The 57,671-nt window shown below is 52.1% G+C and carries 57 protein-coding genes and 1 other annotated feature (2 of these 58 running past the window's edge); of the genes, 34 read left to right on the top strand and 23 right to left on the bottom strand.

Annotated elements, in window-relative coordinates:
• On the bottom strand, positions 1-172 hold the beginning of the coding sequence (locus tag RB297_RS23695; RefSeq protein WP_375121602.1) for an MFS transporter. It extends 1,034 nt beyond the left edge of the window; the window shows 172 of its 1,206 coding nt (coding positions 1-172); the start codon lies at positions 170-172; its stop codon lies beyond the left edge, outside the window.
• Between the two features lie 657 nt (positions 173-829).
• Positions 830-1,141 carry a hypothetical protein gene (locus RB297_RS23690; RefSeq protein ID WP_096775663.1) on the bottom strand — a complete coding sequence of 104 codons (312 nt, stop codon included), beginning with the start codon at positions 1,139-1,141 and terminating at the stop codon, positions 830-832.
• A 162-nt stretch (positions 1,142-1,303) separates the two neighbouring features.
• Here RB297_RS23690 and RB297_RS23685 point away from each other — a divergent pair, with 162 nt between their 5' ends.
• From RB297_RS23685 to RB297_RS23660, 6 genes are all read left to right on the top strand, one after another.
• Positions 1,304-1,660 carry a nucleotide excision repair endonuclease gene (locus RB297_RS23685; protein ID WP_277747352.1) on the top strand — a complete coding sequence of 119 codons (357 nt, stop codon included), beginning with the start codon at positions 1,304-1,306 and terminating at the stop codon, positions 1,658-1,660.
• A gap of 61 nt (positions 1,661-1,721) precedes the next feature.
• Entirely contained in the window at positions 1,722-1,880 is a 159-nt protein-coding gene (locus RB297_RS23680) for a hypothetical protein (RefSeq protein ID WP_176502497.1), read from the top strand.
• 51 nt (positions 1,881-1,931) lie between these two features.
• Positions 1,932-2,261 carry an ArsR/SmtB family transcription factor gene (locus RB297_RS23675; protein WP_015737993.1) on the top strand — a complete coding sequence of 110 codons (330 nt, stop codon included), beginning with the start codon at positions 1,932-1,934 and terminating at the stop codon, positions 2,259-2,261.
• Between the two features lie 29 nt (positions 2,262-2,290).
• Positions 2,291-2,800: an SRPBCC domain-containing protein gene (locus RB297_RS23670; RefSeq protein WP_096775664.1), complete on the top strand. Its 510-nt coding sequence runs from the start codon at positions 2,291-2,293 to the stop codon at positions 2,798-2,800.
• Between the two features lie 259 nt (positions 2,801-3,059).
• Positions 3,060-4,121, top strand: coding sequence for an LLM class flavin-dependent oxidoreductase (locus RB297_RS23665; RefSeq protein ID WP_015737991.1), 1,062 nt, complete (start codon positions 3,060-3,062; stop codon positions 4,119-4,121).
• A 101-nt stretch (positions 4,122-4,222) separates the two neighbouring features.
• Positions 4,223-4,654, top strand: a complete 432-nt coding sequence (locus RB297_RS23660; protein ID WP_249732906.1) for a hypothetical protein — start codon at positions 4,223-4,225, stop codon at positions 4,652-4,654.
• Positions 4,655-4,717: 63 nt separating this feature from the next.
• Here the strand turns inward: RB297_RS23660 and RB297_RS23655 are convergent, their stop codons facing one another.
• Together RB297_RS23655 and RB297_RS23650 are read right to left on the bottom strand one after the other, a co-directional pair.
• Complete coding sequence (locus tag RB297_RS23655; protein ID WP_375121601.1) at positions 4,718-5,422, bottom strand: zf-HC2 domain-containing protein; 705 nt, start codon at positions 5,420-5,422, stop codon at positions 4,718-4,720.
• Positions 5,419-5,907, bottom strand: a complete 489-nt coding sequence (locus RB297_RS23650; RefSeq protein ID WP_096775667.1) for an RNA polymerase sigma factor — start codon at positions 5,905-5,907, stop codon at positions 5,419-5,421. The genes RB297_RS23655 and RB297_RS23650 overlap by 4 nt, the downstream gene beginning before the upstream one ends.
• Before the next feature lie 187 nt (positions 5,908-6,094).
• Here RB297_RS23650 and RB297_RS23645 point away from each other — a divergent pair, with 187 nt between their 5' ends.
• From RB297_RS23645 to RB297_RS23625, 5 genes are all read left to right on the top strand, one after another.
• Positions 6,095-7,282 carry an amino acid deaminase/aldolase gene (locus RB297_RS23645; protein WP_375121600.1) on the top strand — a complete coding sequence of 396 codons (1,188 nt, stop codon included), beginning with the start codon at positions 6,095-6,097 and terminating at the stop codon, positions 7,280-7,282.
• Positions 7,279-8,613, top strand: coding sequence for a D-arabinono-1,4-lactone oxidase (locus tag RB297_RS23640; RefSeq protein ID WP_192570245.1), 1,335 nt, complete (start codon positions 7,279-7,281; stop codon positions 8,611-8,613). The genes RB297_RS23645 and RB297_RS23640 overlap by 4 nt, the downstream gene beginning before the upstream one ends.
• 304 nt (positions 8,614-8,917) lie before the next feature.
• A complete protein-coding gene (locus tag RB297_RS23635) occupies positions 8,918-9,346 on the top strand; it encodes a MarR family winged helix-turn-helix transcriptional regulator (RefSeq protein ID WP_192570246.1) in 429 nt (142 codons plus the stop codon).
• Positions 9,339-10,571 (top strand): MFS transporter, encoded by a 1,233-nt coding sequence (locus tag RB297_RS23630; RefSeq protein WP_375121599.1) that lies wholly within the window; start codon positions 9,339-9,341, stop codon positions 10,569-10,571. The genes RB297_RS23635 and RB297_RS23630 overlap by 8 nt, the downstream gene beginning before the upstream one ends.
• Before the next feature lie 163 nt (positions 10,572-10,734).
• Positions 10,735-11,220, top strand: a complete 486-nt coding sequence (locus RB297_RS23625) for a DinB family protein (protein WP_375121598.1) — start codon at positions 10,735-10,737, stop codon at positions 11,218-11,220.
• An 80-nt stretch (positions 11,221-11,300) separates the two neighbouring features.
• Here the strand turns inward: RB297_RS23625 and RB297_RS23620 are convergent, their stop codons facing one another.
• The 4 genes from RB297_RS23620 to RB297_RS23605 form a co-directional block, all read right to left on the bottom strand.
• On the bottom strand, positions 11,301-13,247 hold the full coding sequence (locus RB297_RS23620; RefSeq protein ID WP_375121597.1) for an FtsX-like permease family protein: 1,947 nt from the start codon (positions 13,245-13,247) through the stop codon (positions 11,301-11,303).
• A complete protein-coding gene (locus RB297_RS23615; RefSeq protein WP_009591195.1) occupies positions 13,237-13,998 on the bottom strand; it encodes an ABC transporter ATP-binding protein in 762 nt (253 codons plus the stop codon). Before RB297_RS23615 ends, RB297_RS23620 begins: the two co-directional genes overlap by 11 nt.
• Positions 13,999-14,097: 99 nt before the next feature.
• A complete protein-coding gene (locus tag RB297_RS23610; protein ID WP_375121596.1) occupies positions 14,098-15,102 on the bottom strand; it encodes a sensor histidine kinase in 1,005 nt (334 codons plus the stop codon).
• The gene (locus tag RB297_RS23605) at positions 15,099-15,788 is read right to left on the bottom strand and encodes a response regulator transcription factor (protein ID WP_375121595.1); all 690 of its coding nucleotides are present in this window, start codon (positions 15,786-15,788) and stop codon (positions 15,099-15,101) included. The genes RB297_RS23610 and RB297_RS23605 overlap by 4 nt, the downstream gene beginning before the upstream one ends.
• A gap of 223 nt (positions 15,789-16,011) precedes the next feature.
• On the opposite strand from RB297_RS23605, the gene RB297_RS23600 reads away from it, so the two are divergent.
• The 5 genes from RB297_RS23600 to RB297_RS23580 all read left to right on the top strand — a co-directional run bounded on the left by RB297_RS23600 (position 16,012) and on the right by RB297_RS23580 (position 20,849).
• Positions 16,012-17,523, top strand: a complete 1,512-nt coding sequence (locus RB297_RS23600) for a copper amine oxidase N-terminal domain-containing protein (protein WP_228468826.1) — start codon at positions 16,012-16,014, stop codon at positions 17,521-17,523.
• A gap of 276 nt (positions 17,524-17,799) precedes the next feature.
• On the top strand, positions 17,800-18,744 hold the full coding sequence (locus RB297_RS23595) for a DMT family transporter (RefSeq protein ID WP_176502503.1): 945 nt from the start codon (positions 17,800-17,802) through the stop codon (positions 18,742-18,744).
• A 153-nt stretch (positions 18,745-18,897) separates the two neighbouring features.
• A complete protein-coding gene (locus RB297_RS23590) occupies positions 18,898-19,140 on the top strand; it encodes a helix-turn-helix domain-containing protein (RefSeq protein ID WP_036659432.1) in 243 nt (80 codons plus the stop codon).
• 4 nt (positions 19,141-19,144) lie between these two features.
• Positions 19,145-19,663 (top strand): peptide deformylase, encoded by a 519-nt coding sequence (def, locus tag RB297_RS23585; protein ID WP_096775678.1) that lies wholly within the window; start codon positions 19,145-19,147, stop codon positions 19,661-19,663.
• A 208-nt stretch (positions 19,664-19,871) separates the two neighbouring features.
• Positions 19,872-20,849 carry a ring-cleaving dioxygenase gene (locus tag RB297_RS23580; RefSeq protein WP_090909696.1) on the top strand — a complete coding sequence of 326 codons (978 nt, stop codon included), beginning with the start codon at positions 19,872-19,874 and terminating at the stop codon, positions 20,847-20,849.
• A gap of 85 nt (positions 20,850-20,934) precedes the next feature.
• Here RB297_RS23580 and RB297_RS23575 read toward each other — a convergent pair whose 3' ends face one another.
• Positions 20,935-21,294 carry a YybH family protein gene (locus RB297_RS23575; RefSeq protein ID WP_267132920.1) on the bottom strand — a complete coding sequence of 120 codons (360 nt, stop codon included), beginning with the start codon at positions 21,292-21,294 and terminating at the stop codon, positions 20,935-20,937.
• A gap of 168 nt (positions 21,295-21,462) precedes the next feature.
• Between RB297_RS23575 and RB297_RS23570 the strand changes: the two genes are divergently transcribed.
• Together RB297_RS23570 and RB297_RS23565 are read left to right on the top strand one after the other, a co-directional pair.
• Positions 21,463-21,804, top strand: coding sequence for a winged helix-turn-helix transcriptional regulator (locus RB297_RS23570; RefSeq protein WP_096775680.1), 342 nt, complete (start codon positions 21,463-21,465; stop codon positions 21,802-21,804).
• A gap of 125 nt (positions 21,805-21,929) precedes the next feature.
• Entirely contained in the window at positions 21,930-23,480 is a 1,551-nt protein-coding gene (locus RB297_RS23565; RefSeq protein WP_096775681.1) for a BCCT family transporter, read from the top strand.
• A 336-nt stretch (positions 23,481-23,816) separates the two neighbouring features.
• Here the strand turns inward: RB297_RS23565 and RB297_RS23560 are convergent, their stop codons facing one another.
• Positions 23,817-24,692 (bottom strand): ABC transporter ATP-binding protein, encoded by an 876-nt coding sequence (locus RB297_RS23560; RefSeq protein WP_096775682.1) that lies wholly within the window; start codon positions 24,690-24,692, stop codon positions 23,817-23,819.
• 324 nt (positions 24,693-25,016) lie between these two features.
• Here RB297_RS23560 and RB297_RS23555 point away from each other — a divergent pair, with 324 nt between their 5' ends.
• A complete protein-coding gene (locus RB297_RS23555; RefSeq protein WP_096775683.1) occupies positions 25,017-26,066 on the top strand; it encodes an NAD(P)/FAD-dependent oxidoreductase in 1,050 nt (349 codons plus the stop codon).
• A 76-nt stretch (positions 26,067-26,142) separates the two neighbouring features.
• Here the strand turns inward: RB297_RS23555 and RB297_RS23550 are convergent, their stop codons facing one another.
• Positions 26,143-26,754 carry a TetR/AcrR family transcriptional regulator gene (locus RB297_RS23550; RefSeq protein ID WP_096775684.1) on the bottom strand — a complete coding sequence of 204 codons (612 nt, stop codon included), beginning with the start codon at positions 26,752-26,754 and terminating at the stop codon, positions 26,143-26,145.
• A gap of 168 nt (positions 26,755-26,922) precedes the next feature.
• Here RB297_RS23550 and RB297_RS23545 point away from each other — a divergent pair, with 168 nt between their 5' ends.
• The 9 genes from RB297_RS23545 (at position 26,923) to RB297_RS23505 (ending at position 37,482) form a co-directional block, all read left to right on the top strand.
• A complete protein-coding gene (locus RB297_RS23545; protein ID WP_375121593.1) occupies positions 26,923-28,101 on the top strand; it encodes a YhgE/Pip domain-containing protein in 1,179 nt (392 codons plus the stop codon).
• A 204-nt stretch (positions 28,102-28,305) separates the two neighbouring features.
• Entirely contained in the window at positions 28,306-28,959 is a 654-nt protein-coding gene (locus tag RB297_RS23540) for a response regulator (RefSeq protein ID WP_213580776.1), read from the top strand.
• A complete protein-coding gene (locus RB297_RS23535) occupies positions 28,956-30,080 on the top strand; it encodes a sensor histidine kinase (RefSeq protein WP_375121592.1) in 1,125 nt (374 codons plus the stop codon). The genes RB297_RS23540 and RB297_RS23535 overlap by 4 nt, the downstream gene beginning before the upstream one ends.
• A 208-nt stretch (positions 30,081-30,288) precedes the next feature.
• Entirely contained in the window at positions 30,289-31,224 is a 936-nt protein-coding gene (locus RB297_RS23530; RefSeq protein ID WP_096775688.1) for an ABC transporter ATP-binding protein, read from the top strand.
• A 29-nt stretch (positions 31,225-31,253) separates the two neighbouring features.
• Positions 31,254-32,372, top strand: a complete 1,119-nt coding sequence (locus RB297_RS23525; protein ID WP_375121591.1) for an ABC transporter permease — start codon at positions 31,254-31,256, stop codon at positions 32,370-32,372.
• Positions 32,372-33,523, top strand: coding sequence for an ABC transporter permease (locus tag RB297_RS23520; protein ID WP_096775690.1), 1,152 nt, complete (start codon positions 32,372-32,374; stop codon positions 33,521-33,523). The genes RB297_RS23525 and RB297_RS23520 overlap by 1 nt, the downstream gene beginning before the upstream one ends.
• Positions 33,524-33,754: 231 nt before the next feature.
• Positions 33,755-35,167, top strand: coding sequence for an MFS transporter (locus RB297_RS23515; protein ID WP_375121590.1), 1,413 nt, complete (start codon positions 33,755-33,757; stop codon positions 35,165-35,167).
• Positions 35,164-35,988 (top strand): MerR family DNA-binding transcriptional regulator, encoded by an 825-nt coding sequence (locus tag RB297_RS23510; protein WP_375121589.1) that lies wholly within the window; start codon positions 35,164-35,166, stop codon positions 35,986-35,988. The genes RB297_RS23515 and RB297_RS23510 overlap by 4 nt, the downstream gene beginning before the upstream one ends.
• Positions 35,989-36,000: 12 nt before the next feature.
• Positions 36,001-37,482 (top strand): cellulase family glycosylhydrolase, encoded by a 1,482-nt coding sequence (locus RB297_RS23505; protein ID WP_375121588.1) that lies wholly within the window; start codon positions 36,001-36,003, stop codon positions 37,480-37,482.
• A gap of 208 nt (positions 37,483-37,690) precedes the next feature.
• Here the strand turns inward: RB297_RS23505 and trpS are convergent, their stop codons facing one another.
• Positions 37,691-38,674, bottom strand: a complete 984-nt coding sequence (trpS, locus tag RB297_RS23500) for a tryptophan--tRNA ligase (protein ID WP_375121587.1) — start codon at positions 38,672-38,674, stop codon at positions 37,691-37,693.
• Between the two features lie 50 nt (positions 38,675-38,724).
• Positions 38,725-39,001: a binding site (T-box leader), on the bottom strand.
• A gap of 120 nt (positions 39,002-39,121) precedes the next feature.
• Here trpS and RB297_RS23495 point away from each other — a divergent pair.
• Both RB297_RS23495 and RB297_RS23490 read left to right on the top strand, forming a co-directional pair.
• Positions 39,122-40,093: a hypothetical protein gene (locus tag RB297_RS23495; protein WP_375121586.1), complete on the top strand. Its 972-nt coding sequence runs from the start codon at positions 39,122-39,124 to the stop codon at positions 40,091-40,093.
• A gap of 64 nt (positions 40,094-40,157) precedes the next feature.
• Complete coding sequence (locus RB297_RS23490) at positions 40,158-41,738, top strand: sigma-70 family RNA polymerase sigma factor (protein WP_375121585.1); 1,581 nt, start codon at positions 40,158-40,160, stop codon at positions 41,736-41,738.
• 119 nt (positions 41,739-41,857) lie between these two features.
• Here the strand turns inward: RB297_RS23490 and RB297_RS23485 are convergent, their stop codons facing one another.
• Positions 41,858-42,622 (bottom strand): SDR family oxidoreductase, encoded by a 765-nt coding sequence (locus tag RB297_RS23485; RefSeq protein WP_375121584.1) that lies wholly within the window; start codon positions 42,620-42,622, stop codon positions 41,858-41,860.
• A 199-nt stretch (positions 42,623-42,821) separates the two neighbouring features.
• A complete protein-coding gene (locus tag RB297_RS23480) occupies positions 42,822-43,652 on the bottom strand; it encodes a MerR family transcriptional regulator (protein ID WP_375121583.1) in 831 nt (276 codons plus the stop codon).
• Between the two features lie 229 nt (positions 43,653-43,881).
• On the opposite strand from RB297_RS23480, the gene RB297_RS23475 reads away from it, so the two are divergent.
• Entirely contained in the window at positions 43,882-44,337 is a 456-nt protein-coding gene (locus RB297_RS23475) for an SgcJ/EcaC family oxidoreductase (RefSeq protein ID WP_213580768.1), read from the top strand.
• A 24-nt stretch (positions 44,338-44,361) separates the two neighbouring features.
• Complete coding sequence (locus tag RB297_RS23470; RefSeq protein WP_096775698.1) at positions 44,362-45,168, top strand: phosphotransferase family protein; 807 nt, start codon at positions 44,362-44,364, stop codon at positions 45,166-45,168.
• Between the two features lie 68 nt (positions 45,169-45,236).
• Here the strand turns inward: RB297_RS23470 and RB297_RS23465 are convergent, their stop codons facing one another.
• Entirely contained in the window at positions 45,237-45,842 is a 606-nt protein-coding gene (locus tag RB297_RS23465; RefSeq protein WP_375121582.1) for a DJ-1/PfpI family protein, read from the bottom strand.
• Between the two features lie 13 nt (positions 45,843-45,855).
• Positions 45,856-47,112 (bottom strand): MFS transporter, encoded by a 1,257-nt coding sequence (locus RB297_RS23460; RefSeq protein WP_375121580.1) that lies wholly within the window; start codon positions 47,110-47,112, stop codon positions 45,856-45,858.
• Positions 47,113-47,242: 130 nt separating this feature from the next.
• On the opposite strand from RB297_RS23460, the gene RB297_RS23455 reads away from it, so the two are divergent.
• Positions 47,243-48,598, top strand: coding sequence for an aminotransferase-like domain-containing protein (locus RB297_RS23455; protein ID WP_375121579.1), 1,356 nt, complete (start codon positions 47,243-47,245; stop codon positions 48,596-48,598).
• Positions 48,599-48,729: 131 nt separating this feature from the next.
• Here RB297_RS23455 and RB297_RS23450 read toward each other — a convergent pair whose 3' ends face one another.
• The 5 genes from RB297_RS23450 to RB297_RS23430 form a co-directional block, all read right to left on the bottom strand.
• Positions 48,730-49,818, bottom strand: coding sequence for a DUF418 domain-containing protein (locus tag RB297_RS23450; RefSeq protein WP_096775701.1), 1,089 nt, complete (start codon positions 49,816-49,818; stop codon positions 48,730-48,732).
• A 2-nt stretch (positions 49,819-49,820) separates the two neighbouring features.
• Positions 49,821-51,752 carry an FtsX-like permease family protein gene (locus RB297_RS23445; protein ID WP_096775702.1) on the bottom strand — a complete coding sequence of 644 codons (1,932 nt, stop codon included), beginning with the start codon at positions 51,750-51,752 and terminating at the stop codon, positions 49,821-49,823.
• On the bottom strand, positions 51,727-52,497 hold the full coding sequence (locus tag RB297_RS23440; RefSeq protein WP_375121578.1) for an ABC transporter ATP-binding protein: 771 nt from the start codon (positions 52,495-52,497) through the stop codon (positions 51,727-51,729). Before RB297_RS23440 ends, RB297_RS23445 begins: the two co-directional genes overlap by 26 nt.
• A 186-nt stretch (positions 52,498-52,683) precedes the next feature.
• Positions 52,684-53,691, bottom strand: coding sequence for a sensor histidine kinase (locus RB297_RS23435; protein ID WP_015737944.1), 1,008 nt, complete (start codon positions 53,689-53,691; stop codon positions 52,684-52,686).
• Complete coding sequence (locus RB297_RS23430) at positions 53,688-54,389, bottom strand: response regulator transcription factor (RefSeq protein ID WP_015737943.1); 702 nt, start codon at positions 54,387-54,389, stop codon at positions 53,688-53,690. The genes RB297_RS23435 and RB297_RS23430 overlap by 4 nt, the downstream gene beginning before the upstream one ends.
• Positions 54,390-54,554: 165 nt before the next feature.
• Here RB297_RS23430 and RB297_RS23425 point away from each other — a divergent pair, with 165 nt between their 5' ends.
• On the top strand, positions 54,555-55,970 hold the full coding sequence (locus RB297_RS23425) for a hypothetical protein (protein WP_015737942.1): 1,416 nt from the start codon (positions 54,555-54,557) through the stop codon (positions 55,968-55,970).
• Positions 55,971-56,011: 41 nt separating this feature from the next.
• On the opposite strand, the gene RB297_RS23420 is transcribed toward RB297_RS23425, so the two are convergent.
• Positions 56,012-57,217: a Ger(x)C family spore germination protein gene (locus tag RB297_RS23420; protein ID WP_192570274.1), complete on the bottom strand. Its 1,206-nt coding sequence runs from the start codon at positions 57,215-57,217 to the stop codon at positions 56,012-56,014.
• On the bottom strand, positions 57,214-57,671 hold the final stretch of the coding sequence (locus RB297_RS23415) for a spore germination protein (RefSeq protein WP_375121577.1). 652 nt of this gene lie beyond the right edge of the window; the window shows 458 of its 1,110 coding nt (coding positions 653-1,110); its start codon lies off the right edge, out of view; it ends in the stop codon at positions 57,214-57,216. Before RB297_RS23415 ends, RB297_RS23420 begins: the two co-directional genes overlap by 4 nt.

Below are 57,671 nucleotides of genomic sequence, written 5' to 3'. Positions count from 1 at the left end.
GCCCGGCAGACGCGATGCTGACATTCAGATCATCGGCTACATTGGGGAGGATCCCCATAATGACAAACTCCGTCATGCCAATGGCAAATGCACCCACGGTGAGAGAGAGTATAGAGATGGGAAAGGGTTCTTTGCCGCTTTTTTCCCCAGTGGCATGTTGCGAAATATCCATGGTGTTCAAGTCAACCTTTCTGCTCTGTATGTTAAAGATATAATCCCAATCTCCATTATCGGTTTTATAGAGGGACTGTTACATATTATTTAACGTAGCGGGAGGATAATCAAGAACTTTATTTTTCGTAAAACAGGGGCATCCTGTTAAGGTAGACTCTTCCCTGAACAGGAGCTTGTCCGTCATGTAAGAGCTTAAGAGCGCCATTGCAGGCGCTCTTCCCATAAGCAGGCGCTATAGAGGTGCCTGTGGGAGCGGATTGACCCATTCCTTTTGATATAAGAACATCAGAAACAGGTGAACGACTCGATACTTCTTAAGTCGAGCCCTGAATATACCCACATCCATCCCGTCCAGCGGAAGCCAGCCACCGAGGTGCGGCCCACAAAAGTCGGGTAAAACCAGAAGCCGGGTCCACGTGTGGGCCAAATATAGGTATTTCTGAACAAACAGCCCCTGATCGCTCCAGGATCAACTGCGAAGGTACTGGCCATAGGCTGTTGGGGGACAGATGTTGGAGGCGGGGATGAGGGCCCTTGCATCGGTCCCTGGGGTCCTTGCGGCGGCATAAATGCCATGAGGATTCACTCCTTAATCGGGTTTTTAGGTTTGGAAGTGCGCGGGAGACTTGCCGAACTACAATGTAAAGCTCTTCTTCTAGATGTAAAGCAAGGTGATGACAAGCAATTCGAAGAGGACAAGTGGCAGGATTACATTGTTATAGTAACTGGGACCGAAGCCGCGCTGGTTTCCGTATCCGGGCATGCTCAAATACAGAATCCCTTTCTCGCAATGCATAATAGTGCCTTCAAAGACATCGCCGTCAAGCGTTTCGACGCGAACCAGCTGATTCGCATGCTGCTTGCATAGATGGTGGATATGATCGCGAACCGATTTGATGTTGTGCTTCATGCTGGGTTCAGCTTGATATAAGGTTTGCTCCTGGTGTCCGGGATATTGAATGCTCATATGGAAAAGACCCCCATCGTGAATTAGTCATACATAATCCCATCCTATGCAAATGCCCAGAGAAGGGTGTTAAGGGTCTGTTGAATTTCCCGCATGGGCAAATGAGCCGATCAGTGATACGATTTAGGTCAATACATTGAATAGAGGAAGTGAACGTTAGCCATGATCGATATAACCATCCCCAAGCCGGACGTCACCATAACCAAGCAGGATGCTCCGGAACTGAGCCATATTTACGGATTTACGGATTTCCACCTGATTCCGAGAGACCGGGGCGGGATTTTCATGTTCTACAACAGCGAGGGAGAGCTTCTGTTCGTTGGCAAAGCTAGAAAGCTGAGACCGCGGATCAAGAAGCATTTTGAAGATAGCGTCTCCCCGATCAAGGAGCATCGGAATGAAGTGACGAGCATCGAGGTTTGCGTCATTGAAGACGCGGTGCATAGAGAGATATATGAAACCTATATCATTAATGAATTCAAGGCCAAATACAATGTGGACAAGGTGTTCTTTCGATAAGGAATACGAACGGTAAAGCGAAGAGGGGCAATAAGCGAGGTCAGGTAAGGAGCCGCGTTTGTTGCTTTTTTTGCGCTGTAATAAAAATAAATTGAAAAAACATCTAAATATTCCTTTACAGGAATATTCCCTTTGTGGTATATTGAAAACAAGAAAAACGGCAGCAAAAAAAGAAGCCGAAAAAAGAGGTGATGATGGTGACGGGAACAGAGAGAGTTGACAATCGCCGTAAACGCCATAACAGCGGGTCTGTACCGGTCATCACGACAAGATGGAACTGACAACATTTAACGCACTAGCCGAACCAAGCCGTTTTCGTATCGTGAATCTCCTGCAGAAGGGGCCGCTTACGGTAGGGGAAATCGCCGAACGTCTCGACATTCGGCAGCCTCAAGCCTCGAAGCATTTGAAGGTACTGCTGGATGCCGGACTGGTCGAGGTAAGGGCGGATGCGAACCGACGGAATTACATGCTGCGGTCGGAGCCGTTTCAGGAATTGGACCGTTGGCTCGATAATTACCGCCGCATATGGAACGAACGGTATGACAACTTGGATGATTACTTGGAGAAGCTGCAATCGGATATGAAGAAACAGGAGTAAACACCATCTAATTCGAGGAGGAATATATAATGACAAGCAAAATGATTACACGGGTAGAAGGTCAAGTGATCGTACTGGAGCGCGTATTTAATGCACCAAGAGAGCTGGTATTCAAGGTGCTCACCGATGGAGAGCATCTGAAGCAGTGGTGGGGGCCTCGCGGATGGGACATTACGGTATCCGACATGGATTTCCGTCCTGGCGGCCAATGGCATTACTGCATGAAGTGCATGGATCAGAATCAAGGGGATTTCTACGGCATGGAATCCTGGGGCAAATCGGTCTACCAGGAAATTGAGGAGCCGGAGAAAATCGTCTACATCGACTATTTCTCGGATGCGGAAGGCAATATTGCGGAGGGCATGCCCGCAACCACGGTGACGATGACGTTTGAGGAAGTGGATGGAAAGACCAAGCTGGTCAATCGAGGTGTATATGAATCCGCTGAAGCGCTCCAATCGGTATTGGATATGGGAATGGAAGAAGGCATTACCCAAACCTGGGATCGCTTGGAGGAATACCTGGCATCGAAACAATAAGCCCATTTCAAATGCATCGTTAAAAGGTAAAATGCATGGCCGGAATCCGTATGGATCCCGGCCATTTTTGGATTTCATATGCATCGGATCCACCGATTTCACGTTATCAGTTAACTTGTAACTTGAAAAATCCGAACCAAAAGTTCAATATAAAGATAATTGCAAGATGATTAACGATATGGACTGCCCTAGGCGGGAAGCATCGATAACCTTTGCCTGCGGTTCTGACCGCGGCAAAGGATAATAGGAGGAAAACATAATGGAAATTGGGGTTAGCTCGTTCGTGGAGACGTGGCCGGATGTGAAGACCGGCGAAGTGATGAGCCATGCGCAGCGGCTGCGCGAGGTGGTTGAGGAAATAGTCCTGGCCGATCAGGTGGGATTGGATGTGTATGGCGTAGGGGAGCATCACCGCAAGGATTATGCGGCGTCTTCGCCTGCGGTCGTTCTTGCCGCGGCTGCGTCGCAGACGAAGTGGATCCGGCTGACCAGCGCGGTGACGGTGCTGTCTTCCGCTGACCCGGTACGGGTCTTTCAGGATTTTGCTACCTTGGACGCGATTTCGAACGGACGCGCGGAGATTATGGCCGGCAGGGGTTCGTTCATCGAATCGTTCCCGTTATTCGGCTATGATCTGAGTCATTATGACGAGCTGTTCGAGGAGAAGCTGGAGCTGCTGCTCAAAATCCGCGAGTCGGAAAAAGTCACCTGGCAGGGCGAGCATCGTCCGGCGATCCATAACTTGGGCGTCTATCCTCGTCCGGTTCAGAACCCGCTGCCGGTGTGGATCGGAAGCGGAGGCAATTCGGAATCGGTCGTGCGGGCAGGCCTGCTCGGCCTCCCGCTGGTGCTGGCGATTATCGGCGGCAGTCCCCTGCAGTTTGCGCCGCTGGTCAAGCTGTATAAAGAAGCGGCAGCTCATGCCGGGCATGATGTGTCGAAGCTGCCGATCGGCTCGCATTCCCACGGATTCATTGCGGAAGAAACCGAGCTGGCCGCGGACAAGTTCTTCCCTTCGACCCAAGCCAGCATGAACGTGCTGGGACGGGAGCGGGGCTGGGGGTACTATGACCGGGCAAGATTCGATGCGGCCCGCAGCTTCGAAGGTGCGCTGTATGTAGGGGACCCTGAGACGGTCGCCGAGAAGATCATTCACCTGCGCAAGCATGTGGGCATCACCCGCTTTATGCTGCATGTGCCTGTGGGAACGATGCCTCACGACGAAGTCATGAGAGCCATCGAACTGCTGGGAACCGAAGTCGCCCCTCGGGTCCGGAAGGAAATCGACCGCTGGGAAGCGGCTGGCGAGCCTGCGGAGTAAGCAGAATTACTTTTTGACGATATGAAATGAAGACGCATGTAACTTTTTCCGGCACGAGTTCGTCTATGACATAAACAGGCGGGGCGGTGTACATCTTGCGGGTGGCCAGATATTTTGTGTTGTGGTTCGTCTTTATGTTTCTGTTTACCGGTGCTGTCGTAGGCTTGGAGTATATCGAAGGATACAAGATCACGACGACGGAATATTTCGGCCTTCGTAATGCGGGTTTTGTTCTGATGATCATACCGATTCTCATATCCTCGCTTCTATACCCGGTAATCGTGCTCCCTTTATCGTGGCTCATGGGCATGATTCGATGGGGCAGAACTTCACTCATCCTGTACGCCCTGCTGTATGCCGTGATGTGGGCTGCCGCCGGGACAGTGCTGTTCTACGAAAGCTATGATGATCGATTCATACAGGAATATGAACTACATGTCAGCACCGCGGTCATTCTGTTTGGGGTAATCGGCTTGATTTATGGCGGGATCGAGCGGAAGGTTCTGCGTAATCATCCGGCCGGCTCGGTTTAAGGTTCAAGAAAAGACCATGGGAAGCCATTAGGGCATCCCATGGTCTTTTGACTAAAAATATACTTACTCGTCGCTCCTGAACTGCATCTCGACGGACTCGCTTGCCGGCGGCAGCTCCATGCCTTGTTCCCAGATCAGAACCCGGTCATCCGGCGTCCCCAAATAAAGGGCCTTGATCTGAACGCCGTCGCCAAAGCTCTTCTCGTAGGCATTTCGTTCTTCAATATCGTTCGAATAGTACATATTGGACAGTCCCATATCAGCGAATTTTTTAGATTTGATGATGGGACGCTTGGGTGTCACATAGAAGTTTCCTTCCTCATCCGTATCGTAGCTGGCTTGGTTAACATTATAGCCGTCGGTCATCTTCACGTGATAAGCAATGCGCCCATCCTTCAGCTGGCTGATATCGGATACCTGCATCACGCGGGTCGGCACGCTTGTAATGTTCCATTCGAACAGGCCCGCATATGCCAGGAACAAGAGACCGACTGCTAAGCAGCTGATCAATAGACCTTTGGTAAACGAGATCCATTTGGTGCGCGACCACTGGGCCGCAACTTGCCTCAATCCGGCTCCTTCATCCTTGTTTTGCTCCATCGTTTGGGTGGGCAGCGATATTGGGGAGCTCATATGGCTCAGCACCTCCCGGCAAGCCGGGCAATCCGCCAGATGCTCTTCTACCAAGGCTTTGGTGTCTGCGCTGCACACATCATCATGGTACAAAGGCAGCAAATCCTGAATAATCTCGCACGATATTCGGCTCACGATTGATTCCCCTCCTTGTACAGGCTTTGGATTTTTTGCTTGGCTCGAAAGAAGGTGACTCTTGCCCAGCTCTCGGTTTTTCCAAACAGCCGGCTGATTTCGCCAAAAGACAATTCCCCGAACACTCGCAGCGTAAACACCTCTTTATACGGCTCGTCCATCCGGTGCAGGATTTGATGGATGCGAAAAGCCTCAGCCCTTTCCACGGTTTGCCATGCGATATCCTGACCGCTGCCGTGGTCGATCTGCGGGGCCGGCTCATACCGCTTTTGTTTATCAAGATAGGAGAAGTATGTATGTTTAGCGATTTGGCATAGCCACACGCTCAGCTTGCATGTGCCTTGAAACGAATCGATATGCTTCAGCGCTTTGAAAAACGTCTCCTGCGTGAGTTCTTCCGCAACATGCTCGTCTCTGCTGAGCGACAGCAGAAACCGATACACGTCTTGAAAGTGTTGATGGTAGATCTGGTGCAAATCCGTCACCTGCTCACCTCCTTGCCTATATGACCGGGCCATGGCCGATTCGTTACAAGAATCCGCGAAAAAAGTTAACTGTAGGCTGGGCTCTTTTTTATTTGTACGGATGGTGGTATGCAGAAGGATAATCCGTTACCTTCGAGAATATCATGTGGCATAGGCGTGAGGGAAACGGGAAGGTGTTGATGTAGGGGTGTCGACATACGAGTATTATAAAGAGATTTTCTCGGAGATTCCGAAGCCGTTCGCCTTGGTGGATCTGGACATGCTGGACGACAATGCCGAGGCGATTGCACAAGCGGCTGGGGGTAAGAAAGTGCGGCTGGCCAGCAAGTCCATCCGCTCCGTGGACGTGTTGAACCGTCTCCTTCGTTCGAACCCGATCTTTCAAGGAATCATGTGTTATACGGCAGCGGAGGCCGTATTTCTGGCGGAACAGGGCTTTGACGATCTGCTGCTGGGATATCCGCAGTGGCAGCCGGAAGCCATTCGCTCCATCGTGAATCTGGTCGGCGAAGGTCGCAGCATTACCTTAATGGTGGACAGCGTGGAGCATGTCGAGCACATCGAACAGTTCGCCAAACAACAGCGGACCGTGATTCCATTATGCATCGATGTGGATATGTCGGTCCAATATCCAGGTCTGCACTTCGGTGTATGGCGATCGCCCGTCCATTCGTGGGAGGGCATGTACCCGATAGTGGAGCAGATTATCCGCTCTCCATGGCTCCACCTGGACGGCATCATGGGGTACGAGGCGCAGGTAGCAGGCGTTGGGGATAACGCAAACGGTAAGCATATGAAGAATACCATGGTCCGGTGGCTGAAAAGCCGCTCCATCGTTGAAGCGGCCAATCGGAGGAAAGAAGCCGTGGAGCGGCTTGCCGCCATGGACCTTCGGCTCCGCTTCGTGAATGCAGGGGGAACCGGAAGTTTGGACAGCTCCCGGGAGGAAGCTTGGGTAACCGAAATTACGGCCGGCTCAGGCTTCTATGCGCCGGGTCTGTTCGATCATTATGCCTCGTTCCGTTATAAGCCGGCAGCAGCCTATGCCGTAGAGGTGGTTCGCATCCCGAAGGCAGGGATCGTGACCTGCATGGGAGGAGGCTACACGGCATCGGGTACGGCAGACAAGGATAAGCTGGCGAAGCCTTACTTGCCTTCGGGATTGAAGCTGTTCCCGCTTGAAGGGGCCGGGGAAGTGCAGACGCCGCTGCGTCTGCCTGCCCATGTGGAGCTTGGCCTGGGAGACCCGGTGTTCTTCCGCCATGCGAAGGCCGGCGAGCTGTGCGAACGGTTCAAGGTGCTGTATGCGGTCTCGCAAGGCCGTATCGTAGGCGAATATGCAACCTATCGCGGAATGGGGGAGTGTTTTCTATGAAGCAGGTCCAGTGGTCGAATTGGTCGGGATCGGTACGAGCCAATCCAAGAACGGTGTTGTATCCTGCCTCCATAGCGGAAGTCGAAAAAGCGGTCCGGATGTGCCGGCAGGAGGGCAGGCGGCTGCGAGTGGTCGGTTCAGGGCACTCTTTTACCCCCATTGCGGCATCCGAGGACTGCCTGATCTCCTTGGACAGGATGCAGGGCCTGGTCCATGTCGACGCCGAAGCCCGAACCGCCACCGTGTGGGCAGGGACGAAGCTGAAGCTGTTGGGCGAGCTGTTGTTTCGGCAGGGGCTGGCACAGGAGAACCTGGGGGATATTGATGTTCAGTCCATTGCCGGCGCCATTAGTACAGGGACGCATGGTACGGGCCGGGCCTTCGGGAATATATCCACGCAGGTTGTCGGAATGACGGTGGTCACCGGTACGGGCGAGGTGCTGGAGTGCAGCGGGGAGTCGCACCCCGATTGGTTCAAGGCGCTGCAGGTATCCTTAGGTACGCTCGGCATTATCGTGCAAGTGACGTTGAGGCTTGAGCCGGCTTACAAAATCGAATATGAAAGCCGGAGAATACCGCTCGGCGAATGCTTGAAACAGCAGGCGCGATTGGCGGAGGAGAACCGTCACTTCGAGTTTTATTGGTTTCCTTACGCAGAGCCGTGCCAGATCAAGCTGATGAACAAGACGGACCAAGAGGTGAGGGAGCATCGGATCAAGGATTATATCAGCGACGTGTTGGTGGAGAACACCTTCTTTGGGCTGATCTCGGAGCTGTGCCGCAAGCTGCCCAAAGCAAGCCCGCATGTGAGCCGTCTCTCGGCGTCGCAGGTTCCGCTGGGTCGCAAAGTGAATTACAGTCACCGGTTATTCGCGACCCGGCGGCTCGTTCGTTTCAACGAAATGGAGTATAACATTCCCGCGGAGTCGATGAACGCGGTCATTGAAGAGATGCGTGAAGAAATGTCGCGAAACAAGTACCATGTGCATTTCCCCGTAGAATGCCGTTATGCCAAGGGCGATGATATTTGGTTAAGCCCCGCCTACGACCGGGATTCCGCCTATATTGCGATCCATATGTACAAAGGCATGCCGTATGAAGATTACTTCAGTGCGATGGAGCACATCTTCCTGCGGTACGGCGGCAGGCCGCATTGGGGAAAAATGCATCATCTCGAAGCTGCTCAATTGAAGGAGCTGTATCCCATGTGGGAAGCATTCCGCGCGGTTCGGCAAGAGCTGGACCCGGACGGTATCCTGCTGAGCGATTATACGGGCAGACTGCTTGATGTATCCGGGCCGATTTCCGATTCGTTCAGTGATATTGGATAGAATTCACAACAGATTTGATACCCAATTGAAATTGCCGCATAGATCGCATACCTGGTTCGAATCGCCCTTGAGATGGCAGCGCCACCTTCCATCGCCCTAGGGCGATTTTTTTGTCCACCGCTACTTGTAATAAGCGGCAGAATGTGAATAGAGCCATTCCTAAACAGGGAGAATAAGCGTCGGTATGCCGTCCGCATCAGTTCGAACTTGGATTTGGAAATCATTCCGGATGGACAAGCAGAAGGATCTTCTTTATAATCAATAAATAGTTACCCAAGGTAACTAATTTGAACGGAGGTCTCGAATGGACGCCCACAGACACTTTTTTCATAAATACTTTACGTTGTATCGCCCTTTCGTCAATGAGCTTAATCGTAAGCTCGAAGACTACAACCTGTATTATGCCCAGTGGTCCATCATGTACTATCTGGATTTTTATCAGTCGATGACTTTGGTGGAGCTGTCCAGAATGCTGTACGTGGAGAAGCCCACCGTCACCCGAACCGTCAACGCGCTGATCAAGCTGGACTATGTGGAGCAAATCCCGGTGCGGGATAAACGGGAGAAGCGCATTCAGCTATCCAAGGCCGGAGCTGACGTCTTCCTGCAAATTCGCAAGATATTTGACCAATATGAACAGGAGATTATGGAAGGCGTTTCTGAAGAGGATCAAAGGGCGGTCATCCGCGTGATGGAGACGGTCAGGGACAACATTATTAGAAAAGGTGATTAACTTGGAGCAAGCAGACTCGCGAGAACGATTGTGGAGCAAGGACTTTTTGATTGTGTTCGGCGTCAATTTCCTGCTCTTTTTATGTTTTTACTTATTAGTGGTGATCATGTCCTCATATGCAAAGAATGAGTTTCACGCATCGACGGGAATGGCTGGCCTGGCTTCCAGCATTTTTGTCGTCGGCGCATTGATTGGACGGTTGGTCGGAGGAAGCATCATCGAGCGGGTCGGCCGCAAAAAACTACTGTTTACCGGTCTGATCGCCTTCAGCGTTCTCATCGGTTTGTACTTCGTCGTAAACAGCTTGAGCGTGCTGCTCGTTGTCCGTTTCTTTCACGGTATCGCCTTCGCCCTTGCCTCAACGGCAACAGGCACGATTGCGGCCAGCCTGATTCCGAATTCGAGAAGAGGCGAGGGTACAGGGTACTATGGCGTGAGCATTATTATCGCTTCGGCAATTGGCCCTTTTATCGGTCTGATGATTAACGAGCATGCTTCGATGATGGCTAACTTTACGCTGTGCGCCGCGCTAGGGGCGCTTTCGCTGCTGTCGGCTTTCTTTATGAACATACCGAAACTGAAACTGACCACGGAGCAGAAGAAGGATCTGCAAGGGTTGAAGCTATCCAACTTTATTGAGCCGAAGGCGGTGCCGATTTCGCTGGTCAGCTTTGTCATGGGGTTCGGGTATTCCAGCATTTTAACGTACCTGATGATTTTTGCCGGGCAGATCAGTCTGGCCCAAGTGGCAAGTTATTTCTTTATTGTCTATGCGATTGTGGTCATTCTGTCGAGACCGTTCACGGGTCGCTGGTTTGACCAGAGAGGGGCCAATGTGGTGATGTACCCGGCCATTCTATCGTTTGCGATCGGGATGGTTCTGCTCAGCCAAGCCCATCAGGGCCTGACCTTGCTGCTCTCGGCCGTATTCGTCGGTCTGGGCTACGGCACGACGCAGTCCAGTGCTCAGGCCCTGGCCATTAAGCGTTCGCCGGCGCACCGGATCGGGCTTGCGACATCGACCTTTTATATTTTCGTGGACGTGGGCATCGGGTTTGGCCCCTTTATACTCGGCTTCCTGACGCCGCTTGTCGGTTTCCGGGGCATGTATATCGCGATGGCGGTCCTGCTAGCTGCGGGAATCGTCCTCTATCATATCCTGGTTGGGAAAAAAGAAAACGACGGGAACGACGGACATGCGGTCGTGCATTCATCAACGATTTAAACCCATGAAAGACTGCCTTTGGGCAGTCTTTTTTACTTGGGGACGAGCCGAGAAAGAATGATTTTAATCATTTTTTGCGAATCACAGGGGTTCATCCTATAGTAAAATTAGTCATGATTTGTGATGCTGCCCATTACCGTGCGCATGAAGGAGTGAATGACCCATGGCGCATGCAAATGATGTTCTATTGAATCAGCTGTTAGCGAACGCGAACGATCCCAGCTGGCACGTCCCGTTCCAGCAATCCGTGGAGGAACTGACGGAGGACGAAGCGTTCTGGACGCCGGCCAATGGCAGCCACAGCATTGCGGAGATCATACAGCATCTGTTGTATTGGAACGAAACGTGGCAGACGCGGTACCGCGAATCGCAAGTCGATGCCGTACCTTCTATTGGAGACAACCATAATAGCTTCATGATTCCGGATAACGCGACTTTTGCCGAGTTAAGGGACCGGCTGCTTGAGGTTTTGCTTCAATGGCAGGAGCTGTTGTCGGCGGCCAAGCTTGAGCAGGAAGTGAACGGATTCCCAATACCGGCCAAGTGGTGGGAATTGGTGAGTAATGCGGCCACGCACAATGCTTATCATATCGGTCAAATCGTGTATATCCGGAAGCTGCAGAAGAGCTGCAGTCCGTTGGAATGGTAATCCGCGGTTTTTCAAGCCTGCGCACGGAAAAATGCATGGATGGTACCCGAATCGTCCCTGGGCCCAACCATGCACCTCGTTTATAACGCTTCTTTAATTACCCGTTTATAGAACATGACCGACAACAAACCGAATATGGAATACAGCGCCGTATACAGGAGCATTACCATAACCATCGGCAGCCACAGCTCGGTTCCGAAGAAGAACCAGCCGGATTTCACGGCGAAGTAACTGTGGGATAAGCCGACGACCAGGGGTATGCCGAAGTTGAACAGCTGTTTGAATTGAATCCCCGCAAGCAGGTTCCCTTGAGTGAATCCCAGTTTCCGAAGGATCGTGTAATTCGGCTTCTCCTCTTCGCCTTCGTCCATTTGCTTAAAATACAGGATGCAACCTGAAGTAATCAGGAAGGTAAGTCCCAGGAATCCCACAATAAACATCATCAAGCCCATATTGCTCTTCTGGTGGAAGATCATTTCCGGCTGAGAGAGGTTCCCTGTTCGCTCGCTAATGCCGAGATCTTTAAAAATTTGATTCGCCTGATCCATGGCGATCGGATCCACGATATCGATGCCGTGATAGACATTGGTTTTCTTCTGGATCTTCGGATCCAGATCCTGAGCCAGCTGATCAAAGACGGTCTGGTCCACAATCGCCGTCGGCAGCCCGCCGCTGGCAAAGTAATAAGAAACATAGGCTTCCTTGTTCAAGCCGATCAGCTCTTGCTTAATGCTGTGCTTAGGGCTTTGCAATACAATTTGCCCTGTGGTTTGAATGGCCATAAACTGCTGGATGGCATCGCTGGACCCGGTGAACAGCGTCTCCTCGGGAGAAACATCCATTCCTTCCACGCTTTCGTCACTGATCACAGGGAGAATCATGGAGTTCGGATTTCCCTGAGCAACCTCCAGGTTGGCCCCAATAATCTGGGATATGTCAGCACCCACCTGGATTACGTCCCGTTCGGTCTTCTTAAATTCGATATCTTCATCTGTAAGTGCCTGGATAAATGCGGAAAGATCGTTCTGATCCGCTACCGCAAAATGATTGGGCACGCTCTGCTCGGCCGATTTCTCAGCGGAATAGTACGAAATATAACTAAGAGACAGCAGTCCGATCGCGAGTGCGGACACGGTCGTAATGATCGTTAACAGCAGCGCGTTCGATTTCATGCGGAACATGATGGAGGACAGGGACAGCACATTATTCAGGGACAAGTAACCGCCCTTGCTCTTCCGGATCGCGTTGAATATAAAGCTGACCGACCCTTTATAGAACAGATAAGTCCCGATGATCACCGCCCCCAGGATCAGGATCATGGCCATGAACAGCTCGTTCATGGTGGTGAAATCTCCGCTGAACAGCTTGGTCGACACATAGTAGCCAAGAAGTATGAGTCCGATGCCGAGCAGGCCGAACAGCATTTCGGCGAAGGACATTTTCTTAATTTGGTTCTCGGTCGTCGATACCGCGCGGAAGAGGGATAGAATGCTCTGCCTTTTGATGAACGTATAATTCATGATCATGATCAGCACATAGATGACGGCAAACACAATCACGGTCTGGATGAGCGCCTCGGTCGAGAAGGAGAGGGCTGCTTCGGTGTCTACGCCGGTCACCTTGAACAGGATCATCAGAATTAAGCGCGAAGCCGCGAAGCCGGCAAAGATGCCGATGACCATGGAGCCGAAGTACAGAATCAGGTTCTCCGCACTGAGGATCCGGAAGATCTTGCCCTTGGTCAGTCCGATGAGCTGAAACAGTCCGATTTCCTTGCTGCGCCGTTTGATGAAAATCGTGTTGGCATACAGCAGGAAGATCGCCACGATGGCCACGAGCAGCACGGAGGCGGCTCCAAGCGCAGCCGCTCCCTTAATGGAGCCTTTCGCTTCATCCATTGCGGGATCATATTGCAGCGTGACAAACGCGAAGTACAGACCCACGCTGAAGATCAGCGCAAATACATACAGATAATAGTTCTTGATATTCTTCTTCAAATTCCGGTAGATCAGATAATTAATGTTCATTCTGAACACCGCCTAGCACGCCTTGAGTCTTGATGATGTCGTTGAAGAAGGCCTGCCGGGATTGCTCACCCTTGTTCAGCTGGGTGTAGATCTGTCCGTCCTTAATGAAGACTACCCGGGTGCAATAGCTGGCCGCTACGGGGTCATGGGTAACCATGATGATCGTGGAGTCGATCTTCTGATTTAATTCGCTCAGCTTGTTCAACAGATCGGATGCGGACTTCGAGTCCAGCGCTCCCGTCGGCTCATCGGCAAAAATAATGCTCGGATCGTGGATGAACGCGCGGGCCGCGGAGGTCCGCTGCTTCTGTCCCCCGGAGATTTGGTTCGGATATTTATCCTTGAGTTCGTAGATGCCAAGCTCGGTCGCGATTCTTTGGAATTTCTGATCGGCTTCTTTTTTGGATACCTTCTTAATGGAGAGCGGCAGCAGGACGTTTTCTTTGACGGTCAGCGTATCCAGCAGGTTATACTCTTGGAAAATAAACCCGAGATGATGCTTGCGGAACTCGGCCAGCTCCTTCTCCTTGAGGCCCGTAAACTCTTTGCCCTCGATTTTGATGCTGCCGAGGCTCACTTTGTCGATCGAGGAGAGCACGTTCAGCAGCGTGGTTTTCCCGGAGCCCGAAGCGCCCATGATGCTGACGAACTCGCCTTTGTCCACGCGGATGTCGATGCCCTTCAGCACTTCCTGTTTATTGAATTTGTTGCCGTAGCTTTTATGAATTTGGTTTGCTTCAAGAATTGCCAATTTCACTCACTCCTTTGTTATCTGTCCTTATCATAAAGGAGTCGAGGGCCCTTTTCCTTCGATTCGCCGAACAAAGAGCAAAAGCATGTGACATTGTTGTCACATGCCGGTAATGCTTACGAAATCATTCCGTTTCGGAAAGATCAAGGTAAAGGTTGTGCCGATGCCCGGCTTTGATTCTACCTGGATCCGGATCATCAAGGCCTCGGCTACTTTTTTCGTCAGATAGAGCCCCATGCCGGTTGCGGCACTATCCTGATGCGAGGTGGTGGACGTGAAGCCTTTATCGAAAATCCGGGGCATGTCCTTCGGATCAATGCCGCGTCCGGCATCCCGAATGATGAGTCTGACATGGTCGGCCACGAGATCGCTCTCGATGCTAATGTCCGAAGCGGAGCTGTATTTGACCGCGTTGGTCAACAGCTGGCGGATGATAAAGCCCAGCCATTTGGCGTCGCTCAGCACTTCCGCTGCCTGCAGGGAAACGTCAAAGCCGATGCCCTTTTGCATGCACCAGGTTTTGAGCCCGCGGATCTCCTGAAAGATGATCGGCTCCAGGGCGGACACCTCGATCAGAAGATCGTTCTGAATAAAAGGGATGCGCTTCTGGTGCAGCTGCTGGTCAAGCAGCAGGTGAATGCGGAGCCATTCATACTGGAGCTGCGCTTTCAACGTTTCGTCTTCCATGCGTTCGATCATCAATTGCATCGTGGTGAGCGGCGTTTTCACTTCATGAATCCAGGATAACAGCTCGTCCTTCTCCCCTTGCATCTCCATCAGGCGCATGGAGGATTCCTTCTTGAAACGCTCGGTCTGCAGGGAGAGCATGTCCATGGCAATCGCCTCAAAGGGGTGCTCCGGATCGCTGATGGCGGCTAAGTCGTAGGTGTCGTCCCATGCCTGGAGACTTTTGTAGAACTTGGTTTCCCGGTTGTATCTGACGAACAGAAACACCAGGAAGAACAGCGTCGACAGAAAAACGATATAGAGGATGGGCAGGAACGGGATTTGGGCGTCCACCGCGGCTATAAACAGAAGCATCACCTGCAAGAACACGAATAACAGAATCCAGCTTAGCCGTTCCCGGATATAGGCCATCATCATGCGTGGGCCTCTTCCGTGGCGATGTAACCTTGTCCCACCTTGGTTTCGATGTAAGGGTCAAGTCCCAAGGGCTCCAGCTTCTTGCGAAGACGATTTACGTTGACCGTTAACGTATTATCGCTGACAAAATGCTCGTTGTCCCAAAGGCTCTTGATCAGGTCCTCCCGGCTGACGATCTGGTTCTTCCGCTCCATGAGGATCTTCAGAATGAACATTTCATTCTTTGTCAGTTCAGCGGTGCCCTGAGGGCTGCTTATCGTATTTTTGCCGAATTCGACGGTGGCTCCGCGCCAGGTTCTCAGCTCGGTCCGCTCGGTGTTGTAATTGTATACCCGGCGCAGGGTGGCCTGGATTTTGGCAATCAGGACATCGAAGTGAAACGGCTTCTGAATGAAATCGTCGGCGCCCAGCTGCATCGACATCACCATATCGGTGGGATGATCCCGGGAGGACAGGAATATAATCGGGACGTTGGAGTGGGAACGAATCATTCGGCACCAATGGAACCCGTCAAATTTCGGCAGATGGATATCGATAATGACCAGGTCGGGCTGAATCGCCGTGAACTCCTGGAGTACGGCGCTGAAATCGCGGACGCCATAAACGTCATACGACCATTGCGAGAGACGCTCCTGCACTTCATGGAACAGGGTCACGTCGTCTTCGATCAGCATAATTTTAAACAAGAGATTCACCACGCTTTAAAAGGTTGTTCAAACCGCACTTCATGAATGTGCGCTGTTCCGTCATGATTTTCATTCCCCAGTGTATAGCAAAAAGTCGATATATGCTATCTTGAAGCGCCTTCCCATGTGCATACATGACGAGGCTTAAATACCTATTTACAAACATTTCCTCCCTTCCCATAATAGAAATGAGCCTATGACCTGGGAGGGGACGAATATCAAAATGTATAAGAAGTTCAAATGGTTGACCTTACTCATTGCAGCCGTGTTGGTCGTTATGACAGGATGTCAGGCCGTCGGGGGACTGGATATCAACAAGGCGATGCTGACCAGTCTTGATGTGAAATCCAGCGAATCCAGCGCAAGTATTCGATTCGAGGTGGTGCCTGCGGACAAGGCCCTATCGTCTGAAGATAAAGAAGCGATTGATCTTATTAATTCCTTATCCTTGAATATCGACCATGCCATCGTGGAGGATAGCAATACGGTGTCCATTCAAGGCAGCGTTCATTATTCGGACAAGAAGATTCCGCTTCATCTGTCCATGGATGCCAAGGGAATGGCGATTCAATTGGACGGCGCCAAGCAGCCGTTCTATCTGTCGATGGATACAACCGTTCCGGGAATGCCGGACACCAGCCAGTATGAGCAGGCGATTCAAGATGTCGTGAAGAAGGCAGCAGGACTTGTGCTGAAGCATTTCCCGAACCCGTCCAAAGTTTCGGTGAAGCCGGTCCAGGAGAAGGTGAACGGAGAGAGCTTGAACCTGACGCATCTTCAGATGGAGCTTACGGGCGAAGAGATTTTGAACATGGTTAAGCCTTTCGCCGAAAGCCTGCTTAAAGACGAAGCCGGCTTGAAGCAGGTAATCGGTGATGGTTATGACGCCATTTATCCGATGATAACCAGCATCGGCGAGGCATACGGCGAAGACGTTGAACTCCTGCCGCAGGAATCCAAGGAAGAGGTCGTCGCGTCGCTCTACGAGATGGTGCATGGCGCACTGACCGAATTTACGGAGAACTACGATGAACAGAAGGAGCAGTTATTGGAGGAGCTTCCGGGATCCGAAACCGTCTTCGGCAAGGATACGATCCTCAAACTGGACTATTACTTCGACGAGCAGCTGAATACGCGTAAGAATGCGCTGGAGCTGACCGTCGCGCTTCCGGCATCCGAGGACCTGCCATTAAAGTCCTTCAAGGTGTATTCCGAAGGTGAGGTCTGGAATATCGGCGGCGCAGTGAAAGCCAATAAGGTCGACACGTCCAAAGGCGTGCTGGACGTCCTGAATGAATCCGTGACGCCGGGTCAAGTGTTGCGGAACTTCGAGAAGGATTCCCTCATCTACAACGTGTTGAAGGATGATCTGAAGATCACCCAAAAGTCGATGTATTTGAATATCTCGAACGAGGATTTTGGATACGGCGCCATCAAGAAGAACCATCAGAGCTTCGTTCCGCTCCGTTACCTGGCAGATCAGCTGGATGCCGAAGTGAAGTGGACCAAAGGCTCGAATAAAATTATAGTCATCAATGATTTGACGGGAGAAGAAATCGTGGTGACCGTAGGCTCCAAAAAAGCCAGCGTTGGCGGTAAAAGCGTGACGCTGCCGGAAGCGCCATTCGTTCATAGCAACGGATCTACCTACGTTCCGCTCCGGTTTATGGCCGAAGCGCTCGGCGCAACGCTTCATCTCGAGGGCGATGGCTGGATTTCGGTCGAACGCGATTAACGGTTTTTATATCGATAACGGGTCGGCAATGCCGGTGCCTGTTATGAAAGAATGCAAGTTGAAGTATATATAACGGGGCTGTTTCCCGTCATCCCCGGATGACGGGAAACAGCCTTTTTGTTGTTACCCTCCTTCATCGCGCTAACTGTACCGGTACAGTTAGCGTTATTTCAAATCGTAACGAAGTCTTTCCTGCCGTAAGATAAGTAACAAATGCACCGGCCCTCTAGGTTAGACATAAAAAAGAGAAGATGAAGGAGATACACAATCATGAATATACCGCATACAAGCCGTGCCTATGCCGCCGCTTTGGGATATACGGCCATCATTGGTTTTTCGTTTATGTTCGTAAAGCTGGCCCTGGTCCATGCTAACCCGCTGGATACGCTGGCGCATCGGTTTACCATTTCGTTCTTAGCCGCATCGCTGGGGCTCCTCATCGCCCGCAGAAAGGTCCCGATGGATCTGAAACGGCTGCTGACCATCGTGCCGCTGGCCATATTCTATCCGTTCCTGTTCTTTACGCTGCAAACCTTCGGGTTAGTCTATACCAGTTCGGCCGAGGCCGGAATTATCCACGCTACCGTACCGATCTTTACGCTGATCTTGGCGTCGCTGTTCTTGAAGGAGCGCTCCAGCTGGGCACAAAAGCTGTTTACCGTGTTGTCGGTAACGGGAATCATCTCTATCTTTGTGTTGAAAGGCGTGTCCTTCGAGCAATCGAGCACGCTCGGAATTGTGCTGATTCTGCTCTCTGCGCTATCCAATGCCGTTTACAGCGTGATGGCCCGCAGGATGACGCAGAAGCAGTCGGTACTGGATATCACCTTCATCATGTCGATGATCGGATTCGTGCTGTTTAACCTGATGTCGGTCGCTCAGCATGCGGCGCAAGGGACGCTCGTCCATTATTTTGACCCGTTTATGCACTCATCCTTCGTGTGGGCGGTTCTTTATCTCGGCGTCTTGTCCTCCCTGGGAACATCGCTTCTGTCCAACTATGCTTTGTCCCAGATCGAGGCGTCCCGGATGGGCATCTTTAACAATCTGGCTACCGTGGTCACGATTTTTGGAGGCGTCGCCTTCTTGAATGAAAAGCTGGCTTACTATCATGTCATCGGAGCAGCGCTCGTCATTGTCGGCGTGATCGGGACCAGCCTTGCAGGAAGAGCCGGGAACGCTAAGAAACAGCTGGCCCGGAACGAATCCAAGCCTGCTTAAAATATCTCTTCCGAAATAAGTGTAAGCGAAGGATCATCAGGACCTCTAGAGCACCACTGTTGTCAAACCCCAAAGAAATGGGCTTGAGATATTAGGCAATACCTAATAAAATTAGGTGTGAGCTAATATTTTGATGAACGGGAGGGTGACCCTTTGCTCGAATGGATGTTACGTAACGTGATGGCAGAGAGAGGGATATGGTCGGGAGCGGCTTTGGCGCGGCTGATGAAAGAGAAGGCGGATTACAGCCTGTCGGCTGCTTCCATTAGCGCATTGCTGACGAACCAGCCCAGGCAGATGAAGGCAGAGACGTTAGATGCCCTTTGCACAACCTTAGAGTGTACTCCAAGTGACTTATGGGTGCATACACCTCCTTCCAAAACTAAGGGGGCTTAAGTGAATGACGGTAAAACCTATTGTGCCATTCGGCGATCCCATCCTGCGCAAGGTGGCCCGGCCGGTCGATTCCGTGAATGCCAGAGTATTAAAGATACTGGATGATATGGTCGAGACGCTGTACGACAGCGATGGGCGCGCCGGCCTTGCAGCACCGCAAATCGGCATTTTGCGAAGGCTTATTGTCATGGACTGCGGAGAAGGGCTGATCGAACTGATTAATCCTGAAATCGTGGAGATGAACGGGGAACAAATGGGCCCTGAAGCGTGCCTCTCCTATCCGGGCTACTACGGATACGTGAAGAGAGCCGACAAAGTGACGGTGAAGACATTGAACCGGCAAGGCGAGACGGTAATCCTGAAAGGCGAGGATTACCTGGCCAGATGCATGCAGCATGAGATTGATCACCTGAACGGCATTTTGTTTGTGGACCATGTTCGGGATGGATGGTTGTATCATGAGGAGACGCATCGACGCATCGAGCTGCTGCCCGTCATTGGTTTATCCAATACAGGCTCATAGGTCCATAGAGACCAAGGGCGAAATGAATAGAACGGCCGGATCTGATGTCCGGCTGTTTTTTTATTGGTTATGGCTGCGAATGTTGATGCTTGACGGAATAGGAAAGCCGTGATATTATTATCTTAAATTAAAGATGTTTTAAATCGAAATAATAAATGAATCAGATTCGACACACACTTTACAATATAAGAGACGGAGGCGTTTAACTATGAACGGATTAAAAGGAATTCACCACGTAACAGCCATTACGAGCAGTGCCGAGAAGAACTACGAGTTCTTCACCTATGTGCTGGGCATGCGGCTCGTGAAGAAGACGGTTAACCAAGACGATATTCAGACATACCATCTGTTCTTTGCGGATGACAAGGGCAGTGCAGGCACGGATATGACCTTCTTCGACTTCCCGGGTATTCCGAAGGGCAGACACGGTACGGACGAGATCTACAAAACCTCGTTCCGTGTTCCTAACGATGCGGCGCTGGAATATTGGGTCAAGCGATTTGATCGGATGGACGTGAAGCATCAAGGCATTCAAGAGTTATTCGGCAAAAAAACACTCGCTTTTGTTGATTTCGACGATCAGCAATATCAACTCATCTCCGACGAGAACAATGAAGGCGTGGCTTCGGGAACGCCTTGGCAGAAGGGGCCGATTCCCTTGGAGCATGCGATTACAGGACTTGGCCCGGTCTTTGTGCGGGTGTCCAATTTCGATCATTTCAAAGAAGTGATGGAGAAGGTGCTTCAGTTTAAGGAAATCGGCAAGGAAGGCTCGCTTCATCTGTTTGAGGTTGGTGAAGGCGGCAACGGCGCGCAGGTGGTTGTCGAGTACAACGCCGTGCTCCCACGGGCCCAGCAGGGCTTCGGTACCGTTCACCACGCGGCCTTCCGGGTAGAGGACCGTTCGGTGCTGGAGCACTGGATCAAGCGTCTGGACGACTTCCAATTCCATACGTCGGGCTTTGTCGACCGCTATTTCTTCCAGTCCCTGTACGCACGCGTCGCGCCGCAAATTCTGTTTGAGTTTGCCACCGACGGTCCGGGCTTTATGGGGGATGAGCCGTATGAAACGCTGGGCGAAAAATTGTCCCTGCCTCCATTCCTGGAGCCGAAGCGCGAACAGATCGAGAGCATGGTTCGCCCGATCGATACGGTGCGCAGCACGAAGGAATTCGTGAAGGAATGATGCAATGAATCTCAAGAAGCAATCCGCTTGTTCATGATAAGGGCGGATTGCTTTTTTTGTGCCACCGAAATAACGGATCTTACGGTCATTCCCATGTATCCGAACCGAATGGATGGTCCACGATGTACAGCCAGCTTCCATCGGGCTGTTGTCTCACGATCTCGGAGGTATGTCCTTGCAGCACCAGCGGTTGGCCATCCGGGTCGGTCGTTTGCAGGGTGAACCGAGCGCGCAGCATAGCAATATTTTCAAACGGGATACAGTATACATTGGTGGAGACCATGGCGCCTTTGAGCCGCAGCAGTTCCTCCAACGTATGGCGGAAGGAATGGATTCCGATTTCCAGACTTCCGTTTCGGTGGACATGAACGCCGTTCGGTTCATACAGTGCCAGCAGTTGATCGATATCCCCGCTATTATACGCGTCTGCAAAAGCTGCATTCATATCTTCCGGCCTCCGGACTGGTTTTGAAGGATTTGATGGTTTCATTGTATCTCCTCTTTCTGTAAGATGATAATCAATAGCCTATCTGAAAAAGAAAGCCATGGTAAGTACGCAGAATATGGTGACCTAGTCATCTATTCATGACCAAGGGAGTTGAGGAATAGCAATATGCCCTATCAGGATGAGAGTTTTGGGTGTCCGGCTGAAGTCGGCCTGCACATGATTAGCGGAAAGTGGAAGCCTCGAATACTATATGAGCTGTTTCAGGAAACCCGCCGTTTCGGTGAGCTACACCGGAGAATACCTGAAGTATCACGTCACGTGCTGACCTTGCAATTACGGGAGTTGGAGGAGAACGGCATTGTGAAGCGGACGGTGTTTCATGAGCTGCCTCCCAAGGTGGAGTATTCGATAACGATGTTTGGCCGACAGTTTGAAGCGGTGTTGGAGCAGATGGTCATTCTGGGCCAGCAGTATATCGGATCTCAACAAGATTCTAAGGGTAAATAACAAACGATAGCTTTGATCGGATGAGTATCCGATGCAGCACGCATTCAGCGATTAAGTACATCAATTCTGGTTTAAATACAAATACTGTATGGGAAAACGATGACTTATTTGCTGAGGTGGGGCTTGTGAAAGGAAGTTTACTGAAGAATATCGTGTTTTCGGTATCAGCTGTCATTATTGCCGTGTTGGCTATTCTGGGGGCCGTCAAGCCCGGGGCTTTCGGTGAAGTGGCAGGGTATCTGTACAGATTTACGACGAATACGTTCGGCTGGTTCTATATGCTCTCGATCTTTGCGATTATCATATTTCTGATCTGGGTTGCGGCCAGCAAATACGGCACCATTCGCCTTGGCGGAGATAAGGAGAAGCCCGAGTACCCGTTCTTCACCTGGATCGGCATGCTGTTCTCCGCAGGATTTGGTGTCGGGCTGGTGTTTTGGGGCGTGGCCGAACCCATGAGCCATTTTTTTAAGACGCCCTTCGGAGGCGTCGAAGCACAAGGCGTCGAAGCGGCACGCGTGGCTATGGGCTATTCCTTTTTTCACTGGGGGATAAGTCAATGGTCCGTGTTTGCCCTAGTCGGGCTTGTGATTGCGTTTCTACAGTTCCGTAAGCAGAAGGATGGGCTGGTGTCTACCGCGCTGGAGCCTGTTACCGGTTCAAAGCGCAGCGTCAAGAATGTGATTGATATCCTGGCGGTCATTGCAACGGTCATGGGTATCGCTACTTCGATCGGACTTGGCGTTCTGCAAATGAGCGGCGGGTTGAATACCATTATGGGAATTAACAATGGCGTAGGGCTGCAGTTATTGATGCTGGGGATTATTTTTGTCGCTTACATGATCTCGTCGACGACGGGATTGGACAAGGGGATTAAATACTTAAGCAACCTGAACCTCGGGATGGCGCTAGCCTTTTTATTGTTTGTGTTTATCTGCGGACCCTCCGTATTCATCTTGGAGACGTTCACATTAGCGCTTGGCGACTACATTACGAATTTCGTTTCGTACAGTTTAAGGCTCCAACCCTATGCGGAAGGCACATGGGTACGGGAATGGACGATATTCTACTGGGCGTGGGCCATTGCTTGGTCGCCGTATGTGGGAGCCTTCGTGGCGAGGGTATCCAAGGGAAGAACGGTTCGCGAATTCATTGTGGGCGTGATGGTTGTACCGCCGGTCATTGCCTGTCTCTGGATCGCCGTGTTCGGCGGAACGGCCATCTGGTTTGACCTGCACGAGAACACCGGGATAGCGGCAGCCGTTAACGCGGATGTCACGTCGGCGCTGTTCCAATTGTTCAACCAATTGCCTTTCGCTTCCGTCATGAACGTGCTGGCGATTATACTTATACTGACGTTCCTGGTAACGTCCGCGGATTCGGCAACGTATATATTAGCCAGCATGACCACTTATGGCAGCTTGAATCCTCCCCAAACGGCAAAAATCGTGTGGGGCACGCTGATGGCAGCTATTGCCGGCGTCCTGCTGTATGCAGGTGGCCTTGAAGCCTTACAGACCGCTTCGCTGATTGCGGCTTTGCCGTTCACCGTACTGCTGCTTCTGATGATCGTTGCGGTAGTGAAGCTGCTGAGCCGAGAGCCGCTTCCGATTCGCAAAGCCGATCTGAAACGGTTTCGCCGTCTCGAAGAGGCAGCAAACCGTGGGAAGAAGTGAGACAAGCGCGAGGTACAGCAAAGTTCAGAAGAATTGGATTCAAGAGGGCACTCATGCGGTGCCCTCTTTATTTTTATGAAAATGAGCCCGGATATGACAGCAGCCATAACCAAACCCATATAACACAGAATCGAAAAAGCCCCCATCACACCCGCGGGCGTGCAATGAGAGCTTTGGAAGTTCGGCATAAAGTATCCGTAAATCCATGTTGACCCGAGTGCAAGCAGATTGCCCGCGTTGGAGGATAACACAATCTCACGCGCGGCGAATTGGCGGGCACCTAAGGCGGGACCGTTCTCGGACTCATATGTAATGGTTCCGGGATTGCCGCAAGCGCTAGGAATGAACAGCAGTACGATAAACGGGATGAGCAGCTTCTTCGTAGTTGTCGTTATGCTCCGCCGTTTTGAGGATGTCCTCTTTTTCCCCTTTTAATAGATTATAAGTGATGCAGATCGGCTTCGCCGTGCGCGGATCGCGGCCGATCTCTGCGTCGATATGGAATACTTTCTTTAATACTTCGTGCGAAATGACGGCTTCCGGATCGCCGGCCTGAATGATATCTCCATCCTTCATTGCGATAATGTAATCCGCGAATCGGGCAGCCTGGTTCAAATCGTGCAGAACCATGACGATGGTCCGCTCTTGTTCGATATTGAGCCTCTCGAGCAGTTCCAGAATCTCCAGCTGATGCGCCATGTCCAGGTACGTGGTCGGCTCGTCGAGGAAGATCATTTCGGTCTCCTGCGCGAGTGCCATCGCAATCCATACCCGCTGGCGCTGTCCGCCGGACAGGGCATCCACCGAACGGTATTTATAATCCTGGGTTCCGGTAACCTCGAGTGCCCAGTCGATGACGTCCATATCCTGCTTGGTCAAGCGGCCAAAACCGCGCTGATGGGGATAGCGCCCGTAGGATACCAGTTCGCCAACCGTCAATCCGCCCGGTCCTTCCGGAGTCTGGGGCAGAATGGCCAGCTTCTTCGCCAGAAGCTTGGTGTTCATCTTGGCGATTTCTTCCCCGTCCAGAATGGCTGCACCGGATTGATAAGGAATGATGCGGGTAACAGCCTTCAAAAGAGTGGATTTGCCGCAGCCATTAGGCCCAATGATGGTCGTGATTCTTTTATCGGGAATATCTACGTTAAGACGATTCAATATCAGATTCTCGCCATAACCGACGCTTATTCGATCTGTACTTAGGCGAATCATCATTTCACCTCCAGAGTAGTTAGCTATCAAACGATAATGATTCTCAATTTCATCCATAAATATAATGTGAGGCCGCACCGTTGTCAATAAATATCTTAATGGAAATTTCAAATAATATTCATGTTTAAGCCGAAAAATACCCATATATAGTTCAGTGGAATATTACAGGCCTACATCTAGGCGAAATTGTGACAAAATGAATTTTTTCTAAATGTTTGATTGTAAAAAGGGCAAAGGCAACGTATACTAATTGATAATGATAATCATTTACGTTACAAGGTGATCACAAACAGCCTTTTAATTTATAGACCGGGAGTGAAACGCATGAGTGGGAATGAGATATTTGATGTAACGGTTATTGGCGGAGGACCAGCGGGATTGTATTCCGCTTTTTATAGTGGACTGCGTGGCATGAAAACCAAGATAATAGAATATCAGCCCATGCTTGGCGGAAAGGTTCACGTGTATCCGGAGAAAATGATATGGGACGTCGGCGGATTGACGCCGATTCCGGGCGCGAAGCTGATCGAGCAAATGGTTCAGCAAGGCCTGACGTTCAATCCCGAAGTGCTGTTAAACGAGAAGGTTGAATCGATCGCCCGCAATGAGGAAGGACTGTTCGAATTACATACCGCGAATTCCGGCGTGCATCTGTCCAAAACGGTCATCGTGGCGGTCGGCGGAGGCATCTTGAATCCGCAGAAGCTGGAGATTGAAGGCGCCGAGCGGTTCGAGGTGTCGAACCTGAACTACACCGTGAAGTCCCTGCAGCATTTCAAGGGCAAAACCGTCATTGTGTCCGGCGGAGGGAATTCAGCCGTAGATTGGGCGAACGAGCTGGAGCCTGTGGCGAAGAAGGTCTACCTGGCCTATCGCAAGGACGAATTGTCAGGCCATGAAGCCCAGGTCGAGCAGCTGATGAACAGTAAGGCGACCTGCCATCTTAATACATCGATCACGAAGCTCATTGCTTCGGATAATCATGAGGTGATTGAGCGGGTAGAATTGACCAATAATGCCACAGGGGAAGTTTCCTATTTAGCGGTAGACGAGGTCATCATTAACCATGGCTATGAACGGGATATGTCGCTGCTGGAGAACAGCAACCTTGATATTCACCGGGTGGATGACTACTATATCGCGGGCAACGCAAGCTGTAATTCTTCCATACCGGGACTGTATGCTGCCGGCGACATCCTGCATTTTGACGGGAAGCTGCACCTGATTGCGGGCGCCTTCCAGGATGCCGCGAACGCGGTGAACAGCGCGAAGCAGTTCATTGAGCCGGATGCCAGGAAGTACGCGATGGTCTCTTCGCATAACGAGGTATTCAAGGAGCGCAATCGCGAATTAGTGAAGCAATTGATCAATTAGAACACGGGCATGTGTATACATGCATCTAACGATAGAAGAGAAGCGAGGGATCCCCGCTTCTCTTTTTTGCGTGCCCTTATTGTTTTTGGGTAATCCCTGAAGTGATCAACGGGCCGTAGTTGATCAGCTGCGTCATCATGATGCCCATCTCTCTTGCGGACTTGTTCATCCCGGACTCGATCCAGTGTATGACCAAGCCGATATTGGCGGAGATCATATACGCGATCAGGTAATCGCTCGGAATGATCTGATTCCCGCCTGTGGGCATTCTGAACGCATGCTTGGCAAACATATGCTCCTTCATGAACTCCCTGAATTGCCGAACGAAGGAAATGTCCCCATTCGGGCCGACAATAGCCTTGAAGAAGTCGGCATGCCGGACGAGCTCCTCGAATATTTGTTCTGACGCCGGATAAGGCTCTCCCTTTTCCGCATAGTCCCTGGAATCCCTGGGATCGATATGAACCACGATGTTCTCAATCTTTTGAAGCACCTCTTCTTTGATCTTATCCAGCATATCCGGCACATCCCGATAATGCAGGTAGAAGGTACCACGGTTGATATTGGCGCGATTGGCGATATCGGTCACGGTAATGGCATCTATCCGTTTCTCCTCCATAAGTTCAAACAGGGTTTGCCGCAACAGCTGATTGGTCCGGATTTGCCGGCGATCCGTCTTTTTTGTCAAGGAATTCCCCCCAGTACGAATGTGAAGACTTAATCAACAGAAGGCTCGTACACTGATGAGTAATGAACACTCCGCTGAAAGCTGATGATTGAACAAATCACTCCCTTCATTATAATTAACGCTGTGATCATTAATCAACAGTCTGTTCATTAACGAGGAGTGGTGGATATGGGGTTCTTAAGACAAAAAATGCTGTGGATCGGCGCATTGGCTGTCCTTCTGGTGCTGGCCATCTTCGGCGTAGCCATGATGGGGTCGATCGCGGGAGCGAAGCCGAAGTCGCTTCCCGTTGCGCTTGTCGCCTTGGATCAGCCGGTTGAGTTGCCAAGCGGCGAAACCCTCGCTGTCGGTGACATGATGAAAGGAATGCTGCAGGCAAACTCGCAGCTGCCCATTCATTGGGAGATCGTGAATTCGGAAGCGGAAGCGCGGGAAGGGCTCGACAGCCAGAAGTATTACGGCGCCCTTGTGCTGCCTGAGGACTTAAGCGCCGGCATCTTGTCGCTGCAGTCGTCTGCTCCGAAGCCCGCTGTGGTGCAGGTGCTGGCGAATGAGGGGATGAGCACGCAGGCATCCACTGCGGTGAGACAGATGCTGGGGCAAGCGATGAAGATGGCGGGAGCGGAGCTCTCCAAGCAGGCGTTGACCATGATCGGCTCGCAGACGGATATGCTGCCGGTCACAACCGCGCAGGCTCTGCTCATCCCGTTCGAGGTTCATGAGGAAGTCGTTCATCCTGTAGGTGCGAACCACGCAAGCGGCAATGCGCCGGGAATGCTGATACAGATTCTATGGATCGGCTGCCTGATCCTTAGCGTGTTCCTGTTCCAGGCGCTGCAGAAAGCAGTGAATGACGGCAGCAGCAGGGGAATCGCGATTGTGCTGCAAGGCGCTGCCGGTTTGCTGCTGGCGGGTCTGGTCTCCGGTTTTCTGGTTTGGATGGCTTCCTCCTGGTATGGCATGGAGCTTGCGAACGGAGGCAGCGTATGGCTGATGCTGTGGCTGGCCGGGTCGGCATTTTTCCTTCTTCAGTCGACCTTGTTGAACTGGATCGGGCTACCGGCCATGGGCATCTTGGTGCTCCTGATGTTCTTCTCGATGCCGCTTCTCAATATGGCGCCGGAGTTTCTGCCGCAGGCGACGCAGGATTGGCTGTACTCCTGGACGCCGCTGCGTTTTGCCGCTTCCGCTCTCCGGGATGTGATGTATTTTGACGGGTACGCGCCATCTTCTTCGCATTCCGCGGTAATGTGGTTCATAGCCGGAGGTTTTCTTGTTCTGCTGCTGGCCTCGACATTCAAGAAAGGGAGTCGTTCAGACCCAAGAAAATCGATGGCCGCTTCTTAATAGAATAGGTTGGCGCCTAAGCAGTGCGGGGTTTATCCCTGCACTGCTTTTTATAGTTTGCTCAAGCCGACCGGTTCATGTGGAAGGGATCATGGACAAAGTCGCAGCATCAGGACGTTTCTCCCTTTATTCAAGTGAATAAAATACTATCGTTCTTCAGGATGGCAGCCTGTATAATCCTGAATAAGGGAGCGTGAGCGTAAATTGAAGATTAAAGTGATCATTGCGGACGATAACTCATTTATCAGGGAAGGCATGAAGATCATTCTGGCGACGTTTGATGAGTTCGACGTGGTGGCGACCGTTGAAGACGGACAAGAAGCGGTCGCCTATTGCGAAGCGCATGAAGTGGATGTGGCGCTGATGGATGTCCGGATGCCGAACCTGAATGGCGTTGAGGCCACGAAACAGCTCACGGAGCGTACCAAGACCAAGACGCTGATCTTAACGACGTTCGACGACGATGAATACATTACCGATGCGATCCTGAATGGCGCCAAGGGTTATCTGCTAAAGAATAACGACCCGGAACGGATTCGCGATGCGATCAAAACCGTATACCACGGCCATCATGTGCTGCAGGACGTCGTACTGGATAAAATCAAATCCGGGCTGTCTCCCGGAAATCCTGATAAGACAGACAAGGCAGACAAGTTCGACCGAAGCTTATTCACCGAAAGGGAACTGGATATTATGGCCCTCATCGCGAAAGGACTCGCCAACAAGGAAATCTCGAAGAAGCTGTTTATTTCCGAAGGCACGATTGCCAATCATATTACTTCGATTCTCAGCAAGACGGGTCTTGAGCATCGGACCCAAATTGCGATTTTTTATCTGACGGGGGAAGTGAATAAGTGAGCGAACGCCGAAATTATGCCGAATCGTGGATCATCGGGTTAAAAGCCATACTGTTCCTGTATGTTATCGGCCAGTCTTATGCATCTGGCCATGGGATAACCCCGTGGTATATATTAGCCGTTCTTCTCTACCTGTCCGTGAATGTATCCGTCTATATTTTCAAGAACCGGAATATACAACCGTACCTCATGCTGCTTGCTGTTCTTGTTGTCGCGGCTTCCTCACTCTACATCCATCCGCTGTTGTTCATGCTGCTTCCCGTGAATTTGTACGAGCTGTTGTCGCTTTACGTTCGCAGGAGCTGGATGATCCTGATCCCCTTGCTGGTTCCAGCGTTTATCGTGCCTCAGTGGCTCGTTATGCCCTATGTTTATACATCCGTATTATCCTATATTTATCTTACGATGCTCAGAACCTTTGTTAACCGGGCCGCATCCTACCAGGAGCAGAACGAGCAGATGCATCGCGAACTGGATCGGTTGACCCAGCGGCTGAGCGAAAATAATGAGTACATCCGGCAGTTTGAATATATGTTCAAGCTGGAAGAGCGAAATCGGCTGTCCCAGGAAATTCATGACAAGATCGGGCATTCCATGACGGGAGCGTTGATTCAGATGGAAGCGGCCAAGCGCTTGATGACATCGAATCCGGACAAATCCGCCGAGCTGCTGCAAAATGCCATATCCATCTCCAAAGAAGGCATTGAGAGCATCAGGCTGGTTCTAAAGAACGTAAAGCCTCCGACGGAGCAGCTCGGCATCAACCGAATGCGTTTGTTTCTGGAGGAGTTCTCCGCCCAGCACTCGATCAAGACCGTACTAACGCATGAGGGCAATATGGATGTGATTACGCCGCTTCAGTGGAAAATCATTCAGGATAACACCCAGGAAGCGTTAACCAATACGATGAAGTATGCGAACGCAACGGCAGTCTCGTTACATATCGAAGTTCTGGGCACCATGATCAAGGCCAAGGTCAGCGACAACGGCAAGGGCATGCAGAAGGTAATCAAGGGCCTTGGGATTATGGGCATGGAGGAACGTGCCGCGGTCGTGAATGGAACCGTGATCGTGGATGGCTCGAGCGGCTTCTCGGTGACCACTCTAATTCCTTATAGCTAAAGCTGGTAAGCGCATTTGGCGGGTTAGGGATATCGGGTCAAACAAGACATTCCCCACAAGGGTGAAGATTTGGATCATCAATAACATGAATATTCTCATGGGTAAGGATGAACTTGTGCACTATCGCAAGGGCATCCTTTTTTCGTACGATAAATGCAGATCAAGTCCACCGGCTGATGCGTGGATGGAATATGGAGGCGAAAAACGTATGAACGTGCTGGAGATCAAAGGGCTTACGAAGAAGTTTGGGGATTTCATAGCGGTAGACCAGCTGTCGTTGAACATACGGGAAGGCGAGATTTTCGGCTTCCTGGGCGCGAACGGAGCAGGCAAGAGCACAACCATCAATATCATATCGTCGCTCATGCCCATGACCAAGGGAGAGGTTCATGTCCTGGGCAAGAATCTGACGAAGCATCGAAAGTTCGCGAAGCAGCAGATCGGCATGGTTCCGCAGGAAGTTGCGATTTATGAGGATCTGACCGCATATGAGAATGTTCATTTTTTTGCCGGATTGTATGGACTGAGAGGATCGGAGCTTAGGAGCAGGACCGAAGAGGCGCTTACCTTCGTCGGACTTAGCGACAAACATAAGATGTACCCGAAAAGCTTCTCCGGCGGCATGAAGAGACGACTGAATATCGCTTGCGCGATTGCCCACAGACCGAAGCTGATCATCATGGATGAGCCGACCGTCGGCATCGATCCCCAATCGAGGAACTATATCCTAAACTCGGTTAGGAAGCTGAACGAGATGGGCAGCACGATCCTGTACACGAGCCATTATATGGAGGAAGTGGAGGAGCTCTGCACCCGGATTGCCATTATCGACCACGGCAAGATCATAGCGGAGGGCACGAAGGCACAGCTGAAGGCCATTATTACGGACCAGAAGGATATCGGGATCGAAGTGCAAACGGCCGCCCATCTTGAAGCGAACAAGTTGAAGGAGGTCGCGGGCGTCAAATCAGTTGAAGTGAAGGAGAATATCGTGCACATCAGCTCCGACGCAGGGGTCAATAACCTGAATAAAATCATTCAGCAATTCATGGCGCAAGGCATTGAAATTCGTTCCGTTCAAGCGTCCGAGCCGAATTTGGAAACGGTGTTCCTGACGCTGACCGGCCGGAGCCTTCGGGATTAGCTGATTTAGGAAGAGGGAGGTGGAAGTACATGAACGTGCTGAGAATCGCGCTGAAGGAGATGAAGATCGTCCGGGAGCCACAGATGCTGGTATTTATGCTGGCAACCCCGGTGCTGCTCATTCTGATCCTAGGGACGGCGCTTTCGAATGCTTTTAACGGCAGTACCACGATTGGAGACATTCGGGTGCTATACCATAACAATGGAGCAGAGCCCGCGCTTACGGAGCAATGGCAGGCATTCATGCAGGAGGCGGAGCGCTCATCGGGCATGGCCTTTGAGCAGATCGGGGAAGGCATGGACGGAGGGCGGGAAGTGAGAAACAACCGGTACACCGGTTACGTGGAAATAGACGGCCAAGGCATCCGATATGAGGGAAACAGCCGCAACAGTATGGAGAACGGGATTGTGCAAGGGATGCTGTCCGCCTTTGCCGACCGGTATCGGCTGTCAGCGGAAGCCGCGAAGATCGATCCGGAATATGAGAGCAAGCCGCTTGTTCATGATGGAGGGAGCTATGTGCAGGAGTCTTCCATTCAGGGAGCGAGGCAGCCGGGTTCGCTTGATTATTTTTCGATTGCGGTCACCACGATGATCATCCTGTACAGCGCCTTGACGGCAGGCGGACTCATCGATAGTGAGCGAAAGCGAAACACCGCACAGCGCCTATTGGCTTCACCGGTGACGAAAGCCGAGATTTTTGCCGGAAAAATAACGGGCACGCTCGCAATCAATGCCGTATTTGTCATCATCGTCGTGCTGATCAGCAAATATATGTTCAATGCCTACTGGGGGGAGAACCCCATCATGGTATTCCTGGTGTTGTTCACCGAGATCCTGTTTGCGCTCAGCCTCGGGCTCGGCATCAGTTACGTGCTGAAGGGAAATGCAGCCGGAGCTGTCATCATGGTCATTATTCAACTGGCTGCGTTCTTTGGCGGAGGATATACGCCGGTTGCAAGCACAACGGGATTCATGAGGGAGGCCGCAACGTATTCTCCCTTGCATTGGTCCAATGAAGCTCTGCTGCAGCTCATTTATTCAGGCAGTGGGTCGGCAGCCATGCATGCGATGATGCTGAATATCGGTATTTCCATCCTGCTGCTGGCGGTAGCCATGATTTCGATGCGAAGAAGGGAGGGGCTGTAATGTCGAAGGATATGCTCTGGCTCATTCGAAAGACGATATTGACCTCGTTGAAGGATTATAAAAATCTGCTGCTCGTTATTGCGCTTCCTATTGTCGGCATTCTGCTATCCACCTTAATCTACAAGGGCTCCGGCGATACCTCCGTTACCATTGGCATCGTGAATCACGATATTGAACAGAAGGTCACGCAAGATACGATCGATTTTGTTGCTCAATTGGAGCATACCGAGGCATCGGTCATTAGGGAATCGGAAGCGGATGACTTGGTTGTGTCGGGTGAGCTGGATGCGGTGCTGATCTTCCCCGAAGGGTTTGCGAAAGGCGTAATTCAGGGGACACCCGAGCCGGTCCGGATCGAGTCGATTAAGGGCGCTCAGGTTACGGGGTATGTCAAATCGTATCTGAACGCGTACGTCCAGAATATTTCATCCTTGGGGGTTATAGCGGGTGGCGACGCCGCCGCGTTTAACGAATTATACAGCGGTTACCGCAGTTCTAAGTTTCAATTGTCCACGACTATGGTTGCGGATCAATCGGCCAATCATGATATGACCAACCGGACGATCGGTTACTTGGTTGTGTTCATGTTATTCTCCGCCGTGAATCTATCGGCATTGACGATCCGGGATCGCGAGAACCGTACGTACTATAGACTCTTATCGTCGCCTATTACGGCCCGCAGTTACGTCTTCTCGAATGCCATCGTGAACATCGTTCTGATGATGATCCAGATTGCGGCCACCTTGTTCGTCATGACCCGGTTCTTTCATATCGAGCCAGGCATTCCATTATGGCAGATGTTTCTGATTCTGTCGCTGTTCGCTCTGGTCGCGGTTAGTTTATCGCAGGTCATTGTCGCGTTCTCGGACAGCACCATGATGGCTAACGGAATCCAGACGATGGTGATCATGCCGACATCGCTGCTGGCGGGGTGTGTATTCCCGCTCTCCGTGATGCCCGAAGCGATTCAGCGAATCGCCGATTTCCTGCCGCAGTATTGGCTGCTCGATACGTTCGGCAAGCTTCAGCAAGGAAGCGGCCTGACCGACGTGATTCTGAACGTGGCGATTCTGCTGGCTTTTGCCTTGGCCTTATCGCTGATTGCAACCTACAAGTTCGCAAGAAACAGAGATACGCAGAGCTATATTTAAATTTAATGGCAGGGTCTCCTTGTACTGCACATAGGATGGCCGGCTATAAGCGATCAGGGGCTTGCTTGAACAGCAAGGCTCCTTTTTTTCATTAGTCTAGAACCCGTTCTTCCGGCGAAAAATCTATTGGAAAAAATGAACAAAGCTATTTCATCTGGAGTTACTCCATGGTTTACAATGAGTTCAAGATACAGGATCTGGTTGAAACGTTGAACGATCGGGGGATGGTAAATGTTAGGTAAAGCGCGAAGTGCCTTGCGGCAAGCCTTTCGCTTCACTGCTACCGGACTGACTCTAGGGGAGAAATGGCGTCTGGCTCTTCCTGGTCCGATCCTGTCAGTCGGGGGAGTGCTCATCCACAATGTGTTCTTGAAGTATTACACGGATATCATCGGTCTCAGTCCGAAGTATGTCGCTTGGGTGTACATTATCTATAACATCTGGAACGCGATTAACGACCCGGTGCTTGGCGTATGGATCGACCGAATGAGGCATCGCGCGCAGCGTGGAAAATACGTCTATATCATGAGAGTGACGGTGCCGTTCATGATCGTTTCCTCCTTCCTCATGATGCTGTCTAATCCGGCATGGGATCAGTGGTTGATCTTTATGCTGTATACCGCGTTGTTATTTATTTACGACACGGCTGCAACCGCTTACAGTATAGCCTATCAATCGTTTATGCTGATCGCGGCTCCAACCAAGGAGGAACGCATCGATGTTGGTGTGATCCAGAACTATTTATCCCAGGCGATGTCATTTCTGATCACCTTGATTCCGACGCTGCTGCTCGTCGGGGACGGAAAGCAGGAGGTGATCATCCCGATCTTCTCTGCCGTAATCGTGGCGGAAGCGATATTCTTCACCTGGGCCCTGAGGGGACTGAGAGAAGATGCGTTAATGTACGAATCACTGGATAAGCAGCATATCGATACAAAAGAGGTTTACAAAGAAGCCTGGCAGATCATCAAGTCCAGACCTTTCCTCACCTTCGTTATATTTTCCATTGTCACCGGCCCCGTGTTTTTCTACTTTACGCCGTTTCTCTACTACATGGACAGCGTAGTGCAATCAACGGGTATCGAAGCTACCGTCATCGATGTGAGTACGCATGTGATCGCGCTCCTGTTCTTGCCGGCCATGGGATCTATCGTCAAGAAAAATGGAACGAAGAAGAGTGTATACCTGGGGACCATCTTTGTGGTGCTCGGATACGGCGGGATTTTTCTTGCTTACGGCATATGGACCGCGGCGGCATCCTACGTTCTGATCGTTTTTGCCGTGAATTATCTCCGAACGGCAATATCTCCGGTCGGGGCGCTGCTCATCGACGAAAATGAGCGCACGACCGGCGTGCGGAAAACCGGGCTGTTCAACGGATTGTTCTCGTTATTCACGGTCGCCTTCTCCAGCCTGCAGACGGTTATCTTCATTAATGTGATCGGGGCATACGGATATGACGGTCTTGCGGCGGAACAGTCCGAGTCCGCCATGCTCGGCATTCGGGTAGCAACCGGCTTGATTCCATTAGCCGCTTTTCTCCTCGGATTAATTCCGCTGGCGATGTATCCTTTTGATAAGAAAAAAGAGGATGACATCTCCGCGTTCAGCAATAATGCCAGAAGAGGGGGGGTGAAGATGTGAAGGAACCGGCGTTAAATTTGAATTTTACGATTGGCGAAGTGTCCAAAATTCTGGATATCCCGATCGATACCTTGCGTTATTACGATAAGATCGGACTGCTTCATTCCCGCAATCGGGACGCCAACAAGTACCGCTATTATGATCTTGAGCAGTTCGATTCACTTATCACGATTCGAATGCTGCGGGCAATGGATGTGTCGATCGAGCGAATCCAAGCGCTGCTCCGGGACAACAGCCTAAACGCTATGCGCAGGCTGCTCTCCGACAAGCGTCAAGACATCGATCGCCAGCGGACTTATTTGAAACACCTGTCTCACAAGCTGGAAGTGCTTAATGTTCAGCTGCAACGGTTCGATAACACGGAGGTCATTGAGCTTGTACTAAGCCACCCGAGCTGGGTGCTCCTTACCGATTCAATCATGGAGAGCGGTGATCAGGGACTCGGGAGCAAAGTGCAGCAACAGATACGCAGAATCAATGCCAAGGAATGGCTTGCATTCTGCCATACCATATCGATTGTGTCCCAAGATAACCTTAACGCAGGCCGTTATCACAATTACCTGTACAATGGCATTCTGTCCACCTTCCCGATGGAGGATGACTCTTCCATCTTTCAGAGACTGGAGCCTCGCTACTGTGCCAGAAAATGCGTGATTATCGGCAGGGACGACTATGCCAAGATGGACCATCACTATGATCAGATGAAAGCTTTCATTCGCAATCGCGGACTAACGATCGCAGGCCATTCTCTTGAAGTCAATCTTTATAACCAGTACGACAATCATTACATTGAAATTTACATTCCGGTAGAAGAACGGTAGGGGGAAGCAGACATGAAAAAAATAGTGGTCGACGGGCAACGATTCTTGAATGAAGACGGCGCTCAAGTGATCCTGAACGGCATCAATCTCGTATGCAAGGACAAGGCAAAAGGATATGTTGAGCCCTGTGATGCCTCTTTGTTCGCCTGGTTTCGCGAACAAGGCTTTAACGTTATCCGTCTAGGTTTAATATGGGATGGCGTCGAGCCGGAGCCTGGGGTCTACGACGATGCATATCTGAGCAGAATCAAGCAGCAGGTTATATGGGCTGATCAGCATGATCTCTATGTTTTTCTGGATATGCATCAGGATTTGTACAGCGTGCACTACGGCGACGGGGCTCCGGCGTGGGCGACCCTCTCCGATGATCTTCCTCATGTTACCGGACATATATGGAGTGACGCCTACCTGGAAAGTCCGGCTGTGAACCGCGCTCTGGATCACTTCTGGCGGAATACGCCCGCTTCCGACGGGATCGGCCTGCAGGATCACTATGCAGCGATGTGGAAGCATGCGGCACAGTTTATGGCTGATTGCCCGAATATTATCGGTTATGACCTGATGAACGAGCCGTACCCCGGAACAAGCGGACAGGAGGTGCTCGGCACCATCATTGCCGCATATGCGGGTCATGTGATGGGAATAGCCGACCCGAACATGGAGCAGCTTGCCGGACTCTGGTTTGACGAGGAAAAGAGGCTGGAGGTTCTTGCCGGGATGGCAGAGATGGATACGTACCGCATACTCGTCGACAGCGCCAGAGAAGCATCGCAAATCTTCGAACGGGAGGTTCTCGCGCCCTTTTTCAACAAGACGGCGGCAGCCATTCGCTCCGTTTCCCCGGACGGATTTTTGATGCTGGAAACGAGCTATTTTTCGAACATGGGGATCGAGTCCGGCTTGCAGCTTGTGCAGGATCCAGCCGGTCAAACCTTACACCATCAGGTGTTCGCACCGCACGGCTATGATCTGGTGGTCGATACGGAGCATTATGACATTTATAATCAGGATCGCGTCGAGCTGATTTTTGCTACCCATCGCAAGGTGCAGGAACGGTTGAACGTGCCGGTCCTGGTCGGGGAATGGGGAGCTTTCTCCCAGCATCCGGCAACCTTTCAGCTTTCCAGGCAGATCATTGCGATATTGGAGCGGTATCTTTGGAGCAATACATACTGGTGCTGGTGTGACGGCTTCAAGGAAGCCCCATATGCCAAGGCGTTGAATCGCGCGTATCCGCAAGCGACAGCCGGCGTGCTCTCAGCATACCGTTATGATCATGATACCGGCAGTTTAAGTATAGATTTCGTTTCATCCGTTGGAGAAACATTGATTTACCATCCCCATCTGGAGTCGATATCCACAAGCGACGTGGCGGTCGCCGGTACGGACGCCTATCAAATCGAGCTGCGTCCTTTCCCGGATTCGAAGAGCGGCATCTTGGCGATCACCGTTCCTGATCAAGGGAATAAGATTACGGTTACGATAGGGAGATGATGTCAAGGGGGGACAGCGACATGGCAGGCATCTCAATAAACAAGTCGGGAATCAGAAGAACCATGGGTTATAGCGAGGCAGGACAGACTAAAGCGGTGTAGACGCTTATGTACAACATAAAAAGGCCGGCCGACAAAAATAAGCAGGGCGTCCCTTGTTCTGATTCCCGATAAGGATCAGTAATTAAGGGGACGCCCTCTAGGTTCTTTCAGAACGTGACCAATCCCATCGCTTTCTTGGCGGCAAGCAGTGTCGGGACTGCGGTTTCGGAAGCCCGCTTCGCTCCGTCCATCAAAATGCGATCAAGCTCGGAGGAATTCACGATTTGATGGAACCTCTCCTGGATCGGTTGAAGTTTCTCGATGACCACTTCGGCTAATTCCTTCTTGAACGTACCGTATCCTTGGCCTTCATACCGTTTCTCGATGACGGAGATGGCTTCCTCGGAGAATACGGAATATATTTCGATCAGATTGCTGACCGCCGGCTTCTGCTCCCAGTCATGCCGGATCTGGCCATCGGAGTCGGTAACGGCCCTGGAGAACTTCTTGCGGATATCCTCCGGCGTATCCATCATGTGGACGCAGCTGTTCTTATTCGGGTTGCTTTTGCTCATCTTCTTGGACGGATCGTCAAGCCCCATGACGCGGGAGCCAATATCCTGAATGATCGGCTCAGGCACCGCAAACGTGCGGCCATACCGGTTGTTGAAGCGCTCGGCCACATCGCGGGTCAGCTCCAGATGCTGCTTCTGGTCGTCGCCGACAGGCACGTGCGTAGCCTGGTAGAGCAGCACATCGGCAGCCATCAGGACCGGATACGTAAACAATGCAGAGCTTACGGTATCCTTTCCGTCCGATTTCTCCTTGAATTGGGTCATGCGCTTTAATTCACCAAAATGCGCCTGCGTCTCCAGCAACCACCCGAGCTCTACATGCGCAGGGACCTGCGATTGCAGAAAGATCGTCGCTTTATCGGGGTCAATGCCCGACGCAATGTACAGCGCGGCAATGTCCCGCGTGCGCTGGTGCAGCTCCATGGGATCCTGATAGACCGTGATCGCATGCAGATCCGGCACGAAGAAATAGGACTCATACTCATGCTGCAGCTGCACATATTGACGGAGGGCACCTCCATATCCGCCAATATTCAAATCTCCGCTCGGCTTGATGCCTGACAATAATCGTTGCATAAAAACCACCTCCTGATTGTTTGCGAACAACACAAAAACACCTCATCCCTCTATGGGACGAAGTGTAACTTTCGCGGTACCACCCAAATTCGACCGTACGGTCGCTCTTTAGCATGACGCGGAAATGGGGAAACGCACCATTATCCCTGCCATATCTCCCAAAGTAACGGTGGAGAGCCGTCAAGGCCTACTGCTCCGGCACAGATCGGAGGTTCGGGTTGAAGCGAGAAGATCCATTCACTTATTCCGGAGTACCGGGCCTCGCACCATTCGCCGGTTCGCTTGGACCTCAAGAGATAAGCTACTATTTCTTCTCATAGCCGTGTGGTATGTTGTTCTTAAATTCATCTGTGCAGCTCTGTTCGAATGTGAATAGAGAACAAGATGATTTGATGAGTATCATCACACAGATGTTAGGTGAATGTCAAGAGGGATCGGGGGGTCAGGATGAGCGATAAGGACAGAGCGATTCTTGGGGACGGATTATCCATACTGTCGCAGTGCAGAATGCTAACAGGGGATATTTGGCAGGCTCATTACGGAGCGGCCGCGATCGCGGGTTATTTTTTTGTAAAGGCAAACCATTTGCCCGGGAAGGTCGAGGAGGCCGTTACGGCGGAGAACCAAAGGATGATCGCCAAGTATTTGCAGTCGGGAACGGTGACAGGGGAAAGCTTGAGTGTGAAAAGTGCCGAATCAAGGATTCTTGCGGCCCTTGACGTTACGATTGATGGGCTGCACTGGGTCGGGCACAATGTGATCTATGCCGCAATAAGCCTGGCTGCACTCCACGAGCTTGGAGGCGGTCTACGGCATGAAGCAGCCGATATCGCGGAATTAATGGCCTCTTTCACGAAGACGATTCCGGGAAGGTCCTGGATCGGATATTCTGCTGCCGAGGTCAAACGGTTGACCCTGGATGAACTTGATGGGATATCGGAAATAACGGACGGCGATCAGCTGTCGGCCTTCATTTTAAACGAGCTGGCCTCTTATTCGGTGATCTACCGCGCAGAAGCCCATCATGACTTGATGGGGCATATGCTGACGTACTCGCATGCCTTAAACATTTTGTACGATCTTGGCCATCATGATTATTTCCACAGAGGCTTGCCGGGTCTGCTCAAAATCGTGAAGGTGCTCCGTGCCAGCCGCCAGCTGGATCCTGCAGAGCCGATCCGAATCGTGTCTCCGGTGGATCGGCTGCCACTCGTGGAGGCTCCAAGATCGGCTTGGCTGCCGCACCAGCCGGAGTACTGGGCGGGTATCGACGGGGCTGTCATCGATTGGGACTTCGGCCATCTGTTTAAATTCCCGTTCAGTTTCTACCATCATTGGAACCGTGTTTCGGAGACTCCGGCGAAGGCTATGGAGAATTTTCGATATATCATCCATCCGGTGCAGACGATCATTTCCTGAAGAGAGGTAACCTTTTTCATTTAGATCGGCACTTAAGGGATAGAGACACCGGGAGGGAGGTGAAGTGAGCGTGATCCAGTGGATTGAGGAAGCACGGAGGGGAAGTGCGGAGGCCCAGGAAAGCCTGGTCCGGCATTTTACCGGCATGGCGCTGGCCGTGGCCTACGATAAGCTGCAGGATTCTCATTTGGCGGAGGACGCCGTGCAGGAGGCCTTTACGGATGCCTTTGCGAATCTGCATAAGCTGCAGGATCCCCGGCGTTTCCCCGGATGGTTCAAAGTGATCGTGGAGCGGCAGTGTTACAGAGACTTGCGCCGCAAGCAAATGCAGACGTTTCCGCTGCATGAGATAGAATTGCCGATGGGAGATCAGCGAAGCTTGGAGTCGGTCGTGGAAAAGAGAGAGCTGATCGGTCAGCTGCATGCCACGATCGCGGACTTGCCACCCGGCATGAGGATTGCGGTCCAGCTCTATTATTTTCAAGGCTACAGCCTGCGTGAGATTTCGCAATATTTGAACATTTCCTTGCCGGCACTGAAAAAACGGCTTTTTGATGCCCGGCGGAAGCTGAAGAACACGCTGCACGTAGCCGACTTTGTATCGGTGTTCACCGATCTGTATGAGGGAGGAAAGCGCATGCTGCATATCGTTAACGGGGATTCGGTAGGGGATAAGCTGAAGCAAGGGAACATTCAAGGAGATATCCTGGTGTGGAGGGAGCTATATTCGTTTGGTCCGGTCTTCACGAAGATGGACGAGCCGGATCATCGGAGAACAAGAGCTCAGTATTTGGAGCAAACGCTGGGGATTCCGCAGAAGGAATATATCGGGACCTGCGAGTCGCAGGAGAAGAAGCTCCAGAATTTTCGAAAATATGACGAAGTTGTGCTCTGGTTTGAGCATGACCTGTTTGACCAGACCATGCTGGCCTACTTGCTGCATTGGTTTAAGGAACAGTCACTGGGGAATACGAGGCTGAGTCTGCTATGCATTGGCGCATACCCGGGCATCGAGCTTTTTCGCGGGCTGGGGCAGCTTAGCGCAGAGCAGCTCGAGACTTTGTCGGGCACATGGCATGCGATTGGAGACGAAGAGCTTATGCTGGGCAGCATGTTGTGGGAAGCCTATACCTCGGATCTGCCGGAGAAACATCAGCGCATGCTGGAGGTGGATTCCTCGGCACTGCCTTTTGCTAGGGATGCGTTCGAGGCCCATCTGGCACGGCTGCCCTCTGTGAGCCATGGACTCGGGATCATCGAGCAGACGACGTTAGAGGCTGTAGCGGGCGGAATTCATACGCCTTATGAGTTATTCCGCAATGTAGGTGACCGGCTTCATGCACTCGGAATGGGAGATCTGGAATTCTGGCACTATTTGAAGAAGATGACGGAGGGATCGGATTCCTTGCTGGTTATCGATGGCCCAGCGTCGTTTCCTGACTTCAAACTGGCTGTACCCCATTTTCAAGAACGGGTGCTGCAAGTGACGAGTTTGGGGCATGAGGTGCTGGCCGGTAAGACCGACTATGCCTGCGCCGCAACGATCGATAAATGGGTAGGAGGCTTGCAGGCAAGGGGGAAGGATCCGTCATGGCGCTGGAACCCGGAGCGGAAGACGGTTGTGCGGATAGCTGAAGCCGATTAACCGAAGACATAGGAAAAGAGCGATATTGAGCAGAGTGACGAATCCGATTAACAATAGAATACAGCAAAAGAGCTATCCTTTCTGGCGTTAATGCCAAGCAAGGATAGCTCTTTTCATAGTTACAGATGAGAGCCGCCGGTTGCATCGACCATCTGTCCCGTGACCCAGCGCCCGTCACTTGATGACAGAAACGCTACGATGTCCGCAATATCCGACGGCTGACCGATTCGGCCAAGCGCGGACATCTCTGCGGCATGCTGCTGCCCTTCCGGAGTATGAAGCCATGCAGCATTCACGTCCGTATCCACGATGCCCGGAAGAACCGCATTCACCGTGATCCCGCGTGGACCCAGCAGCTTGGCGAGGTGCAAGGTGAACGTATTGATGGCTCCCTTGGTGATGTTGTAAGCCATAATATGCGGATAGGCGATACGCGTCACACCGGAGGAGATGTTGACGATGCGCCCGCCGTCACGCAGGAGCGGCAGAGCCTGTTGGACCAGAAAGAACGGTGCTTTTACATTAACGGCAAGCAGCTCGTCGAAGCTCTCCTCGGTCGTCTCTTCAAAGGTCTTTGAGGTTCCGATGCCTGCGTTATTCACCAGAATATCAAAATGCTGGTCCCCCGTTACATGCAGCAGCTCCTCCTTCAGCGAATGGATAAGCCCCTTGGCTCCATCTACCGATTCCAGCCCAGCACCTAAGGCGATAGCTCGCCCGCCTTGAACCTGTATGGTCTGCACAACCTCATCCGCAGCATCCCGGCGGTTTCCGTAATGAACAACGACCAGTGCCCCTTCTTCCGCCAACCGAAGCGCGATTCCTTTACCGATTCCTCGGCTTCCGCCTGTAACCAATGCAACTTTGTTTTCCAATCGTTTCATGAAACTCCACTCCTCTTGTTTGATTTAAAGCTACTGTACACTCTCCGGTTAGGGGGAGAGTCAAGAGGTTGATTTAGAATTTTTCGAGAGTTATTCATGAACAACAAAGACATGGCGATAACTGCTGCTGTAAGTACGGATGGAGGCGATGGAGGTTGGGCAGAGGCCCGCTCCGACAGCCTATCACGATAAGGATGGGTTACAACGCGTTGCCTTGTAAGGGGATAAGCAATTCCGCGGGGCGCTTCTTGCCATAGATATCTTTATCCGAGGTGAGATAGATTTCGCGGATCGGCTCCCGATCCGATTGAACAAGGCCTTGGGACGAAATCCATGCTTTGAGCTCGGGTGCAACGGGACAGCTATAACCGTACGGATCACAACGATGTACAAGAGATGCGGCGGATTGAAGCATCGGCAGGTAGTCCACACGAACACGGCCATTAACAGGTATGTCCCTGGTTATGGGGATTGCGACTTCGATGTCGGCGATGTCGGCATTCTCGCTGCCGTGATCATGCCAAAGGATGGTTAACTGGCTAGCTTCCTCTTCTCCATAAGAGGAAGCATATTTCGTAATCTCATCAAGCAAGAGACATAGCTGGCTGCGGGGGACTTGGTCGCGAATCGAAGCGGCGAGCTGGGATGGGACTTCCCGGATACGGATGAAGCCTGCCGGATCACCGGCTTCCGATGGCTCCAAGCGCGACATTCTGCTGTTCACCTCATCCAGCTGCAGCTGGAGGGTCTGCATCGCATGTCGAAGCTCCGTCATTTTATCCGCAAGTTTGTTCTTTACGGCATCGGTTCCTATATCCTCTTCAAAAAAATCCTTGAGCTGTTCCAAGGTAAACCCCTGTTCCTTGTAGGCGGCAATCCGCTTGACGGTCAGAAGCTGCTCCTCGGAATAGTAACGGTATCCGCTTTGCTCATCAACATGGGCCGGCCTTAACAAGCCCAGCTCATCATAATAACGCAATGTTTTGATGGAAATGCCGCTGACCTTGGCAAAAACGCTGATCTTCATCATACCGTTTGCTACCTCCTTTACGATTCGGTCTCTCGTGGATAACGATATCATATCCCGCTCTCCTGCCTACGTAAAGAACGCAACTCGCCGGAACTGAAGGAACCACTCGGTCCCAAGACCGAGTCTGTTTTCATCCCGGGGCGGGAATTCAATACGGTCGGATTATCGTACAATGTGTTCAAAGAAGATTCGTGATTCCCCCTTAATAGCAAGAAAGGAGATAAGGCTGATGAACGGAACGCATGAGGATCGTCAGGCGATCCTGAGATTATTCGATTCGCTGTCCAGGGCGTGGGGAGAAGGGAATGGCCGGGCTTATGCGGAATGCTTTACAGATGATGCGGATTACGTGACGTTTAGCGGACAGCACTTGAAGGGCCGCCAAGAGATTGATGAGGTTCATCAGAAGCTGTGGGACGGGGTGCTCCGCGACTCCAAACTGGTAGCGGGACCGACCCCGACGCAGCTGCGTTTCCTGACCCCGGAGCTTGCGATAGCTCAGGCTACGGGAGCGGTGCAGCTCAGATTCCATAAGAAGCCGCCCACCAGCCGCTTCTCCATTAATACCAACGTGCTGGTCAAAGTGAACGGAGAGTGGAAGATATCGGCGTTTCATAACTGCCGGATTCAGAAGCCAGGCTGGATTCAGCGGATGATGATGCGTTCGAATTCAAAATCCAGCTGACATAAAGATGTGGAGGATGAGCCTTTGAAGAAGGGTGCGCTGATTGGAAAAGGCAGGAGTGCAGAGGTCTATGAATGGGGAGAGTCTCAGGCACTAAAGCTGTATTATGAAGGGTATCGCCCGGAATGGGTGACGTATGAGGCGGAGATGGGACGCATCGTTGCGGAAGCGGGGGTTCCCGCCCCTTCCGTCTTTGACATGGTGGATATTGAAGGACGTACGGGGCTGGTGTATGAACGGATTACGGGCCCTTCGATGCTGCGTCAGGTTCAATCGGCACCGTTTCAGCTAACGAAGTGCGCCCGGGATATGGCGCAGCTCCAACATGCGACGCACAGCTGCACGACCAGCCTGCTGCCGCCGCAAAAAGAAAAGCTGGAACACGCGATTCTTGATGCAAGCGGCATCCTGCAAGAAAAAGCGCAGGCCATATGCAAGGTGCTGGATTCATTTCCGGAAGGCGATTCCATCTGCCATGGCGACTTTCACCCGGACAATGTGATCGTCGCGGAGAACGGATGCCGGGCGATCGACTGGAACAATGCCCATGTGGGTAACCCGCTATGCGACGTCGCCAGGACATCGCTCATGTTCCAATCGCCGTTTAACCCGGTCGATCAGCCGGGCATCCTGGTGCTTCCGCTTCGGATGGCCCGCATGCTGTGGAATAGAGTATACCTGAACGAGTACTGCCGATTATCCCGTGCGAAGCTGGAGGATATCGACCGGTGGATGCTGCCCGTAGCGGCGGCCAGGCTGAGAGAGGATGTTCCCGGGGAAAGAGATTGGCTGCTCGGGCTGATTGAAGACCGGCTCCGTGCTTATGCTTAATGAAATTCCTGCGGAGGGAGAGCGGCTTCCATAATATAGGGCAAGTTCCCCGGTCGCCGCATCCGGATTTACATGCCTGTCTTCGCATGATATACGGAGGATGAGGTTCCCGTACGGTAATAGGGGTAGCTCATATCCGTCTGGACCCGTTCCGCCGTCGCTGCATCGGTTAGCCTTTCGAGCACATATAAGCCGAGATCAATGGACGATGACACTCCGCTCCCCGTAAAGAGATGGCCGTCCTGTACAATGCGTGCTTGAACAACTTCCTTGCAGTAGGGTGTCAACAGCTCGTAAGCCGAAGCGTTGGTGGTAGCCCGCTTGCCCTCCAGCAAGCCGGCCGCGCCCAGAAGCAGCGATCCGGTGCAGACGGATACGAGATGTTTGGCTTCCCGGGCGGTCTGCAGCCAAGTCAGCACATCGGGGTCGCACCTCAGCTCCCTCGTGGTAAAGCCGCCAGGCACGAAGACCAGATCGTATTCCGAAAGATCCGGTTTGACCCGGGATACGACATACGCCAATCCGCGATCATCGGTAATTTGCGTGCTCAGCGCGCAATAATCCCAGGATATATCCGCTTCGGGACGGATGCGGGCAAGCCGGGTCATGACTTCGGTGAAGCCGATCAGGTCCAGGGCCGTCATGCCATGGAATAGAATGAAAGCCATTTTCATCAAAAACACCTGCCTATAGTGACTTTTTTAAGTTGGCGCCGCCCGGCTGACCTGGAACGGAACGCCTTCGATTCAGCGCACGATGAATCCGGTAATAGCCCATGGCCGACAGAGCGCTGAAAATCAGGTTGATCCCGATCAGCGCTTGGTAGCTGTTCGTAAGGTCATACAGGAATCCGCCGGAGAAGGAGCCGAGAACGGCGCCCGCCTGATGGAAAATAAGCAGCGTTCCGGCCTGCAATCCAACGGAGCGATGGCCCATGGCCTCGCCGGCTACCAGAATACCGCCCGGAATGGCTCCTAAATAGCTGGCTCCGAAGATGATCGAGAAGAGGATCGGAGAGGCGCTGAAGTGCAGATACAGCACCATAAAGGCCACGATTCGAAATACGTACAGGAAGGACAAGGCCAAACTCCTCGACATCCGGTCCAGGAGGAAGGCAAACAGCAGTCCGCCTGTCAGCTCAAGCAAACCGAGAATACTCAGTGAGGACGTGAACATTACCGAACTGATCTGATGATGGCGATGGATGGCCATCAGGTGCATTTCAACCGTTCCCATGCTGAAGCCGCATGTGAACAAAGCGAAGACCACCAGAAGCACGGTGCGGCTGGTTACCATCTCCTTGGCGATCGGGAGGATCCGTGGCCTCCCAGCCGTTGGGGGCGATTCAGCAGCGGAGGGGTCGGCCTCGTGCTCTTCGCGCTTTCGTTCTTTCATGATAAGCAAGGTGAGCGGTATGGATACAAGCGTGCTCCATAAGGTGAACGTGAATGCCGTTGTCCAATCGAGCCAGTCCCGGTTGCTTACAAATAGAGGCGTCAGAATGGCCAGGCCGAGCGAGCTCGCGCTGGTCATGATCATGAGTGCCTTCGCTTTATGGCGGCTGAACCAGCTTGTGACCACGACATAACCTGTACTTGCAGCCATGCCGGAAAGGCCGGAGAGCAGCCCGAGCCCCAGGAAGAATCCCGCCGGATGACGAAACGTAAGCACGGTCAGCATGGACATCACGCCAAACAGGGCGTTCAGGAGCATCATTTTTTTGGGACCGTATCGATCGGTCAACCATCCGCCGAGCGGAGAACAGATGGCGGCAACGGCAATGTTAACGGACCAGGTGAAGCTGATAAAGGTGAGGTCGACGCTTAAATCCCTTGCCATTTCGTGCTGGTAATAAGACATGACAAACCGGCTGATGGCCGCCGCAAACCCTAGCATCCATAGAAATATGAGAATGACCCATGCATAACCCCGGTCTCTTTTCATCGAAGCCCCGTCAGCCCCTCTCCCAAGTCTTTACTTCCGTTATGTCATGCAATAAGCTAATTTTAATCATGGAATCGGAAATGAACAGGACAATTTAGAGCAACTGTATCAATACAGGGGGAGAAGCGGGATGGACACGAAGCACGAACAAATTGTTGCCCATATGATCCGCGAAGTGGAGAGGGGGCATATCCGATCAGGTCATAAGCTGCCATCGGTCAGAGCCTTGGCCAAAATGTTCTCCTGCAGTCCCAATACGGTCGTTCGTGCGTATCAGACCTTGGAGCGCGATGATGTCATCTACCCGGTACCCAAGAGCGGTTACTATCTCGTGGAGGGGAGGGGCCCAGCCTCTGCGCGGACGGAAAGCGGGCCGATTGATTTCGCCTCAACGACGCCCCGGGGCGATTTTTTGCCGTTTCAGGAGATGGAGCACTGCCTGCGCAAGGCGATTTCCTTATACAAGGAGGAGCTGTTCGGTTACACCGATCCACAGGGGATTTTTTCGTTAAGGAACGAACTGAGCAGGTATTTTCACGCGCAGCAAATGTTCGCTAAACCTGATCAAATCGCTGTGGTGACCGGGGCTCAGCAGGCCTTCTCGATCCTGACGCGCATGCCTTTCCCGGGTGAGGAGGGACGGGTGGTCCTGGTGGAGCAGCCGACGTATTTCGGTTTCTTGGCGGCGGCGCGCGTTGCAGGCTGTCCGGTGATCGGCATCCATCGGGATGAGCATGGTATCGACCTGGAGGTGCTGGAGTCTTATTTTCGCAGCGGACAGATCAAGCTGTTCTACACGGTGCCGCGATTCCTCAACCCGTTAGGCACCTCGTATTCGCTGGAGCAGAAGAGGCGTATCGCGGACCTCGCCCGGCAGTATGATGTCTATATCGTGGAAGACGATTATCTGGCGGACCTGGAGGAGGATTCGAAGGCGGACCCGTTGTACGCACTGGATCAGTCGGACCATGTCATCTATGTCAAAAGCTTCTCGAAGACGATCCTGCCAGGCATTCGGATGGGCGCCGTCCTTCTTCCGGATCGGCTGTTGGATCCGTTTATTAGGCATAAAAACGCCGCAGACATATCGTCGCCGATCCTCTCCCAAGGCGCGCTTGAACTTTATATCAAGAGCGGCATGTACAACCGCCATGCAGCCCGCATCCGGGAGCATTACCGGGAGAAGATGCGCTATGCCATCGAGGTATGTGCCCGTGTCTTCGGCAGCGGCATTCACTATACGTGCCCCTCCTCCGGCGTGTTCATCACCATCCGGCTGCCCCAGTATGTAAAGGCATCCGCACTTCAGGATCGCTTGCTGCAGAGAGGTATCTCGGTTACGAACGTGGATCAGCATCTGCTGCCGGAGAATCAGCGCAATGACCGGATTCGGTTATGTATCATCGGGGTGGAGAAACCCCGAATCGAGGCGGGTATGATTGTGATCGAGGAGGAAATACGGCGTTTAGAGCGGCGGATGAGGTAGAAGGAATGACGGATCAAGCTGGGCAGCAGCTTGGGGAGAACACTTGGAAAACCTGCAGCACGGCTGCTTCCGGAATTAAGGGTTATCATCGATTCCGTCATCGGGCAAAGACAAACCAACAAACAGGAGACCTATAGGTCTCCTGTTTGTTTGCGAATCGGCACGAGGGTCCAATAGGTACCGCATCGCCACAACCATTCCAAAGGTCCGTATTGGAACCAACGCATCCACAGTTGGCTGGCTATGATCTGGAATATCACAATGCCCAGGGAAACGAGCGAGGACACGACATAAGTCGTCGGTGTGGTGTTCAGCATGAAGCGCTGAATGCCTACCAGAAAGACGGTTTGCCCAATGTAGTTGGTAAGCGCCATGCGCCCGTATGCCTGTAACGGATACAGCATCTTCGCACCTACGCGGGTACGTCCAAGCATTAAGAGAGAGCTTAGATAAAATACGGATACGAGAGGGCCTGTCGCCACCCCGATATGTGCCAGAGTGAAGGCGGCTTCCATGGTTGGCGACGGCGACTCGCCTGCTACCTCGAACAGAAACGATGGCATCGGCTCGGAAGGCGCTACCCGCCACATGACGCCGATGACCAAAATCGTTCCTAACAGAGACGGTATCCAAATCATGCGCAACGAGCGTAATCTTAATCCCTTGTTGATCGCATCGAGTAATCGATATTGGCCAGCAGCTAGACCTAATACGATCAGGAAAGGGATGGTGAGGAGTTTGACGCCCATAACGGCCGCCAGAACAAACCCCGCCGATCCGATGAGAAGGTTAACCCTCCGCGGAGCCCAGTAGAGAGGAACCGTAAGCAGGCCAACAACCGCGTAATAGAATAATGCTTCCCCCGATTGATACTGCTGATGGATGAAGCCGATCAGCACCAGAATCGCTAACCGGCGAATATACAGCCGAAGTCTTGGCTTTCCGCCCATTGTAGCGCTTCGTGATAGAAACATGTAGAATCCAAGTCCGAACAGAAACGTGAAGATGGTATAAAATCGGGCTTCCACAAAAAAGTTAAGTCCTCGCTGAAGCCAATAATCAGCTGCCGTTTCGGGTGTGGCGATGAGCCAGAGTCCCAACACGTTGACAAACGGCAGTCCAAGGAGGGCAAATCCCCTGAATTGGTCCAAAGAGTACAAGCGTGTCTTTTCAAGGGAAGGGCCATACCGAGTCGCGGCGTCGTGTTGTCCTGAATGCATGATCACACCATCATCCTGTTCACTGATTTTATATAACGGGCTCTGGCGATCAGGAAATATATCATTTGGGCGACTAAGAATGCCGATGAGGCTGCCATTACAGGTCCGTTTACATTCGGGACATCCAGGTAGCCTAGAATCGGGTCGAGCACGACCAAGGACTGCAGGGCTGCAACCAGGATGGGAATAAAGAACAGCACGGCAATCTGAATGGTTGCGGAGATGTTCATCTCTCGCGCGCTGAGTCCGATCTTGGACAGGGAACGGTACATCGCCTGATCGGCCGAAAGCTCCGTATGCAGTTTGAAATACAGGAAGCTTGCGGTTGAGATCGAGAAGATCAGGGCGACAAACACCCCGATAAAGCTGAATAACGAAAATCCCTGTTTATTGACGTAATAGCTCTCCGCCCTGGATTCTATATAGCCTTCGCTGATTGCACTTCCGTTCCACTCCGACAGCTCGAGACCGAGCTTGGTTTCGGGGTCATCCTTCTCGGGGAGTCCTTGGGAATCGGGAAGAATAAACGGATACGTATGATTCACACTGATTTCATTTGCTTTGTTCCCGCCCCTCAACTCTTCAAACATGGTGTCCGTAACGACCAGCAATCTGCCGCTATATACCAAAGCCGCAATCCGGTCTGTGCGGTTCTCCAGGATGAAAGAGTAGGGTTGGCCGGATAATTCGATATCTGCTTCCGTTAGCTTCCCTTTACTCTTCCTCGCTGCATTCGGGGTTTCCGTCAATAAGGCTTCATTCTCGCCGAGTGTCCCGGCCGGCTTGGTATTCATCATAGCAGCCAAACGGTCGTATTGGGATTGCGGCATGATGTGTAAGGAATCCTCCCCATTCGCTGACAAGCGATAGTAGATGGTTTCGACCTCCGCTCGTTTATACTCCAGCCCTTCTGTCTGCAGGCGATTGTCAATCAGGGCCAATTCTTCCTGCGCCTTAATCTCGTCGGTATTGTTATAGTAGGTGTAGCTGAGCGCGTACGGGTTATCCAAATATACCGATTTGATCGATTGCTGCATGGCCAGTACGAAACCGGTGCTCATGGAAGCCAGCGCTACCACAACCGTGACCAGAAACAGCATGCGGGCATTATCCTTAATCTTGTAACTCATTTCGGAAATCCACAGCAGGTTTGTTCCTTTCCAGGTGGTCCTGCGACTTCGCTGCAGCATGCGGACAATCCACACGGACAGCTGGGAGTAGAAGAAATACGTGCCCATAATTCCGGTTGCCGCAGCGATTATCAATCCCGCAGGGTCTAACGCTTTGACACGAAGGACGGAAAAGCCGATGGTAAGCAGCACCACGCCTAAGAGGGCCAGGAACAGATTGGCTTTCGGTTCGGTTTTAGGTTTGCTGGTGCCTTTGAGAAGCTCCAGAACTTGATTCTTCCGGATAAATAACAAGGTAAAGAGCGAAATGACGAGAAACAGCGCAGCGAACGCACCTGCGGTCAGCAGCATCGCTTTGACCGGCCAATAGAACGGCAGCTCGTCCATATCGATCACCTTGGTGCTGATGAGCAGGAACACCTTGGATAACAGCATTCCGCTGGCGATGCCCGTTACGATGGCAATGGCGCCAATCAGAATGTTCTCCAGGAAAATCAGCCAATTGATCTGTTTGGCTTCCGCTCCCAGAATCGTCAGAATGCCGAATTCCCGATTTCTCGACTTCAGGAATACGCTGATCGAATACAGCACGAACAAGAAGGCAAACACATAGACGATCACCGTGGCAATTGTCATTCCCGTACGCGTCATCGCGCCCATGGGCGAATTCTCGATGGCCGGATGGTAGATGAATACCGCGTACGTAAAGAAAATCATGACCATGAATGAGCTGCTCAGCAGGTAAGCGAAGTATTGGCGAGCATTCCGCCGGACGTTATTAAACGCGAATTGAGGAAAGCTCACTTGTATTCCCTCCCCAGAACGATAGCGTATCGATGATTTTTTGGAAAAAGGCCTGCCGGTTCTCTCCGCGGTGAATCTCGGCGGCAAGCTTGCCGTCTTTAATAAAAACGATGCGGTTGCAATAGCTTGCGGCCAGTGGATCATGCGTAACCAGCATTAACGTGGTATGATCCCGCTCATTGATCTCTGCGAGCGACTCCATCACGATCCGAGAGGAGTTGGAATCGAGCGCTCCCGTAGGCTCATCCGCAAGCAGCAACAGGGGCGAGCCGATGATCGCCCGGGCAATCGCGGTGCGCTGCCTTTGGCCCCCCGAAATTTCGTACACGCGTTTATTCAGAATTTCCCGGATGCCAAGCCGCGAAGCGGTTTGCTGCAGCAGCGATTCCATGTCCTTGAGCGGACGGCGGTCCAGCGTAAGCGGGAGCACGATATTCTCGGCAACCGTTAGCGTGTCGAGCAGATTGAAATCCTGGAACACGAAGCCGAGCTGCCTCCGGCGGAAGTGGGCAAGCTCGCTTTTTTTCATTTGGTAAGGATTGCTGCCCCCGATCCTGACCTCGCCCGAGCTTGGACGGTCGATGGTGGATACCATGTTCAGCAGGGTGGTTTTGCCGCTGCCGGATGGCCCCATGATGCCGACGAATTCTCCTTCTTTGATGGTGAGATGAATATCGGTAAGAGCTTGTGTCGCCACTTTGCCCGCATATACTTTGTTTAAAGCCTTTACTTCAAGAATATCCATAAATCCATAGGCTCCTTTCTATAACCTCAGTGTAGCCTAACTCTACCGCATTCCGACATGCTCCTGCTATGGATTTAGGTGAAACGGAGCTTACATCTTCCATAAGGTTATGTTCGCATATTCTGTTCGTATCCTGAGATGCCGGCATGAAGTTTAAGCTTAACCGCCCATGAAAATAAGGCACACCTATGAAAAAGATGTGCCTTGGATTGCTGCAGTGCGCAGCGTTAAGATAACGGTGGTTCCCTCACCGAGCGTGGATTCCAGTTCGACGGAATGGTCAAGCTTATGGGCGATTTCACGGACTAGGTACAGGCCCATGCCGGTGGATTCATGATATTGCCGGCCGCGCTCGCCGGTGAAGTAGGGATGGAATACCCGGTTGATGTCCTCCGGTGCAATGCCGATCCCCTCATCGCGGATACGAAGTTTGATGTGTTTCCCTGCTTCTTCTGCAGTGAATTGAATCTTCTTGCCGGGGCTGCCGGAGTAGTTCACGGCGTTCGTCAGAATTTGACCCAGCATAAATCGAAACCATTTGGCATCCGTGTAGACGGAGATCCGATCATCGATGCGAAACACCGGGGTAATCCCTTTGCGAATGAATAGCTTTCGATTCTCCACGACGGATTCGCTGACCGCGGCACGGAGTCCGACGGCTTCTACCGCGAAGTCCTGCTCGAACCGGTCCAGGCGTGCAGTATACAGCACCATTTCGAGGCCTTTGCGTATTCGTTCAAGCTCTTCCCGTATATGTTCGGCGGGTGCTTCTTCGACTTCATCGAGCGTTAATTGAATCACCGACAGCGGGGTCTTCATCTGATGAACCCAGCGGTTGACGAAGGCCAGATGCTGGTCGGTTCCGCTTTGATGCCGATGCAGCTGTTCCCGGTATAAGCGTTCATAATGGCTGATCCGCTCGTGGATCGCTTCCGGCAGCGGCGCATCGCCCAGAGGAGGATTGGAGAACTCCTCCGAAAGTTCCTGGCTGGAAAGCTCTTGATACATCGTGCGATGAGAGAGATACCGGTACACCAGATAGACCAGCAGCACGACGCTGCTCAACAGTACCCCGTATAGTACGACAGTAAAGGGTCTGCCTTCACCGGTAAGCCAGTACAGCAGGGGGACAAGCAGCATTTGAACGGCAAAAAACAGCATGAGCGGGAGGTGCTCCCTCAAAAAAAGTTTCATAGGGTCTCCTTGCCTGTCATGAACCGGTAGCCTGCTCCCCGGACGGTTTCGATGAGATCCCCGGCTCCGAGTTCACGAAGCTTGCGGCGAACCCTCGTAATATAAACATTCAACGTATTGTCGTCAATGAAGTGCTGATCTTCCCACATGAGGTCCAAGAGCCGCTCGCGGCTGACCACGCGGCCGTCTTTTTCCATGAGCATCGTCAGCAGGGCAGCTTCCTTCTGGGTTAACTCGGCCGACCGGTCTCCATAGGTCACGAGGAGTCGCTCTGGATACAGGAGGAGACCGGCGCTTTCAACGGTAGGCTCCTCCTCCTGGCCGGAGGCATAGGCGCCGACCGCGCGGCGCAGGTGGCTGCGGACTTTGGCCAGGACAAGCTCCATGTCAAACGGCTTCGTAATATAATCATCGGCCCCGTTTTCGAGCGCCATGATCTGGTCCATGCCGCTGTCGCGTGCCGAGATGAAGATGATCGGGCAGTGGGATTGGGTGCGGATTTGACGGCACCAGTAGAATCCGTCGTATTTCGGCAGATTGACGTCCAGCAGAACCAGATCCGGCTTCGTCTCCGCAAAAATGTCCATCACGCGGTTGAAATCTTCGATAATCCGTACGTTGAAATCATATTTGGAGATCGCTGACCTTAGTTTATCCGCGATTCGTTCATCGTCTTCCACAATCAGAATGGTATACATGTCATCAACTCCTTTAACGCAAAGCAGGGGCTTGCATTCACTATACCACACCCTTCCCGGAGATCCGTAAGCGTATGATAAGTACGGGTCATGAACCCTTGCCCAGGCCCATGCATAAGATGTAGTCACACAAAACCTGCTGCCTGGGAAAGGGCGTGGCTTCATATGGGAATTCATCTAACCGCGATTCACTGGGTTTACCTGGCGTTTATCGTATTGATCATGACGCTGTTGATCCGGCGGCGCGATACGACGCTGGTTTGCATTACCGGAATATTCGCGCTCGGCATTCTGGCAACGGAGACGCTGAGCGGCTCGGTCTCCGGCGTATTTAATTCATTTATCTACGCGACCAAAGAGCTGATGGGCACGATCATGATTATTTCCATTATCGTGGCGATGAGCCGGGTCTTGATCAAGACGGGGATCAACGAGACGATGGTGGCCCCGCTAACCCGTTTTCTCCGTACTCCGGCTATGGCTTACTGGGGCATCGGCATCATCATGATGGTGACCTCCTTTTTCTTCTGGCCGTCACCGGCGGTAGCGTTAATCGGGGCGGTCCTGCTTCCCGTTGCCATCCGGGTCGGCTTGCCTGCCCTGGGAGCAGCCGTGGCGATGAATCTGTTCGGGCACGGCATCGCGCTATCGGGGGATTATATCATTCAAGGCGCGCCTAAATTGACTGCCGATGCAGCCGGATTGCCTGTAGCCAGCGTCATGGCCGCGAGTGTGCCGCTCGTGATCGTGATGGGGCTGGTGACGACCGTGGCGGCATTTTGGATGATGAAGAGAGATCAGCGCAATGGCAGCTGGAGGGATGGATTGGTCTCCATCAAAAGCACGGGAGACGCGCTGACCACGCGAACCGATGAGGATGATACCGTTGCAGCCGTTTCTCCCGGCATGAAGAAATGGCTGGCCATCGCGATCCTGCTCCTGTTCGCGGCAGACGTCGCGGCCATGTTCATCTTGAAGCTGCAAGGCGGAGATGCGACGGCCCTGGTAGGCGGAACAGCCGTCCTGATCCTCGGCGTCATTGCGCTGGTCGCTCATCGCAACCGCGGTTTGGAGAAGGTCACCTCGTATTTGATCGAGGGCTTCATGTTCGGATTTAAGGTGTTCGGTCCCGTCATTCCCATTGCGGCTTTCTTCTATCTGGGGGATGCTGCGTTCAGCGATCTGTTCGGCAAAGTGCTTCCGGAAGCATCCCATGGGATCGTGAACGACCTGGGGGTTGCCCTTGCGAATGCGGTACCGCTGAACGGCGCCGTGGGTTCGGTGACGTTGACGATCACCGGTGCCATTACGGGTCTGGACGGTTCGGGCTTCTCCGGCATATCGCTCGCCGGCTCGATCGCGCAGTTGTTTGCAACGGCCATCGGCTCAGGGGCAGCTACCCTGACCGCGCTCGGCCAGGTTGCCGCCATCTGGGTAGGCGGCGGGACGCTCATTCCATGGGCACTGATTCCGGCCGCAGCCATCTGCGGGGTCAGCCCGTTCGAGCTGGCAAGACGGAATCTGAAGCCGGTGCTGCTAGGCCTTGCCGTGACAACGGTCGTTGCGATGTTTTTGGTGTAAGCCAAGGCAAAAGAGCGCTGACGGTATTGCGTCAGCGCTCTTTAATCCGTTGAGGAACCGAAGTCCGTGATCTTCATGTCGACTTCATACGTAATGGGGATATGGCTAAAGGTTTCATCCCAATCCTTCTCTACTTTTTTCCACAATTTTGGATATTTGATTCGGATCTGATCGGCAAAGCCCCCAACGTCTACATGATAGACATGCTGCATTTTATCCAGAACCTGTTCGATCTGTTTACGGGCTTCTTCTTCAAACAGTCGTTCCAACTCTCTCATATATTGCTCGGTTGTGGGAATCTCCGGAAAGCTCCAATCCTCAATTAATCTGCCTTCCGAACGGACCTTGATATGAAATGATATTTCGTCTCCCTGAACCTTGGGGATAATGGTGCTGTGGGAATTCTTGGGCTCATAAATAACGGTATGTCCGGTTTTATGCGCGTACGTTTTCAGCGCCCCTCCCTTCACGTCCTCCTTGATCCAGGATAAGCCTTCAAGATCATATTGGCTTAGTTCCCCGATAAATTTCTTGGTATTGCCTTTGAATACGGCGGCACCCGAGAATTTATGCTCGCTTTGCGCGGTAACGACATTTTGCAGCAGGAAGCTCTCTCCCGACTGCATGGTGCTATCCAGCTTTATGAGTGACATCGGGGGAAGGATTTTGTTGGAACGATAGCGGTTATCCACAAGACCCATCAAGTAGAAAGCTGGGATCTCCCCGGGTTCGGTGGAGCTCAACGCTTCAAGTGCACTCCGGTGGCTCACCACTACCAGGCAGCTGGGGCGGATATCATTATCCCGGAGAATAAAATCAAGAATCTGCTCCAGGCTGTACCGTTTGGCGAGTTCGCTTGAGACGACGATGACCTTGAGATGATGGCCGATCAGCGGACGGTCTCTTCGCAGAGCAAACTGGCGGAAGATCTGAATAAGGGAATCTCCCGTTAATTGTTCATTCAGATAGGCTTTGCTGGGGGAAGACGAGCTGGATCCGCCTTGTTTCTCGCTCTTGCTCGTAATCGGGGGCACGATCTGAACCGTCGCCGTCAGCACTTTCCTTTTGGGGTAGGTCGCCCCTTGTTGGTTGATCTCCCGTTCGAATCGGGATTCATTCGCTGCATCCAGTCCTAAACCTACATAGACGCTGACATCCTCGATCTCGTTGCTGCTCCAGCATCCGGTTGTCAGCAGCAGCAGGACGCTGGCCGTTACTATCGACACGCATCGTTTATATCTGTTCATTTCGGCTTCCCCCCTTTCTTGCGGGCCTTACTGATCAATAATAGGATGAGCGGCAGTCCCCCGAATAAATATATCGACATATAACCTACGGTATCTCCCAGCTTGAATGTCTCCGACACATCCTTCGGCACCATGGCGATCAGGAAGATCACCGGAAGCATGATGAAGAGGATGGGGCGTATATTCTTCTTCAGCAGCTGGGAGAGCCCTAGCGAGGCTGCGTAATGCGCGACCGTAAAGGTCGAGAATATTTGCATGATCCAGATGACAAGCAGCAGGGATTCAAAGCGCTCGAATATCAAGCCCTGCATCTCGAAACTCCGCATTAAGTCCAGCGTGGGCCAGGTTCTCTTCTGTACGCCGTGAATGGAGAGCCCGCCAATGACCATGATGACGGTGATCAAATAGATCACCATGGGAACCGTAATACCGACGAGCATAGCCTTGGTGCCTT

The organism is Paenibacillus sp. CR_12, from assembly GCF_041953985.1.
Lineage (GTDB): Bacteria > Bacillota > Bacilli > Paenibacillales > Paenibacillaceae > Paenibacillus_AQ > Paenibacillus_AQ lautus_A.
The sequence above is the reverse complement of the archived record's forward strand: the minus strand, read 5'-3'. Positions and strand labels throughout refer to the sequence as shown.

Excerpts from the sequence above, each read along its gene's own strand:
- RB297_RS23580 (WP_090909696.1), top strand. The coding sequence starts at position 19,872 with ATGAACGGATTAAAAGGAATTCACCACGTAACAGCCATTACGAGCAGT.
- RB297_RS23515 (WP_375121590.1), top strand. The coding sequence starts at position 33,755 with ATGTTAGGTAAAGCGCGAAGTGCCTTGCGGCAAGCCTTTCGCTTCACT.
- RB297_RS23460 (WP_375121580.1), bottom strand. The coding sequence starts at position 47,112 with ATGAAAAGAGACCGGGGTTATGCATGGGTCATTCTCATATTTCTATGG.
- RB297_RS23530 (WP_096775688.1), top strand. The coding sequence starts at position 30,289 with ATGAACGTGCTGGAGATCAAAGGGCTTACGAAGAAGTTTGGGGATTTC.
- RB297_RS23665 (WP_015737991.1), top strand. The coding sequence starts at position 3,060 with ATGGAAATTGGGGTTAGCTCGTTCGTGGAGACGTGGCCGGATGTGAAG.
- RB297_RS23420 (WP_192570274.1), bottom strand. The coding sequence starts at position 57,217 with ATGAACAGATATAAACGATGCGTGTCGATAGTAACGGCCAGCGTCCTG.
- RB297_RS23610 (WP_375121596.1), bottom strand. The coding sequence starts at position 15,102 with ATGATGATGGCCTATATCCGGGAACGGCTAAGCTGGATTCTGTTATTC.
- RB297_RS23440 (WP_375121578.1), bottom strand. The coding sequence starts at position 52,497 with ATGGATATTCTTGAAGTAAAGGCTTTAAACAAAGTATATGCGGGCAAA.
- RB297_RS23635 (WP_192570246.1), top strand. The coding sequence starts at position 8,918 with ATGGACGCCCACAGACACTTTTTTCATAAATACTTTACGTTGTATCGC.
- RB297_RS23450 (WP_096775701.1), bottom strand. The coding sequence starts at position 49,818 with ATGCATTCAGGACAACACGACGCCGCGACTCGGTATGGCCCTTCCCTT.
- RB297_RS23640 (WP_192570245.1), top strand. The coding sequence starts at position 7,279 with ATGAAGCAGGTCCAGTGGTCGAATTGGTCGGGATCGGTACGAGCCAAT.
- RB297_RS23430 (WP_015737943.1), bottom strand. The coding sequence starts at position 54,389 with ATGTATACCATTCTGATTGTGGAAGACGATGAACGAATCGCGGATAAA.
- RB297_RS23600 (WP_228468826.1), top strand. The coding sequence starts at position 16,012 with ATGTATAAGAAGTTCAAATGGTTGACCTTACTCATTGCAGCCGTGTTG.
- RB297_RS23520 (WP_096775690.1), top strand. The coding sequence starts at position 32,372 with ATGTCGAAGGATATGCTCTGGCTCATTCGAAAGACGATATTGACCTCG.
- RB297_RS23455 (WP_375121579.1), top strand. The coding sequence starts at position 47,243 with ATGGACACGAAGCACGAACAAATTGTTGCCCATATGATCCGCGAAGTG.
- trpS (WP_375121587.1), bottom strand. The coding sequence starts at position 38,674 with ATGCAACGATTATTGTCAGGCATCAAGCCGAGCGGAGATTTGAATATT.
- RB297_RS23560 (WP_096775682.1), bottom strand. The coding sequence starts at position 24,692 with ATGATTCGCCTAAGTACAGATCGAATAAGCGTCGGTTATGGCGAGAAT.
- RB297_RS23525 (WP_375121591.1), top strand. The coding sequence starts at position 31,254 with ATGAACGTGCTGAGAATCGCGCTGAAGGAGATGAAGATCGTCCGGGAG.
- RB297_RS23425 (WP_015737942.1), top strand. The coding sequence starts at position 54,555 with ATGGGAATTCATCTAACCGCGATTCACTGGGTTTACCTGGCGTTTATC.
- RB297_RS23465 (WP_375121582.1), bottom strand. The coding sequence starts at position 45,842 with ATGAAAATGGCTTTCATTCTATTCCATGGCATGACGGCCCTGGACCTG.
- RB297_RS23480 (WP_375121583.1), bottom strand. The coding sequence starts at position 43,652 with ATGATGAAGATCAGCGTTTTTGCCAAGGTCAGCGGCATTTCCATCAAA.
- RB297_RS23690 (WP_096775663.1), bottom strand. The coding sequence starts at position 1,141 with ATGAGCATTCAATATCCCGGACACCAGGAGCAAACCTTATATCAAGCT.
- RB297_RS23575 (WP_267132920.1), bottom strand. The coding sequence starts at position 21,294 with ATGAATGCAGCTTTTGCAGACGCGTATAATAGCGGGGATATCGATCAA.
- RB297_RS23570 (WP_096775680.1), top strand. The coding sequence starts at position 21,463 with ATGCCCTATCAGGATGAGAGTTTTGGGTGTCCGGCTGAAGTCGGCCTG.
- RB297_RS23675 (WP_015737993.1), top strand. The coding sequence starts at position 1,932 with ATGGAACTGACAACATTTAACGCACTAGCCGAACCAAGCCGTTTTCGT.
- RB297_RS23505 (WP_375121588.1), top strand. The coding sequence starts at position 36,001 with ATGAAAAAAATAGTGGTCGACGGGCAACGATTCTTGAATGAAGACGGC.
- RB297_RS23620 (WP_375121597.1), bottom strand. The coding sequence starts at position 13,247 with ATGAACATTAATTATCTGATCTACCGGAATTTGAAGAAGAATATCAAG.
- RB297_RS23625 (WP_375121598.1), top strand. The coding sequence starts at position 10,735 with ATGGCGCATGCAAATGATGTTCTATTGAATCAGCTGTTAGCGAACGCG.
- RB297_RS23545 (WP_375121593.1), top strand. The coding sequence starts at position 26,923 with ATGGGGTTCTTAAGACAAAAAATGCTGTGGATCGGCGCATTGGCTGTC.
- RB297_RS23685 (WP_277747352.1), top strand. The coding sequence starts at position 1,304 with ATGATCGATATAACCATCCCCAAGCCGGACGTCACCATAACCAAGCAG.
- RB297_RS23670 (WP_096775664.1), top strand. The coding sequence starts at position 2,291 with ATGACAAGCAAAATGATTACACGGGTAGAAGGTCAAGTGATCGTACTG.
- RB297_RS23555 (WP_096775683.1), top strand. The coding sequence starts at position 25,017 with ATGAGTGGGAATGAGATATTTGATGTAACGGTTATTGGCGGAGGACCA.
- def (WP_096775678.1), top strand. The coding sequence starts at position 19,145 with ATGACGGTAAAACCTATTGTGCCATTCGGCGATCCCATCCTGCGCAAG.
- RB297_RS23495 (WP_375121586.1), top strand. The coding sequence starts at position 39,122 with ATGAGCGATAAGGACAGAGCGATTCTTGGGGACGGATTATCCATACTG.
- RB297_RS23485 (WP_375121584.1), bottom strand. The coding sequence starts at position 42,622 with ATGAAACGATTGGAAAACAAAGTTGCATTGGTTACAGGCGGAAGCCGA.
- RB297_RS23435 (WP_015737944.1), bottom strand. The coding sequence starts at position 53,691 with ATGAAACTTTTTTTGAGGGAGCACCTCCCGCTCATGCTGTTTTTTGCC.
- RB297_RS23475 (WP_213580768.1), top strand. The coding sequence starts at position 43,882 with ATGAACGGAACGCATGAGGATCGTCAGGCGATCCTGAGATTATTCGAT.